55 protein-coding genes and 2 pseudogenes are annotated in these 52,855 nt (G+C 64.6%); 26 read left to right on the top strand and 31 right to left on the bottom strand.

What is annotated here, in order from left to right; translation table 11 throughout:
- Positions 1–656: pseudogene (locus tag F7P65_RS22115) on the top strand (calcium-binding protein); the annotation flags it as partial.
- 376 nt (positions 657–1,032) lie between these two features.
- On the opposite strand, the gene F7P65_RS19940 reads toward F7P65_RS22115, so the two are convergent.
- Positions 1,033–2,136 carry an NAD(P)/FAD-dependent oxidoreductase gene (locus F7P65_RS19940; protein WP_150294946.1) on the bottom strand — a complete coding sequence of 368 codons (1,104 nt, stop codon included), beginning with the start codon at positions 2,134–2,136 and terminating at the stop codon, positions 1,033–1,035.
- Positions 2,133–3,098, bottom strand: a complete 966-nt coding sequence (locus F7P65_RS19935; RefSeq protein WP_150294956.1) for an alpha/beta fold hydrolase — start codon at positions 3,096–3,098, stop codon at positions 2,133–2,135. Before F7P65_RS19935 ends, F7P65_RS19940 begins: the two co-directional genes overlap by 4 nt.
- 42 nt (positions 3,099–3,140) lie before the next feature.
- Between F7P65_RS19935 and F7P65_RS19930 the strand changes: the two genes are divergently transcribed.
- The 8 genes from F7P65_RS19930 to F7P65_RS19895 all read left to right on the top strand — a co-directional run bounded on the left by F7P65_RS19930 (position 3,141) and on the right by F7P65_RS19895 (position 10,812).
- Positions 3,141–3,614: an A24 family peptidase gene (locus F7P65_RS19930; protein WP_150294944.1), complete on the top strand. Its 474-nt coding sequence runs from the start codon at positions 3,141–3,143 to the stop codon at positions 3,612–3,614.
- 51 nt (positions 3,615–3,665) lie between these two features.
- A complete protein-coding gene (cpaB, locus tag F7P65_RS19925; RefSeq protein ID WP_150294941.1) occupies positions 3,666–4,682 on the top strand; it encodes a Flp pilus assembly protein CpaB in 1,017 nt (338 codons plus the stop codon).
- Position 4,683: 1 nt separating this feature from the next.
- Positions 4,684–6,231, top strand: a complete 1,548-nt coding sequence (locus F7P65_RS19920) for a type II and III secretion system protein family protein (protein ID WP_150294939.1) — start codon at positions 4,684–4,686, stop codon at positions 6,229–6,231.
- 17 nt (positions 6,232–6,248) lie between these two features.
- Positions 6,249–6,905, top strand: coding sequence for a CpaD family pilus assembly protein (locus F7P65_RS19915; RefSeq protein WP_150294937.1), 657 nt, complete (start codon positions 6,249–6,251; stop codon positions 6,903–6,905).
- 1 nt (position 6,906) lies between these two features.
- Positions 6,907–8,190 carry a pilus assembly protein CpaE gene (locus tag F7P65_RS19910; RefSeq protein ID WP_150294935.1) on the top strand — a complete coding sequence of 428 codons (1,284 nt, stop codon included), beginning with the start codon at positions 6,907–6,909 and terminating at the stop codon, positions 8,188–8,190.
- A 48-nt stretch (positions 8,191–8,238) separates the two neighbouring features.
- The gene (locus F7P65_RS19905; RefSeq protein ID WP_150294933.1) at positions 8,239–9,237 is read left to right on the top strand and encodes a type II secretion system F family protein; all 999 of its coding nucleotides are present in this window, start codon (positions 8,239–8,241) and stop codon (positions 9,235–9,237) included.
- 16 nt (positions 9,238–9,253) lie between these two features.
- Positions 9,254–10,246, top strand: a complete 993-nt coding sequence (locus tag F7P65_RS19900) for a type II secretion system F family protein (RefSeq protein WP_150294931.1) — start codon at positions 9,254–9,256, stop codon at positions 10,244–10,246.
- 134 nt (positions 10,247–10,380) lie between these two features.
- The gene (locus F7P65_RS19895; RefSeq protein ID WP_150294929.1) at positions 10,381–10,812 is read left to right on the top strand and encodes a DUF2147 domain-containing protein; all 432 of its coding nucleotides are present in this window, start codon (positions 10,381–10,383) and stop codon (positions 10,810–10,812) included.
- Positions 10,813–10,852: 40 nt separating this feature from the next.
- Here the strand turns inward: F7P65_RS19895 and F7P65_RS19890 are convergent, their stop codons facing one another.
- From F7P65_RS19890 to F7P65_RS19870, 5 genes are all read right to left on the bottom strand, one after another.
- Positions 10,853–11,545: an aspartate/glutamate racemase family protein gene (locus tag F7P65_RS19890; RefSeq protein WP_150294926.1), complete on the bottom strand. Its 693-nt coding sequence runs from the start codon at positions 11,543–11,545 to the stop codon at positions 10,853–10,855.
- 41 nt (positions 11,546–11,586) lie between these two features.
- The gene (locus F7P65_RS19885; protein ID WP_150294953.1) at positions 11,587–12,411 is read right to left on the bottom strand and encodes an NAD(P)(+) transhydrogenase (Re/Si-specific) subunit beta; all 825 of its coding nucleotides are present in this window, start codon (positions 12,409–12,411) and stop codon (positions 11,587–11,589) included.
- The gene (locus F7P65_RS19880) at positions 12,411–12,677 is read right to left on the bottom strand and encodes a proton-translocating transhydrogenase family protein (RefSeq protein ID WP_150294924.1); all 267 of its coding nucleotides are present in this window, start codon (positions 12,675–12,677) and stop codon (positions 12,411–12,413) included. The genes F7P65_RS19885 and F7P65_RS19880 overlap by 1 nt, the downstream gene beginning before the upstream one ends.
- A 153-nt stretch (positions 12,678–12,830) precedes the next feature.
- Positions 12,831–13,949, bottom strand: a complete 1,119-nt coding sequence (locus F7P65_RS19875; protein WP_150294923.1) for an NAD(P) transhydrogenase subunit alpha — start codon at positions 13,947–13,949, stop codon at positions 12,831–12,833.
- A 25-nt stretch (positions 13,950–13,974) separates the two neighbouring features.
- On the bottom strand, positions 13,975–14,100 hold the full coding sequence (locus tag F7P65_RS19870; RefSeq protein WP_150294921.1) for an aa3-type cytochrome c oxidase subunit IV: 126 nt from the start codon (positions 14,098–14,100) through the stop codon (positions 13,975–13,977).
- Positions 14,101–14,254: 154 nt separating this feature from the next.
- Between F7P65_RS19870 and F7P65_RS19865 the strand changes: the two genes are divergently transcribed.
- Together F7P65_RS19865 and F7P65_RS19860 are read left to right on the top strand one after the other, a co-directional pair.
- Positions 14,255–15,703 carry a sigma-54-dependent transcriptional regulator gene (locus F7P65_RS19865; RefSeq protein ID WP_150294919.1) on the top strand — a complete coding sequence of 483 codons (1,449 nt, stop codon included), beginning with the start codon at positions 14,255–14,257 and terminating at the stop codon, positions 15,701–15,703.
- Positions 15,704–15,772: 69 nt separating this feature from the next.
- Positions 15,773–16,402, top strand: coding sequence for a hypothetical protein (locus F7P65_RS19860; RefSeq protein WP_150294917.1), 630 nt, complete (start codon positions 15,773–15,775; stop codon positions 16,400–16,402).
- A gap of 34 nt (positions 16,403–16,436) precedes the next feature.
- On the opposite strand, the gene F7P65_RS19855 is transcribed toward F7P65_RS19860, so the two are convergent.
- The 3 genes from F7P65_RS19855 to F7P65_RS19845 all read right to left on the bottom strand — a co-directional run bounded on the left by F7P65_RS19855 (position 16,437) and on the right by F7P65_RS19845 (position 19,299).
- A complete protein-coding gene (locus F7P65_RS19855) occupies positions 16,437–16,682 on the bottom strand; it encodes a hypothetical protein (protein ID WP_150294915.1) in 246 nt (81 codons plus the stop codon).
- Positions 16,683–16,819: 137 nt separating this feature from the next.
- Positions 16,820–17,956, bottom strand: coding sequence for a dihydropteroate synthase (gene folP / locus F7P65_RS19850; RefSeq protein ID WP_150294913.1), 1,137 nt, complete (start codon positions 17,954–17,956; stop codon positions 16,820–16,822).
- 218 nt (positions 17,957–18,174) lie between these two features.
- Positions 18,175–19,299, bottom strand: coding sequence for a site-specific DNA-methyltransferase (locus F7P65_RS19845; protein ID WP_150294911.1), 1,125 nt, complete (start codon positions 19,297–19,299; stop codon positions 18,175–18,177).
- A gap of 289 nt (positions 19,300–19,588) precedes the next feature.
- On the opposite strand from F7P65_RS19845, the gene F7P65_RS19840 reads away from it, so the two are divergent.
- Positions 19,589–19,930: an ArsR/SmtB family transcription factor gene (locus F7P65_RS19840; RefSeq protein ID WP_150294909.1), complete on the top strand. Its 342-nt coding sequence runs from the start codon at positions 19,589–19,591 to the stop codon at positions 19,928–19,930.
- On the opposite strand, the gene F7P65_RS19835 is transcribed toward F7P65_RS19840, so the two are convergent.
- Both F7P65_RS19835 and F7P65_RS19830 read right to left on the bottom strand, forming a co-directional pair.
- Positions 19,924–20,712, bottom strand: a complete 789-nt coding sequence (locus F7P65_RS19835) for a nucleotidyltransferase family protein (protein ID WP_150294907.1) — start codon at positions 20,710–20,712, stop codon at positions 19,924–19,926. The two genes, F7P65_RS19840 and F7P65_RS19835, sit on opposite strands and share 7 nt — an antisense overlap.
- 56 nt (positions 20,713–20,768) lie before the next feature.
- A complete protein-coding gene (locus F7P65_RS19830; RefSeq protein WP_420853326.1) occupies positions 20,769–22,298 on the bottom strand; it encodes a peptidoglycan DD-metalloendopeptidase family protein in 1,530 nt (509 codons plus the stop codon).
- A gap of 222 nt (positions 22,299–22,520) precedes the next feature.
- Here F7P65_RS19830 and F7P65_RS19825 point away from each other — a divergent pair, with 222 nt between their 5' ends.
- From F7P65_RS19825 to F7P65_RS19810, 4 genes are all read left to right on the top strand, one after another.
- Entirely contained in the window at positions 22,521–25,190 is a 2,670-nt protein-coding gene (locus F7P65_RS19825; RefSeq protein ID WP_205452194.1) for a helicase-related protein, read from the top strand.
- On the top strand, positions 25,183–25,479 hold the full coding sequence (locus tag F7P65_RS19820; protein WP_150294903.1) for an RNA-binding S4 domain-containing protein: 297 nt from the start codon (positions 25,183–25,185) through the stop codon (positions 25,477–25,479). The genes F7P65_RS19825 and F7P65_RS19820 overlap by 8 nt, the downstream gene beginning before the upstream one ends.
- A 97-nt stretch (positions 25,480–25,576) precedes the next feature.
- Positions 25,577–25,915 carry a ferredoxin FdxA gene (gene fdxA / locus F7P65_RS19815; RefSeq protein ID WP_150294901.1) on the top strand — a complete coding sequence of 113 codons (339 nt, stop codon included), beginning with the start codon at positions 25,577–25,579 and terminating at the stop codon, positions 25,913–25,915.
- Between the two features lie 293 nt (positions 25,916–26,208).
- Positions 26,209–26,736 (top strand): CarD family transcriptional regulator, encoded by a 528-nt coding sequence (locus F7P65_RS19810; protein WP_150294899.1) that lies wholly within the window; start codon positions 26,209–26,211, stop codon positions 26,734–26,736.
- 126 nt (positions 26,737–26,862) lie between these two features.
- Here the strand turns inward: F7P65_RS19810 and F7P65_RS19805 are convergent, their stop codons facing one another.
- Positions 26,863–27,105: a hypothetical protein gene (locus tag F7P65_RS19805; protein ID WP_150294896.1), complete on the bottom strand. Its 243-nt coding sequence runs from the start codon at positions 27,103–27,105 to the stop codon at positions 26,863–26,865.
- 60 nt (positions 27,106–27,165) lie between these two features.
- Positions 27,166–27,636: a hypothetical protein gene (locus F7P65_RS19800; protein ID WP_150294894.1), complete on the bottom strand. Its 471-nt coding sequence runs from the start codon at positions 27,634–27,636 to the stop codon at positions 27,166–27,168.
- A 129-nt stretch (positions 27,637–27,765) separates the two neighbouring features.
- On the opposite strand from F7P65_RS19800, the gene betI reads away from it, so the two are divergent.
- The 3 genes from betI to ahpF all read left to right on the top strand — a co-directional run bounded on the left by betI (position 27,766) and on the right by ahpF (position 30,976).
- Positions 27,766–28,416 carry a transcriptional regulator BetI gene (betI, locus tag F7P65_RS19795; RefSeq protein ID WP_150294892.1) on the top strand — a complete coding sequence of 217 codons (651 nt, stop codon included), beginning with the start codon at positions 27,766–27,768 and terminating at the stop codon, positions 28,414–28,416.
- A 119-nt stretch (positions 28,417–28,535) separates the two neighbouring features.
- Positions 28,536–29,099, top strand: a complete 564-nt coding sequence (gene ahpC / locus F7P65_RS19790; RefSeq protein ID WP_150294889.1) for an alkyl hydroperoxide reductase subunit C — start codon at positions 28,536–28,538, stop codon at positions 29,097–29,099.
- Between the two features lie 296 nt (positions 29,100–29,395).
- Positions 29,396–30,976 (top strand): alkyl hydroperoxide reductase subunit F, encoded by a 1,581-nt coding sequence (gene ahpF, locus F7P65_RS19780; protein ID WP_150294885.1) that lies wholly within the window; start codon positions 29,396–29,398, stop codon positions 30,974–30,976.
- A gap of 201 nt (positions 30,977–31,177) precedes the next feature.
- Here the strand turns inward: ahpF and F7P65_RS19775 are convergent, their stop codons facing one another.
- The 11 genes from F7P65_RS19775 to F7P65_RS19725 form a co-directional block, all read right to left on the bottom strand.
- A complete protein-coding gene (locus tag F7P65_RS19775; RefSeq protein WP_150294883.1) occupies positions 31,178–31,822 on the bottom strand; it encodes a L,D-transpeptidase family protein in 645 nt (214 codons plus the stop codon).
- Positions 31,823–31,942: 120 nt separating this feature from the next.
- The gene (locus tag F7P65_RS19770) at positions 31,943–32,542 is read right to left on the bottom strand and encodes a ribonuclease HII (protein ID WP_150294881.1); all 600 of its coding nucleotides are present in this window, start codon (positions 32,540–32,542) and stop codon (positions 31,943–31,945) included.
- Positions 32,535–33,296, bottom strand: a complete 762-nt coding sequence (gene thiD / locus F7P65_RS19765; RefSeq protein ID WP_150294879.1) for a bifunctional hydroxymethylpyrimidine kinase/phosphomethylpyrimidine kinase — start codon at positions 33,294–33,296, stop codon at positions 32,535–32,537. Before thiD ends, F7P65_RS19770 begins: the two co-directional genes overlap by 8 nt.
- The gene (locus F7P65_RS19760; RefSeq protein ID WP_150294877.1) at positions 33,293–33,517 is read right to left on the bottom strand and encodes a DUF1272 domain-containing protein; all 225 of its coding nucleotides are present in this window, start codon (positions 33,515–33,517) and stop codon (positions 33,293–33,295) included. The genes thiD and F7P65_RS19760 overlap by 4 nt, the downstream gene beginning before the upstream one ends.
- A complete protein-coding gene (gene glmM, locus F7P65_RS19755; RefSeq protein ID WP_150294948.1) occupies positions 33,517–34,857 on the bottom strand; it encodes a phosphoglucosamine mutase in 1,341 nt (446 codons plus the stop codon). The genes F7P65_RS19760 and glmM overlap by 1 nt, the downstream gene beginning before the upstream one ends.
- Before the next feature lie 113 nt (positions 34,858–34,970).
- On the bottom strand, positions 34,971–36,293 hold the full coding sequence (locus tag F7P65_RS19750) for an aminopeptidase P family protein (protein WP_150294875.1): 1,323 nt from the start codon (positions 36,291–36,293) through the stop codon (positions 34,971–34,973).
- 129 nt (positions 36,294–36,422) lie between these two features.
- Positions 36,423–36,605, bottom strand: coding sequence for a CsbD family protein (locus F7P65_RS19745; RefSeq protein ID WP_150294873.1), 183 nt, complete (start codon positions 36,603–36,605; stop codon positions 36,423–36,425).
- A gap of 188 nt (positions 36,606–36,793) precedes the next feature.
- Positions 36,794–37,333, bottom strand: a complete 540-nt coding sequence (gene rpsI, locus F7P65_RS19740; protein WP_150294871.1) for a 30S ribosomal protein S9 — start codon at positions 37,331–37,333, stop codon at positions 36,794–36,796.
- A complete protein-coding gene (gene rplM, locus F7P65_RS19735; RefSeq protein ID WP_150294869.1) occupies positions 37,333–37,812 on the bottom strand; it encodes a 50S ribosomal protein L13 in 480 nt (159 codons plus the stop codon). The genes rpsI and rplM overlap by 1 nt, the downstream gene beginning before the upstream one ends.
- A gap of 131 nt (positions 37,813–37,943) precedes the next feature.
- Positions 37,944–38,264: a divalent-cation tolerance protein CutA gene (cutA, locus tag F7P65_RS19730; protein ID WP_150294867.1), complete on the bottom strand. Its 321-nt coding sequence runs from the start codon at positions 38,262–38,264 to the stop codon at positions 37,944–37,946.
- Positions 38,261–39,307, bottom strand: a complete 1,047-nt coding sequence (locus F7P65_RS19725; RefSeq protein WP_150294865.1) for a COX15/CtaA family protein — start codon at positions 39,305–39,307, stop codon at positions 38,261–38,263. The genes cutA and F7P65_RS19725 overlap by 4 nt, the downstream gene beginning before the upstream one ends.
- 145 nt (positions 39,308–39,452) lie before the next feature.
- Between F7P65_RS19725 and F7P65_RS19720 the strand changes: the two genes are divergently transcribed.
- Positions 39,453–41,504 (top strand): hybrid sensor histidine kinase/response regulator, encoded by a 2,052-nt coding sequence (locus F7P65_RS19720; protein ID WP_150294863.1) that lies wholly within the window; start codon positions 39,453–39,455, stop codon positions 41,502–41,504.
- A 110-nt stretch (positions 41,505–41,614) separates the two neighbouring features.
- Positions 41,615–42,370, top strand: a complete 756-nt coding sequence (locus F7P65_RS19715; RefSeq protein ID WP_150294861.1) for a FadR/GntR family transcriptional regulator — start codon at positions 41,615–41,617, stop codon at positions 42,368–42,370.
- Between the two features lie 17 nt (positions 42,371–42,387).
- Here the strand turns inward: F7P65_RS19715 and F7P65_RS19710 are convergent, their stop codons facing one another.
- Entirely contained in the window at positions 42,388–43,563 is a 1,176-nt protein-coding gene (locus F7P65_RS19710) for a TetR/AcrR family transcriptional regulator (protein ID WP_420853327.1), read from the bottom strand.
- Between F7P65_RS19710 and F7P65_RS22110 the strand changes: the two genes are divergently transcribed.
- A complete protein-coding gene (locus F7P65_RS22110; RefSeq protein WP_240334404.1) occupies positions 43,447–43,914 on the top strand; it encodes a hypothetical protein in 468 nt (155 codons plus the stop codon). The genes F7P65_RS19710 and F7P65_RS22110 overlap by 117 nt on opposite strands.
- Positions 43,915–43,933: 19 nt before the next feature.
- Positions 43,934–44,749 (top strand): hypothetical protein, encoded by an 816-nt coding sequence (locus tag F7P65_RS19705; protein ID WP_150294857.1) that lies wholly within the window; start codon positions 43,934–43,936, stop codon positions 44,747–44,749.
- A 365-nt stretch (positions 44,750–45,114) separates the two neighbouring features.
- Here the strand turns inward: F7P65_RS19705 and F7P65_RS19700 are convergent, their stop codons facing one another.
- Both F7P65_RS19700 and F7P65_RS19695 read right to left on the bottom strand, forming a co-directional pair.
- Positions 45,115–47,256, bottom strand: a complete 2,142-nt coding sequence (locus F7P65_RS19700; RefSeq protein WP_150294855.1) for an oxidoreductase — start codon at positions 47,254–47,256, stop codon at positions 45,115–45,117.
- Between the two features lie 110 nt (positions 47,257–47,366).
- The gene (locus F7P65_RS19695) at positions 47,367–48,302 is read right to left on the bottom strand and encodes an AraC family transcriptional regulator (RefSeq protein ID WP_150294853.1); all 936 of its coding nucleotides are present in this window, start codon (positions 48,300–48,302) and stop codon (positions 47,367–47,369) included.
- Positions 48,303–48,495: 193 nt separating this feature from the next.
- Here F7P65_RS19695 and F7P65_RS19690 point away from each other — a divergent pair.
- Positions 48,496–49,389, top strand: a pseudogene (locus F7P65_RS19690) (FAD-dependent oxidoreductase); the annotation flags it as partial.
- Between the two features lie 227 nt (positions 49,390–49,616).
- On the opposite strand, the gene F7P65_RS22660 reads toward F7P65_RS19690, so the two are convergent.
- Positions 49,617–49,754, bottom strand: a complete 138-nt coding sequence (locus F7P65_RS22660; RefSeq protein WP_420853325.1) for a DUF6538 domain-containing protein — start codon at positions 49,752–49,754, stop codon at positions 49,617–49,619.
- 95 nt (positions 49,755–49,849) lie between these two features.
- Between F7P65_RS22660 and F7P65_RS22655 the strand changes: the two genes are divergently transcribed.
- On the top strand, positions 49,850–50,107 hold the full coding sequence (locus tag F7P65_RS22655; RefSeq protein ID WP_150294848.1) for a helix-turn-helix domain-containing protein: 258 nt from the start codon (positions 49,850–49,852) through the stop codon (positions 50,105–50,107).
- Between the two features lie 342 nt (positions 50,108–50,449).
- On the opposite strand, the gene F7P65_RS19680 is transcribed toward F7P65_RS22655, so the two are convergent.
- A complete protein-coding gene (locus tag F7P65_RS19680; protein WP_061939439.1) occupies positions 50,450–50,749 on the bottom strand; it encodes a CcdB family protein in 300 nt (99 codons plus the stop codon).
- Positions 50,749–51,000, bottom strand: coding sequence for a type II toxin-antitoxin system CcdA family antitoxin (locus tag F7P65_RS19675; RefSeq protein WP_061939437.1), 252 nt, complete (start codon positions 50,998–51,000; stop codon positions 50,749–50,751). Before F7P65_RS19675 ends, F7P65_RS19680 begins: the two co-directional genes overlap by 1 nt.
- Before the next feature lie 277 nt (positions 51,001–51,277).
- Here F7P65_RS19675 and F7P65_RS19670 point away from each other — a divergent pair.
- Positions 51,278–52,855, top strand: a 1,578-nt coding sequence (locus tag F7P65_RS19670) for an N-6 DNA methylase (RefSeq protein WP_150294845.1), incomplete at its 3' end; no start/stop codon positions are given.

Below are 52,855 nucleotides of genomic sequence, written 5' to 3'. Positions count from 1 at the left end.
GTCCGAATTTCCGGCACCACCTCACCCTACAGTTGCATGGCTCCGGCACCTTCTCTGCTGGCACAGGTTACAACACCGTGTCTGGGAGCAACGGCGTCGATAACGTGACGGTCGGAGGGACTGGTGGATACGTCAGGACCTATGGCGGCGACGATATCATCCACAGCACTGGCTTGGAATCTGTCTACGGTGAGATGGGAAATGATCGCCTCTTCGCCGGCAACACAGTGGGCGCCAAGCTGAACGGTGGCGTCTATCCCGATCAGGCCGTCACATGGGTGAACGACGGCGATGACTATCTGCAGGGTGGTGCCATGGCTGACGTCCTGTCTGGCGGCACTGGCAACAATGAGCTCCATGGCGGCGGTGGATACGACCGTTTCTATTCCGGCGGCTATGGCGAAAATACAGTTTATGGCGAGGCCGATCTAGGTGCCATGTACTACTCTTTCGCGGCTCGCGGAGGATATCCTGTCGACCCTGACCTCGTTTCCATCGAGGATATGGGCGGCTGGTTCGATGTCAAAACGACGTCTGACCACGGGCAGACCTATCGTACCGACCACCTGTACGACATCGACAAGGTCTTCTTCGAGGATATGACCTTCAGCCTCTACTCGGGTCTGACGTATTACAATCCGGATTTTCTGATCTGAAAGATTGCGATCGAGCTGGAAAAATGGCGGCGCGTCGCTGCTATTTTTCAGCTCTGTCATCTGCGTCGGGCTAGGCCTACCACCAAAAAGTGATCTTCGGAGATCCGCTCTCTTGCCATTCGGCGCGAGGGACCAATGCTGATCAAGCGCCCTACCCAGATCCAAATCCGCGTCCTATAACCCCTTTGTCGTTTTTTGCCGCCAACTTATGGCGGTCCAGTTCAAAGGTATCGCCAACTTATGCCGGTCATGCAGCGACAGGATATGTGGAAGCAGATCGAGTGGAAAATGATGATTTTTGGGGATTTGTGTTCGCATCTTATCTAAGACGCGACAGACATAGGCGCGACGGTCCGCCGCCCGCCCTTCCCCAATCCTATCGAAACCGCGCCGGAGAATAGGTGGACGCATCGATACCGGCAACGGCGTGCGGCGGTGCCTCCCGCCGCAGCAGGCTCCCCGCCAGCAGCGCCGCCGCCGGTGAGGTCTGGATGCCGAATCCCCCCTGCCCCGCGAACCAGAAAAAGCCCGGCACCGCAGGGTCGAAGCCATAGACTGGCGCCCGGTCGCGGGAAAAGCTGCGCAGCCCGGCCCATTTGCGTTCCACCGCCGCGACCGGCCAGTCCACCACCGCCTCGAACCGGGCAATCGCCTCGGCCACCGCCAGCTCCTCCGGCGCGGCGTCGCAGGGCGGGGACGGCACCTCGTCATGCGGGGTCAGCCAGATGCGCCCTTCCCCCTCGGGCTTGAAATAAAATTGCGAGGCGAGGTCCATGACCAGCGGCAGCGCCGCCGAGGGCATGGCGGGCACGCGCAACTGCACCACCGTCCGCCGGAAGGGGGCGATGCCGAGGGGCGCCACTCCGCAAGCCTTGGCCACATCGTCCGCCCAGGCGCCCGCCGCATTGACGATCAGGCCGCAGTCGATGGCGCCGCCATCCGTTTCGATCCGCCAGCCGCCGTCCCGCGCTTCGGCACGCCGCAGCGGCGTCCCCAGCCGAATCTCTCCGCCCAGCCGCCGGAACCGCCGCAACCAGGCCTGATGCAACGCCGCCACGTCGATGTCGCACACCCCCGGCTCCAGCACGCCCAGCGTCCAGTCCGCTCGCAGGCCCGGCACCAGCCCGGCCGGATCGACCGGGTGCAAGGCCACCTTCCCGCCAAATTCCGCCAGCAACCGGTCCCGCGCCGCCGCATCGCCCGCCCGCCCGATATGGAGCGTCCGGCGCGGCGACAGGAAGGCCCTTTCGGAAAAGGCGGGATCGGGCGCGGCCAGCATCGGCCCGGAAGCCGTGGTCAAGGGCTGGACCGCCAGCCCGCCATAGGTCTCCTCCCAGAAGGAAACCGCCCGCCCGGTGGCATGATAGCCCGCGCTCGGCTCCATCTCCAGCAGCAGCACGCGGGCGCGCTCCGCCAGCACCGCGCCTAGACTCGCCCCGGCGATCCCGCCCCCGACAATGACGATATCGGGCCGCTTCATCGGGGCGCGACTTCATCCAGAAAAGCATCGATCCGCGCCAATGCGTCCAGCCGCACCGAATCCAGTTCGCGCAAAATTTCATGCGCCGCCTCGCGCCCATAGACGTGCAGCCGCGCGCCGGGAATCCGCGCCGCCGTCCTGCGAATGGCCGGAGTCGACACCAGCCGGTCATCCCGCGCCGCCAGCATCAGCAGCGGCACGGCGATCCGCTCCAGCCCCGGCCGGGTGGCGAGCCTGCGGGTCGAGGAGAGCGCCTGCTCCACCCATTTCCAGCTCGGCGATCCCAGCGCCACGTCCCGGCTATGGTCGCGCCACCACAGTTCGTCGGCATAGCGGTCCGGATCGTGCGTCAGCCGCTTCTGCCTTATGTGCCGCTGGCGTTCGGACTCCTCTTTCTGCGTCCAGGCCTGCTTGCGCCCAAAGCCCAGCGCGCACATGGTTTCGGCAATCGCCACCGCCAGCCAGCGCGGCAGGGGCGCGCTGTGCACGCCCATCATCGGCGCCACCGTCACCGCGGCATCGGGCGCCGCCATGCCCTCCACCAGCGCGCGGAGCAGCAAATGCCCGCCCATGCTGTGGGCGACCATCGCCGCCGGCCCCTCCCCTTGGCCGCGCCAATCGGCGGCGAAGGCCTTCAGGTCGGCGATCCACTGGCCGAAATCCTCGATATGCCCGCAAAGCGGATCGTCGGTCAGCCGTCCCGACCCGCCTTGTCCGCGCCAGTCGAAGCTGGTGACGGCCCAGTCGCGCGCGGCCCAATGCTGAATCACCTCGAGATACTTCTCGATCATGTCGCCCCGGCCGCCCAGCACCAGCATCCGCCCGCGCGCGCCCGTGCCCAGCCGATAGCGCCGCAATGGCCAGCCATCGGGCGCCGACCAATGGTCGAGCCGCCCATCCATCGGCCAGGCACGACGATCAAATGGCGGGGCAACGAAGCGGGGCGAATCCATCGGCGGCATGGTTACGCTTTGGTAAGCCATCCGGTCTACAGTTTCGAACTTATGACGGGGGATATTTTCAGATTGGCGCTGATCGGCGCCCTGGCCGCGCTGCTGATCGTGGCGTCCGTTACGGACCTGCGGTCGCGCATCATCTCCAACCGGCTGAACCTGTGCGTCGCCGGACTGGCGCCGCTCTGGTGGCTGGCCTGCGGGCTGCCGCTCTGGCCGGGCATGGCGGTGCAGCTGCTGGTGGCGCTGATCGTGTTCTTCCTCTTCGCGATGCTCTTTGCCTTTGGCTGCATGGGCGGGGGCGACGTGAAGCTGCTGGGCGCGCTGGCGCTCTGGTTCCCGTGGCAGGCGACCCTGTCGATGCTGATGCTGATGGCGGTGCTGGGGGGCATCGTCACCATCATAACCGTCGTGCACCATCGCATGACCCGGCGGCTGGGACAGCCGCAAATCCCCTATGGCATTGCGATCTCGTGCGCCGCGCTTTGGCTTCTTGGCGAACGATATATTAACCAATTTGCGTAAAACTGGGGGCCTCAGACGCAACTCGTCTGATTGAGGGAGGCGAATTTCATCATGGATGCCAAGAAGATCGTGCTGCTGGTGGGGGCGCTCATCATAGCGATCACTACAGCCTTGCTTGCACGCAACATGCTGAGTTCGTCGGGCGCGCCCCAGGCGGGCGCGTCGTCCATGCCGGTCGAGGCGGACCAGCCCCATGTGCTGGTCGCGACCAAGGCGCTGCCGGTGGGCACGATCCTGGACGCGGAAAGCTTCCGCTTCCAGCCCTGGCCCAAGGATCTCATCGAACAGGCCTATTATCTGAAGGGCCAGTCCGACCCGCAGAAGTTGGTGGGCAGCGTGATCCGCACCGCCATTTCCGCAGGTCAGCCGATGACGCTGGGTTCGGTCATCAAGCCGGGCGATCGCGGCTTCCTGGCCGCCGCGCTGGGGGCGGGAATGCGCGCCGTGACCGTGCCGGTGTCGGCGCAGAATTCGGTTGCGGGCTTCGTCTTTCCGGGCGACCGCGTCGACCTGGTCCTGACGCAGAGCGTCAATGGCGGCGGCGACGGCGACCCGCTGAAGGTCTCCGAAACCATCCTGCGCAACCTGCGCGTGCTCGCCACCGACCAGCGCATGGATGCGCTGGGCGCGGACGGCAAGCCCGTGGTGCAGACCTATTCCAACGTCACCATCGAAGTGACGCCGAAGATCGCGGAGAAGATCGCGGTGGCCCAGACCATCGGCTCGCTCTCGCTTTCGCTGCGTTCGCTGGCCGACAACAGCTCGGAACTGGACGCGGCCATCGCCGGCAGCGACGTCGACCTGCCCGACGGCAGCAATCCCAAGGCCGAAAAAACGCTGCTCGCCAGCATCGCCGCCCGCCCGGTCGACAAGGGCGGCACCTATTCCACCGGCGCCGACGTCTCGCGCTATCAGCGCAGCAGCGTCCCCGCCAAGCCCGTGCAGGTCCTGCCCGCAGGCGGCGCTCCCACGGCCGGCGCACCTGCCAATGTCATCGTCAGCCAGGGCCCTGTGATCCGCGTCGCCCGCGGCACCAATGTGACCGTCGTTCCGGTCGGGGGGAAGTAAGATGAAGGGGTTTCCTGTTCACGCGGCCAGCGCGGCCAAGCCGCTGCTTGGCCCGGCCATCGCGCTGGGCCTGGCGATCGCCGCCGCGGCCGCGCCGACCGCCGCGCTCAACGCCGCGCCCGTATCGATGCAGGACAATGCGATCCTGATGTCGGTCGGCGGCAGCAAGGTCATCAACCTGCCCGCGAAAATGTCCGACGTGGTGATCGGCGATCCGGATGTGGTCGACGTCCATGTCCGCTCCCAGAACCAGCTTTACCTGATTGCGAAGAAGGCGGGCGAAACCACCGTCTTCGCGACGGCGACCAACGGCAAGGTGCTGTTTTCCGGCACGGTGCGCGTCGGCAACAACCTGACCAGCATCGATGAGATGCTGAAGCTGGCGATGCCGAACGCGGACATTGCGGTCAACAAGATGAACGGCATGGTCCTGCTGACCGGCACCATCGCCGCCCCCGAGGACGCAGCGGAGGCCGAACGCCTGACCCAGGCCTTCGTGGGCAAGGAAGTCACCGTGGTGAGCCGGTTGCGCACCGCGACGCCGCTTCAGGTCATGTTGCAGGTCAAGGTGTCGGAAGTCGCCCGCGACATCGGGCACAAGATCGGGATGAACTGGGGAACGGCCGACCAGAGCGGCGGCAAGTTCCTGGGCCTGTCCGGCGGCGGCACGCGCAATTTCTTCACCTACACCAAACCGACCCGTGACGACGCCGGCCTTATCACCAAACCCGCCGAATGGGCGTTCAACTATCCGTCGGACGGCAGTTACAGCCTCGGCGGCGTGGCGCACCTGCTGGGCATGGACGTTGCCGCGGCTCTCGACCTCGCAGAATCGAGCGGCCTCGCGACCACTCTCGCCCAGCCCAACCTGACCTCGCTTTCGGGCGAAACCGCCAGCTTCCTGGCGGGCGGCGAGTTCCCCTATACGGTGAGCAACGGCACGCAGGGCAACAGCCTGGAATGGAAACAATATGGCGTGCAGTTGGCCTTCACGCCGACCGTGCTGGCCGATGGCCGCATCTCGCTGCGCGTCCGTCCGACCGTATCGACGCTCGACTTCTCCATCCTGCCGAGCCAGCCCGCGCTGAAGACTCGCACCGCCGAAACCACGGTCGAACTCGGCTCCGGCCAGGCCTTCATGATCGCCGGTCTGCTCAGCGCCGACACCGGCAACACGGTCAACAAGGTGCCGGGCCTCGGCAACCTGCCGATCCTGGGCAGCCTGTTCAAGTCGCGCCAGTTCCAGCGCAACGAAACGGAACTGGTCATCGTCGTCACCCCCTATCTGGTGAAGCCGGTGAATGCATCGGACGTGCGCCTGCCGACCGATGGCTTCCGCAACGCCAATGAGGGCCAGGGCCTCTTCCTGCAACAGGGCCAGGACGGGATCAGCGGCGCCCGCTCCCCGATGCCGCGCCGCGCGCCCGGCGATCCGGCCCCCATGCCGGGACCGCAAAGCTCCGCCGCGCTGCCGCCCGTCGCCGCCCGTGACGCAGCCCGAGATTCCGGCAAGCGTTCGAAGGACGCCGCGCCGGGCTTCAGCTTCTGATCCGAAGGACGAAAGACATGGCTTCTCTGTCCCGCAAGAATATCGTCCGCTTCGGCGCTCTCGCCCTGATGGCGCTGCCGCTCGCCGCCTGCCAGACCGACCAGGGCGCCAATCGCGGCGTCGAATCGGTTCATCAGCCGGTCGTCAGCCACACCGCCTTCACCTACGATGTCGCGGCTGGCCCGGATGGCGGCATGACCATCGAGGAAGCGCGCCGCCTGGACGACTGGTTCGTGTCCATCGGCCTTGGCTATGGCGATCAGGTCGCGGTCGCGACCGACGCGGGCAGCTACAGCCCCTCGCTGCGGGACGGCATTGCCGATGTCGTCGCCCGCCACGGCATGTTGGTGGGAGAGGATAGTTCCGCCGTCGCCGGCACCGCGCCGCAGGGCGCCGTCCGCCTGATCGTGCGCCGGGCCATCGCCCGCGTGCCGGGCTGCCCCGACTGGTCGGACAAGGCCGAAGCCGACCAGCAGCTGGCCGCATCCCGCAATTTCGGCTGCGGCGTGAACGGCAATCTCGCCGCCATGATCGCCAATCCGGAGGATCTCGTCCGCGGCCAGAGCACCGACAGCGACCTGCGCACGGCGACGTCGAACCGCGCGATTTCGACCTATCGCGAAAAGGCCCCGACCGGCGCGGGCGATCTCAAGTCGCAATATGGAGGCAAGTGACATGAATGCTCCCTGGAGACCCGGCGCGACCGGCCAGCGCGATCCCTTCCACGCCTTCGTGTGCGACGATCACAGCTTCGACCTGCTGCGCGTGGTCGCGGCCGAAATGGGCTGGGCGCCGGAAAAGGTGAGCAAGGGCGGCATGCGCAACGCCGTGCAGAGCCTGTCCGTCACTGCTTCGCCCCAGATTCTGTTCATCGACATGTCGGAAAGCGGCGATCCGCTGGGCGACATCAACAGCCTGGCCGAAGTGTGCGAACCGGGCACGGTCGTCATCGCGGCAGGGCAGGTCAATGATGTGCGCCTCTATCGCGACCTTCTGGCCAGCGGCATTCAGGATTATCTGCTCAAGCCCTTCGGCGCCGACCAGCTGCGCGACGCGCTGGCGCAGGCGCAGGCGGTGTTCTTCGCCCCCCGCGATGCGGCACCCGAACATCCGCACATGACCATGGCGGTCATCGGCACGCGCGGCGGCGTGGGGGCATCCAGCCTCGCCACCTCGCTGGCCTGGCTGATGAGCGAGAAGAAGAAGCGCTCGACCGCGCTGCTCGACCTCGACGTGCATTTCGGCACCAATGCGCTGGCGATGGATCTGGAGCCGGGGCGCGGCCTGACCGACGCCATCGAAAATCCCAGCCGCATCGACGGGCTGTTCATCGAACGCGCCATGGTCCGCGCCAGCGACCATCTGGCGATCCTGTCGGCCGAAGCGCCGATCAGCCAGCCGATGCTGACCGACGGCGGCGCCTTCTACCAGTTGCTGGAAGAATTCCGCACCGCCTTCGAATGCAGCATCATCGACCTGCCGCGCAACATGCTGATCCAGCATCCGCACCTGATGAGCGACGTCAACGTCGCCGTGGTGGCCACGGAACTGACGCTGGCGGCGGCGCGCGATTCGATCCGCATCCTCTCCTGGCTCAAGACCAATGCGCCGCAGACGCGCGTACTGGTGGTTGCCAACCGCGTCCATGCCGGGTCGCTGGAAATCACCCGCAAGGATTTCGAACAGTCGATCGAGCGCAAGGTCGACATCCTCGTCCCCTTCGACCTCAAGATCGCGGCGCAGGCGGCGAAACTGGGCAAGACGCTGGCGGAAACGGCCAAGGGCAGCAAGGTCGGTGCGTCCTGTGCCGCGATGCTCGACGCCGTGCTGGGCGCGGCGGAAGAGGGCGAGGCCAACGACAGCGGCGCGCCCGCGAAAAAGGGCGATTCCCTGCTCGGCAAGATCGGCGATCTCAAGAGCATGATCCCCTCGCGCCGCAAGGACAAGCATTCGGCATGACGCCGATAGACCTTCTTTGACGGTCGCGGATTGGGAGCGGACAGGCAGATGAACGGCAATTTGATCCTGATAACGGTGCTGCTTTCGGTCATGCTGGGCCTGCTTGTCATGGCCTTTGCCGGTCCGTCGCCGGAAAAGGCGCAGAAGCGCCGCATCGACACGATCCGCGGGCGGCACAGCGATTCGACCGACGCCATATTGGAAGCGCGCATGCGCCGGGCGATTTCCAACCGTCCGGTCGGCAATGAAGCGTCCATGCTGGTATCGCTGGTGCCCAATCCGGAAAATCTTGCCAAGCGCATCCGCATGACCGGCAAGAAATGGACCGTCAGCCAATATATGACGGCCTGCGCGGTGATCTTTCTCGCCCTGTGCGCGCTGCTGATGCTGCGCGGCTTTCCGCCGCTCTTCGCGGCGCTCGTGGGCCTCGCCGCTGGCCTGGGCCTGCCGCATATGTGGATCGGCCGGCTCATCAAGGGCCGCATCCAGAAATTCAACGCCAAATTCCCGGATGCGCTGGAACTGCTGACGCGCGGCCTGCGCTCGGGCCTGCCCATCGCCGAAACGCTGACGGTGGTGTCGAGCGAGGTACCGGGTCCGGTCGGCGAGGAATTCAAGCTCATCACCGAACGCATCAAGATCGGCAAGTCCATGGATCAGGCGCTTCAGGAAACCGCCGATCGCCTCGGCACGCCGGAATTCCAGTTCTTCGTCATCAGCCTGGCGATCCAGCGGGAAACCGGCGGCAATCTGGCCGAAACCCTGTCGAACCTTGCCACCGTGCTGCGCCAGCGCGCGCAGATGAAGCTCAAGATCCGCGCCATGTCGTCGGAATCGAAGGCGTCCGCCTATATCATCGGCGCGCTGCCCTTCCTGGTCTTCGCACTCATTTGCTACATCAACTATAGCTATATGTCGCCCTTCTTCACGCCCGATCCGGCGGGGGCGTTCGGCCTTTCGACCATGCAGGTCATCGGCATTGGCGGCATGTGCTGGATGGCGATCGGCGCCTTCATCATGGCGCAGATGATCAATTTCGAGATCTGACGAGGAAGCCCGCCCGATGGAAACCAACCCCGTCCCCGCCGGCACCCTGTTCGGTCTGACCGCCACCGATTTCGGCACGCTGCTGGCCGCGCTGGCGACGCTGGCGGTGCTGTTCGCGCTCTACACGGTGATGACCGTGCGCGATCCGATGGCCAAGCGCGTCAAGGCGCTCAACGAACGGCGCGAGCAGTTGAAGGCGGGCATCACCGCCTCCACCGGCCGCCGCCGCGCCAAGCTGGTGCAGAAGAACCAGGCGACCGACCGGATGCGGTCCTTCCTGTCCAGCCTGAAGGTGTTGCAGGACGACCAGCTCAAGGATGCGCAGATTCGTCTGGCGCAGGCCGGCATCCGGTCCAAGGACTGGGCCGTGGCGGTGATTTTCGGCCGCCTGATCCTGCCGGTGGTGATCGGCGGCACGGCGGCGCTGCTGCTCTATGCGGTGGGCATCTATCCCGAATGGGGCGGCGCGAAGCGCTTCATGGCGTTCGCGGGCGCGCTGCTGCTCGCCTACAAGGCGCCCGACCTGTTCATCGACAACAAGATCGCCAAGCGCTCGGCCGCGATCCGCAAGGGGTTGCCCGACGCGCTCGACCTGCTGGTGATCTGCGCCGAGGCGGGCCTGACCGTCGACTCCGCCTTCAGCCGCGTCGCCCGCGAACTGGGCAAGGCCTATCCGGAACTGGGCGACGAATTCCACCTGACGGCGATTGAACTGAGCTTCCTCACCGAACGGCGCATGGCGTTCGAGAATCTCGCCAGCCGCGTCAAGCTGGACGCGGTGAAGGGCGTGGTGACGACCATGATCCAGACGGAGAAATACGGCACCCCGCTCGCCTCGGCGCTGCGCGTCCTGTCCGCCGAGTTTCGCCATGAACGCATGATGCGCGCCGAGGAAAAGGCCGCGCGCCTGCCCGCGATCATGACCGTGCCGCTGATTCTCTTCATCCTGCCGACGCTGTTCGTCGTCATTCTGGGCCCGGCGGCCTGCTCGATCAGCAAGGCCTTCTAAAATTCGAAGGGGCGCCACCGGCATTGCCGTAGCGTTCCTTCGAAATCCGTCGAAAGCTGTTGATTTTCCGCCTTGGCGGCGATCCCGATCCTGCCTTATCTGTCCTGCAAACATACATAATTGGAGAGAGATTCATGGTCGCTGTCCCCCGCATCGCCGCCCGCGCCGCGCTGCTCATTCTGCCGCTGATCGCCGCTATGCCGGCGGAAGCGGCCCAGCCCATCACCGGCCGCTGGGCCACCGTCGATGGCAAGGCCATCGTCCAGATCGCCAATTGCGGCAAGACGCTGTGCGGTCGGATCGAGAAGATCGTGAAGCCCACCCCCGGCCGCCCCCAGACCGACATCAAGAATCCCGATCCGGCGCTCCGGTCCAAGCCGCTGGCCGGTCTGGCGCTGCTCACCGGCTTCACCGATGGCGGCGATCTCTGGAAGGGGTCGATCTACGACCCCGAAAGCGGCAAGACCTATAACAGCAAGGTCAGCCGCAATGGCGACGGCACGCTGAAGGTGCAGGGCTGCATCATGTTCTTCTGCAAGACGCAGATCTGGACGCCCGTGCGATAACCGGATTTGGAGTGGGGCGGAGCGGAACGTCCGCTCGCCCCTATTCTCCCAGGATCACGTCCACGCCGGCGCGGGCATGGATGGTGGTGCCGTCATAGATGGGCAGCACATTCGCCCGCACATCGACGATCATCTCCAACTCGGTGCAGGCCAGGATCGCGGCCTGCACATGTTCCTTGGCGATGTCGGTCAGTTCCGACTTCATATAGCGTTCGGATTCGCGGCTGATCTTGCCGATGGTCAGTTCGTCATAGACGATCCGGTCGATCCGCTCGGCCAGGTCCATGTCGGGCGGCAGCAGCGAAATGCCGTGCGCCACCAGCCGCTGGCGATAGAATTTCTCCGTCATCACATTGCGCGTGCCGATCAGCGCCGCCTTTTCGATGCCATCCGCCTGCATCTTGCGCCCGACCGCCTCGGCAATGTTGATGATCGGAATATCGACGCCCGCCTGCACCTCGTCATAGACGCGATGCATGGAGTTGGCGCAGATCAGCAGCGCGGCGGCGCCCGCCTGCTCCAGCCGCCGGGCCGACGCGGTCAGCACCTTTGCGGCATGCGCCCATTCCTCATCGGTGGTGGACCGGCCGATGTCCGCGAAATCCAGGCTCTCGATCAGCAGCGGCGCGCTGTGCTGCCCGCCCCGGGCGCGATACACCGCCTGGTTGATGATCTGATAATAGCGCGCCGTCGACGTCCAGCTAAGACCGCCTATCAGACCGAGCTTCTTCATGAATCCGCTTACCCCAATGCAAAACTGCCTGCCGCAAATCGTTAAGGACGGCGCCGCGCATCGGCAAGCCCCTTCCTGCCCGCGCGCCCGCAAAGACGCAGGCCCAGCAGGCTCCCGGCCGCGCCCGCCAGCCCGCCGGCCACCGCCATCCCCGTATTTTCCAGCAGGAAAGCCGAGGCCGCGACGGCCCAGCCCGCCAGCCCGCCGACCAATGCCATGGCAGGCCCGGCGCCCGCGCCTATCGCCCATCTCGCCAACCCCCATCCGGCCAGCAACGCGACTCCGGTAGAGACCAGCAGCCCGGCGCTGCCGGGAGACGCGACGAAGCCCGCCATCGTCCCGCCCGTCGCCACCAGCATCGCCGCTGCGAACAGCGGCAGCCCCGGCCGCCGTTCGCCTTGCCACGCCGTTCCGCGCCACAGGATCGCCGCCGCCCCCGCGCAGGCCATCGCCCCCAAAGCGACAGTCGCCGCCATGGCGATGGCGGCGTCGCCCAGCAGCCGGTCGGTCGCCTCGTCCAGCAAGCCGAATGCATGGGGATTGCGCCACGCCGCCCCCCCGACAAACACCGCCGCCAGCCCCGCCTGTCCGACCAGCCCGGTCAACAGCGCCGGAATCGCCGAACGCGGCACGCCCTGCCCCAGCGCCAGCCCAATCGCTCCACCTGTTATCAACGCCGCGCAAATCTGCGGCATGGCCATGACATCATGGCTGTAGAGCGTCACCGCCCCAATCACCATCATCCCCGCCATCATCAGATTCGCACCCCGCCGCAGCCCGCCGTCCAGCGACGCCAACAGCGCCAACCCGAACAGCAACGCCGCCACGGACCAGCCCGCTGCAATCGTCGGATCGATAGGCTCCATCACGGGCGCGGCGTTTCCATCCGTCGGGCCGCGATAAAGCCGCCGCTCAGGCCCGCGCTGCCCGCCACTATCGCCAGCCACCCCAGGCTCCGCGCCGACGCGCTCCCCGCCTCCGCCGCGACGATGATCGCGCCGATCAGGATGGCGGACGACAGGAGTTGAAGGATCGCCACCAGCGCCCAGCCCTCCTCCGCCCGCGCCCGCCAGCCAATGACAAGTCCGAACGCGCAGGCGGCCAAAAAGGAAATGAGGAGGAACAGGGTCATCTGTTCCTCCTCATTGCAGGAAGTCGCCGATGGTCAAGCCCCGCCGAACCGGACAGAGCCGTCCGGTGCTGAGGTTCCGTTTGGAAAATGCGCGAAAACGCATTTCCGGGCCGGTGCCGCAAATCCGGCTTCAGCCGGATTTCCAACAAATGCTCAGAGCAGCCGTTCGCTCACGACCTTGCCGCCCTGCGTGATGCGGATGGCATTGCCGATTTCCTCGTCCAGCACCGGCGCGTTCTGGTCCTTGTTCCAGAAGGCCGAGAGGAAATTATAGAGGTTGCGCGCAAACAGGGCCGAGGCATCGGCCGCCAGACGCGACGGCACATTCTTGTGGCCGACGATCTTGACGCCATGGCGCTCGACCACTTCGCCCAGCACCGCGCCCTCGACATTGCCGCCCTGTTCGACAGCCAGGTCGACGATCACGCTGCCCGGCTTCATCGACGCGATCTGGGCGTCGGAAATCAGGCGCGGCGCGGGCTTACCGGGGATCAGCGCGGTGGTGATGACGATATCCTGCTTGGCGATATGGCCCGACACCAGTTCGGCCTGCGCCTTCTGATAGTCCTCGGACATTTCGGTGGCATAGCCGCCCTTGCCCTCGCCCTCGATGCCCGCGACGCTCTCGACGAAGATCGCCTTGGCGCCAAGGCTCTCAATCTGCTCCTTGGTGGCAGAGCGCACGTCGGTCGCGGACACCTGCGCGCCCAGCCGCTTGGCGGTGGCGATCGCCTGCAAACCTGCGACGCCCACACCCATGATGAAGGCCTTGGCCGGCGACAGCGTACCCGCCGCCGTCATCATCATCGGGAAGGACCGGCCATATTCCGCCGCGGCGTCCAGCACCGCCTTGTAGCCGGAGAGATTCGACTGCGACGAAAGAATATCCATCGACTGCGCGCGGGTGATGCGCGGCATGAACTCCATGGCCAGCGCTTCATAGCCCGCCGCCGCATAGGCGTCGACGCGCGCCCGCTCGACAAAGGGGTTGAGGCCCGCGACGATCCATGCGCCGGGCTTCGCACCCGCGATGCTGGCGACATCCGGCCCCTGCACGCCCAGGATGATGTCCGCGCCCGCCACCGTGGCGGCACGGTCGGCCACGGTCGCGCCCATGGCGGCATAATCCGCGTCGGCGATGGCGGCGGTCATGCCCGCGCCCGCTTCCACGGCAATATCGGCGCCCAGCGCCTTGAACTTCTTCACCGTCTCCGGCGTGCCGGAAACGCGGCGCTCGCCCTCGGCAAGCTCCTTCACAATCGCAATCTTCATGGATATCCCCCTGCTGCCGCCCGCTTCAATGAGCGATCAGCACCACGACCAGAGCACCGACCACGGCACAGGCAATCGTACCCCACTTCATCAGGGCCACGAACCCTTCATATGTGTGGGTCGCGTTTTCGATATTTCCTTCCGTGGCCATGCCCGGTCCCTCCTCAAACCTGTTTGCTGGCATCCTCTTATCGTCAAGCCTTCCCCCCCTCAAGCCGGGAACGAACAAGAAAATCTTTCCGGTTAAGCCGCTTTTTACCCCTTTTCCCTACCATCGGCGGCAAGTTCGCAGATGAGGGGGTAGAATGGCGCGCGACGGCGTTCCGATGCTGATGTTGATCGATGACGAGCCGGCGCAGCGCAGGCTGGTGTCGGCCCTGGCCGCCCGCGCGGGCTGGCGCACGATCTTCGCCAATGACGGCGACACGGCGATTGCCATGCTGGGCACGCAGGACGGGATGCGGCTCGACGCCGTGCTGCTCGACCAGTGGAGTCCCAGCCATCAGCCGACCGGCCTGATCCGGGAACTGCACGCGCGCCGTCCGGCGCTGCCGATCCTGGTGCTGACCGCGCACAATGATGTCGCCGTCGCGGTGGAAGCGATGCGCGCCGGGGCCACCGACTATCTCGCCAAGCCGATTGCGCCCGAACGCCTGCTCGCGGCGCTCAATGCGACGCTCGGCAGCGACGGCGGCCGGGGCGAATTGCGCCCTTTGACCGAGAAGATTTCCGCGTCCCTCTCCTTTGAGGATGTGGTCGGCGCCGCACCGCAATTCCGTGCCGCGCTCGCCATCGCGGCAAAGGCCGCCCGCGCCCGCGTCCCCGTGTTGATCGAAGGCGAAAGCGGCGTCGGCAAGGATGTGATCGCCCGCGCCATCCACGCCGCCTCCCCCCGGCACAAGCAGAATATGGTGACGGTCAATTGCGGTGCCATTCCCGCCAATCTCGTCGAATCGGACCTGTTCGGTCATGAGCGCGGCGCCTTCACCGGCGCCTTCGACCGACAGGTGGGCAAATTCGTCGCCGCCGACATGGGCACGATCTTCCTCGACGAAGTCAGCGAAATGCCGCTCGACGCGCAGGTGAAGCTGCTGCGTGTGTTGCAGGATGGAGAGGTCCAGCCCATCGGCGCGCGCCGCCCGATCCATGTCGACGTGCGTGTCATCGCCGCCACCAACAAGCGGTTGCATGAAGAGATCGAGGCCGGGCGTTTCCGCGAGGATCTCTATTACCGCCTGAACGTGGTGCAACTCACCATCCCGCCGCTGCGCGAGCGGCTGGGCGACGTGCCCGCGCTCTGCCGCCACCTGCTCGCCCGCATCGCGACCCAGCCGGGGCTGCGTGGGCTGGGCCTGACCGACGATGCGTTGGCGCTGCTGATGCAGCATGACTGGCCGGGCAATGTCCGGCAGCTTCAGAACGCCCTGTTCCGCGCCGCCGTGCTGTGCGAGGGCGATGCGCTGACGCCTCAGGATTTCCCGCAGATCGCCGCGCAGATCCACGGCCGCGCCCATGGCGATACAGGCTTGAACCGGCTGCGCGCCGTGCCACAGCCGCATCGCGAGGCCGCCGGCATCACCCTGTTCGAAAGCGACGGCCATGTCCGCCAGCTGGCCGAGATCGAGGCGGACGTCATCCGCCTTGCCATCGGCCATTATCGCGGGCGCATGACCGAAGTGGCCCGCCGCCTGGGGATCGGCCGCTCGACCCTCTATCGCAAGCTGGCGGAACTGGGCATCGACAGCGCGGCATAGCGTCGCCCCGTCGCTTGCGCTGCGGCTGCGGCGTTGAAATGTCGCGGCGGCTATGCTTTGGGAGGGAATATGAACAAAGCCTCCCTTGCCGCCGTCACGCCTCTCCTGCTGCTGGTCGCCTGCGGCCGCGCCGAGCCGGTGGAGGATCTGCCGAGCCAGGACGAACTGGCCAATGCCGCCAATAGCGCCGCCGCCAAGGCGATGGCCAGGGCCAGGAACGACACCCCGGCCTCCCGCAACTATGTGAATGTCGAGCGGGGCTTTTCCGTGACCTTCCCGGAGGGCTGGGAAAAGGATGCGTCGGCCAGCAACGCCGATGGCGTCGTCTATCAGGACCCCGGCGCGGGGGCGGACGTCCGCATCTTCTGGCAGAAGAAGGATGGCGAGCAGACGCTGCAACAGATTGTCGAAACCGTGAGCCAGGGATCCGAAGGGGTCAGCGGCGATTATGTCGGCGACAATGAATATCGCGGCACGGCGAATGACGGCGAAGGCAATAATGTCGCGCTGCGCCTGATCAAGCAGCCGGACGGGTCCATCGTCACCGCCAGCTTCGTCTATCCCGAAATGCTGAGCGAACAATATTCCGCCATGGCCGAAAAGACGCTGGACAGCCTGCATGTCTTCGCGCCCAAGGCGCAGACGCCCGAAGGCGCCGCACCGGCACCCGAGGCCGCCGCCAACGCCGCGACCCCCTGATGCGACGGCCGTCCCGCCGGGATGGAGGCTGAATTCAGGCCGCCGCCACGCCGTGATGGCAACCGAAGGCCATTCGCGCGGCATTGATCATCTGCGCATGAGCGTCGCTGCCGCGCGCCACGTCCAGCCAATCCTGTCCGGTCGCCGCGCCATGGCTATCCCGCCAGATTTTCGAGGCCACGGACTCGATTTCGGCATCGGTCGGACTGCGCTCTTCCGCGATGCACTGGATCAACAGGGCATGAAAAAGCTTTGTCGAAAGTGGCTGGATAATTGCCATGGTGGCATCCTCTCCATTCGGATGCGCTGTTTTCGCGCATTCCGTAGCGGAAAGTGACGATCCTGCCGAGTCGAGTCAACGTCTCCAAATTGAATTTTGGATGTCCGCGATAAAATTCCTGTGAACTTTTCTCTCGATCAGACCGCGCTCAATCCGGCATCCGCCAGACCGCGCCAGAGATGCAGCGCCTGCACGCTTTCCTTGACGTCATGCACGCGCACCATCTGCGCGCCCAGTTCCGCCGCGCGGAAGGCCAGAGCCACCGATCCCCCCAGCCGTTCCGGCGCAGGCGCCTCATGGGACAGCGCACCGATCAGCCGCTTGCGACTGCCCGCGAAAAGCAGCGGCACGCCCAATCCCTGGAAGGTCGCGACGCCATTCACCAGGGCCAGATTGTCGGCCAGCGACTTGCCGAAGCCCAGACCGGGATCGACCATGATCTTCTCACGCGGGATGCCTGCAGCGAGGCAGGCGTCCACCCGCGCCTCCAGATGGTCGAACACATCGGCCACGACATCGCCATAGCCGTTGGGCCCAAGCGCGGAGAGATCATGCGGATCGTCACCGGCGGACGGGGCATGCATCAGGATGACGGGGCAGCCCGCCGCCACGACGACGTCCATCGCCCGTGGATCGTGCAGCAGCGCGCTCACATCGTTAATGACATGCGCGCCCGCCGCCAGCGCCGCCTCCATCACCGCCGCCTTGCGCGTATCGACGGACAGGGCGACGCCCGCCGCCGCCAGTTTCTCGATCACCGGCACGATGCGGGCGATCTCATCCCCTTCCCACAGGCGCGGCGCCTTGGGCCGGGTCGATTCCCCGCCGACATCGATCAACGCGGCCCCCGCCGCCGCCATGGCGAAACCCGCATCGGCCGCCGCCTGCGGATCGTCCATATGCTTGCCGCCATCGGAAAAACTGTCCGGCGTGATGTTGAGGATCGCCATCACCTGCGGCGCATCGAAACGGATGGTACGCGCGCCCAGCGCCAAGGGCGGGCGCTGAGCCGAAATATTGGCGGCGAGCCGCTGCGCCCGCTCCGCCAGAGGATCGGGCAGGCTTGCCACGGCATCGGCAAACTGCGCCACCGGAATCGTCACCCGCGCCACCCGCTGACCATTGCGGCGCGCAGTCAGTTCATAGCCCTGGAACCAGATCAGCCCATTGCCCATCCGCGCCGCCGCCCCGTCGGGCAGGCCGATGGGCGTCGGCACGAACCATGTGGGGCGCAGATAAAGCCGCGCATCGGCGGGAATGGAGGAAAATGTCATGCCCGCCCTCTAATCCGCCCGAACCCTGCCTGTCGACCCGCCAGCCGATCAGGGCCTTAGTGTGGTGGATTTGAAATACGCCTCATTATAGCGCTAAATGCGGCGCGTATTTCAAATCCAAAAACCACACTAGAATCATATATTTGCTAGTGACCCTGATGAATCTGAAGTTCGTCCAGCGCCGTCCCAGGCGTGTGACGAACTTCAGATGCAGGTCACTAGGGCTCGTTGGCCAGCAAATAGGTCTGACGCAGCGTATCGATGGGCTTCAGCCCGCCCTCGACCTCATGATGCCAGAAGGTCCAGCCATTGCAGCTCGGCGCGCCCTGCAACGTCGCCCCCATTTTGTGGATCGATCCCGTATCGGTCCCGACGCTGAGCGAACCATCGGCCCGCACCACCGCCTGCCAGCGCCGCTTGCTGTCGGTCAGCACCGCGCCAGGCTGCAAATAGCCGGTTTCGACCAGCGTGCCGAACGCCACCTTGGGCTGCTGCCGCGCGGTCTGCATGATGGTGAGCGCGCTTTCGTCCAGGGGCAGCGCCGCCTCGATCCGCTCCAGCGCCACCTCGATATAATCGTCCTCGCGTTCGATGCCGATCCACTTGCGGCCCAGACGCTTCGCGACCGCGCCGGTCGTCCCGGTGCCGAAAAAGGGATCGAGCACGACATCGCCCGGCTTGGTGCAGGCCAGCAGCACGCGATAGAGCAGCGCCTCGGGCTTCTGCGTCGGATGCGCCTTGGTGCCGTTGCGCTTCAGCCGCTCCTGTCCGCCGCAGATCGGCAGCACCCAGTCGGAGCGCATCTGCAACTCGTCATTGAGCGTCTTCATCGCCTTGTAATTGAACGTATATTTTGCGTCCTCGCCCTGGCTCGCCCAGATCAGCGTCTCATGCGCATTGGTGAAGCGGGTGCCCTTGAAATTGGGCATGGGGTTGGACTTGCGCCAGATGATGTCGTTGAGAATCCAGAAGCCCTCATCCTGCAACGCCGTGCCGACGCGGAAGATATTATGATAGCTGCCGATCACCCAGATCGAGCCATTGGGCTTCAGGATGCGGCGCGCCTCGCGCAGCCACGCCTTGGTGAAACGGTCGTAACTGCTGAGCGTGTCGAACTTGTCCCAGTCATTGTCGACCGCGTCGACGCGGCTGCCCTCGGGGCGGAACAGGTCGCCGCCCAGCTGAAGATTATAGGGCGGATCGGCGAAGATCATGTCGATGCAGGCGTCGGGCAGCTTCGCCATTTCGGAAATGCAGTCGCCACGCAGCAGACGGTTCGCCTCGATCTCGACCGGCGCAATCGCCTTCTTCCGCCGCGGCGCGACGCGTTCCATGACACCCATTATATGACCCCCGTTTGCTTCTGAGGCCCAGCGATGAGTCCTCGAGAGTCCGCCGTCAAGATCAGCAACTTAGCATATGAGCCTCAGAAAATGGTTAACGCGGGCCGGAACGAACCGGGTAGCCACGAGATATTGAGTCTGTCGCGACTCCCCGGACTCAAGATGAAGTAGTGTGACTCAAAAGACTCAACGGCAAAGGCCGAAAAAGTTTTTTTGGTTAACGCCGCCCGGCCCGGCAAAAATGGCGCTCCGCTTGACCAATTCATAACCCATTGATTATGAACGAGCGATGACAGAACATATTTTGAGGGGAGATCGCTCCGCCTCCTGCGACGAACTTTTCAAGGCCCTGTCCGACGGCACCCGGCGGGCGCTGCTGGAATATCTGGTGCGCGAAGGCGAACAGAGCGTCCACGCCCTGACCGCCATTTCCGGCGTATCGCAACCCATGGTGTCGCGCCACCTCGGCAAGCTGAAACGGGCCAGCCTCGTGACGGCCCGCCGGGCAGGCCGCGAAACCTTCTACACCGCCCGCGCCAAGGGGCTGGCACCGGTGGTCCAGTGGATGGCCGTCTATGGCGCGCTCTGGTCGCAGCGCTTCACCGCGCTGGAGGATCTGGAAGGCTATTGAGCCAGGATCGTCTCGATCAGCACCACATCGTCCGGCTTGTCGGCGTCGATGCAGGCTTCCGCCTTGTCCATCGCCACCAGCCGGGCGACCAGCCCAAAGCGCCGCCCCACCCGCGCGATACCGCCCCGCAAGGTGGAAATCCGCAATACCGCCCCCAGCAAAGCCAAAGGCCCGAAGGCGGACAGGATCTTCCATCCCTTCTTCCGGTCCTGCTCGACCTCCTGCCATAGCGCGATCACGGAGCGGGCCTTCGCGCTGCCGAACCAGAAGATATTCGCCCCCGACCACCAGCCGTCGCGAAATTTAAGCCAGGTCCGGCGCGACTTCGGATAGCGCGCCAGCAGCGTCTGGCGCTCCACCATCGCCACGGCAATGTCCGTCCCCGACCCCTCCCGCACCATCTGGTCGAGCATCGCGCCATCCAGCAGCACATGGTCCGCCGTGGTCATCAGCATTGGAAAGGGCACATCCCCCCGGTCCAGCAGCGCGATCAGCGAGGAGGCGATGCCGCCCCCGCTCCTCTCGAACCGCACCCTGGGATGCTCGGCGATCCAGGCTGTGGCCGGATCGCTGGCGAACAGCTCCGGCGCCTGCGTCAGCACGATCAGCCGCCCGATCGCCGGATGCGCCAGCAAGGCCCGCGCCGGACGGTTGATCATCGGCTCGCCGCCGACCGGCGCCAGCGGCTTGGCCTCAACGCCCGCCGCCACCGCAAGAGGATCGGGCACGGGTCGCCATCCTGCCAATAAAATTGCGGTGATATCGGAAGCCGGTGCGGTCATGCCCGCCCGTTAGAACATTATGCAGGCGGCTGGAACAGCCGACAGCCCACAGCCTGCTATTTCCCGCTCGCGGCCGGCGTCGCGCTCTTCTGCGCCATCTGCACCGGCAAGCCGACGCGCAGGCTCTTGAGTTGCCCCAGCCGCGCCCGGAACGCCGCCAGTTCCCGCCCGGCAAGCTGCGACGTGGTGGTGAACCGCACCGACAGCGGATTGACCACCCGCCCGCTGCGATACAGTTCGTAATGCAGATGCGGCCCGGTCGAGAGGCCCGTCGAGCCGACATAGCCGATCACCTGCCCCTGCCGCACCCGCTGGCCCGGCGACGCCGCGATCCGGCTCATATGCGCATAGCCGGTGGCCAGCCCATGACCATGGTCCAGCCGCACATAATTGCCATGTCCGCCATGCCGCCCGGCATAGGACACCACGCCGTCCGTCACGGCGTAGATCGGCGACCCGTAAGGCGCGGCGAAATCGACGCCCGCATGCATCCGCGTATAGCCCAATATCGGGTGCCGCCGCATGCCGAAGCCGGACGACATGCGCCCCGCCACCGGCGATGACAGCACGCCGCGCCGTTCGCCGACGCCCGATGCCTCAAACCATTGGCTGTGGCCGTCGCTGGTCCATTTGAGCATATCGACGCTGCGCCCATTGGCCCGGCGCAGCCCCGCGAACAACAGGTCGCCCACCTCCACGTCGCCCGTATCGGCGCGATGATATTCGGTAATGATGTCATAACGGTCGCCCGCCGAGATCGACCCCAGATCGACCTGCTGCGCCACGACGCGCAGGAAGCTCTGGATCGCCTTGGGCGGCGCGCCCGCCGCCCGGGCCGAGCGATAGAGGCTTTCGCCCACCACCCCCTGAATGCGCAGCGGCGTATCGTCGACATGGATGGCGGTCCGCTGCACCTGCAACACGCCGCCGACCCGCTTGATCTCGATCCCCAGGTCCAGCCGCGCCCGGAAGGCCAGCTTGTCCAGCGGCCGCGGCATATCGCGGCTCGCCCGCCGCCCCAGCACGATGTCGAGCGGCGTGCCCGGCTTCAGCCCGGCGCTGGTGTCGCCCGCGACAAGGCTCGTCACCGTCGCCGCGTCGCCGCCACTGACCCCGGCCCGCGCCAGCGCCCGGCCCAGCGAATCGCTGCCGCCGATCTGCGCGCGCAGTTCGATCTGCGGCCGCTCCGGCGTCTCGCGCAGCGGCTGCACCGCATCGGTCGGCCCCATGCGCCGCCCGCTGTCCGCGCCCATGGCAAGCGGCGTGATCATCTGGCTGCGCACTTCGTCGAACTGCTTGGGCGTCATCACCGGCTGCGGCTCGCCCGGCAGGGCATGAAAGCCCGGTGACAGATAGAGCGCCGCCGCGCACAGCCCGAAACAGGTCGCAAGCCCGCGAAACCACGTAAAACTGCCGACCCTCTGACCCAGATCCGGGACCAGTTCCACATCTTCGGCCCAGTCGCGCAGCTTCTCCCGCCAGCCGCGCCGGTCCGCCATCGGTCCCGCATGGCGCAGGGAGTCAGTCAGCCATAGGGACGCAGAGGCGCCGCCCTGATGGGCATGGATCTGACTGGCTTGAAACACGGTAAAAAGGCCCCCGGGGCAAGTTCGCCACGACCCCCGCCGCGCGTTCATCGGGGTGTTTGTAAAGGCATAGGGTTAAAGTCAAATAAAGACGCCTTTTCCAGCCGTCTTTCCGCGACCGGACGTGCCCGATAGCCGACCGGCGCCCCGATTCGCGGCATGATGCGGATTTGCCGCCCCTTTCCCCTTGCCCTCGCCCCTTCCATCCCCGACATGAAGACCATGGCTCAGTTCGCCCGCTCGCCCATGACCGCCGTTCTGGGTCCCACCAATACCGGCAAGACCCACCTCGCCGTCGAACGCATGTGCGGCCATTCCTCGGGGATGATGGGCTTTCCGCTCCGCCTGTTGGCGCGCGAAGTCTATGACCGGGTTGTCGGCATGAAGGGGCCGCAACAGGTCGCCCTCATCACCGGCGAGGAGAAGATCGTCCCGCCCGGCGCGCGCTATTTCCTCTGCACGGCGGAGTCGATGCCGATCGGTGGAGGCCGCGAGCCTGCACAAGAGGGGCTCAAGGATTATGCCTTCGTCGCCCTCGACGAAGCCCAACTCGGCGCCGACCCGGAACGCGGCCATGTCTTCACTGACCGCCTGCTGCGCGCCAGAGGCCGCGAGGAAACCATGATCCTCGGTTCGGCCAGCATCAGCCGCGTGGTCAAATCCCTCGTCCCCGACGCCGAGATCATTGGCCGCCCGCGCTTCTCCACCCTATCCTATGCAGGCGCGAAAAAACTCTCCCGCCTGCCCAGGCGCTCCGCCATCGTCGCCTTTTCCGCCGAGGAGGTCTATGCCGTGGCCGAAATGCTCCGCCGCTTCCGGGGCGGCGCGGCGGTCGTCATGGGCGCCCTTTCCCCGCGCACCCGCAATGCGCAGGTGCAGATGTTCCTGAATGGCGAAGTCGACTATCTGGTCGCCACCGACGCCATCGGCATGGGTCTGAACCTCGACGTCGCCCATGTCGCCTTCGCGTCCCTGCGCAAGTTCGACGGCCGCCGCACCCGCCGCCTCACGGTCAGCGAAATGGCGCAGATCGCGGGCCGCGCCGGTCGTCACCACAAGGACGGCACCTTCGGCAGCCTGGGCCATGAAGATGGCGACGCCGCCTTCACCCCCGAAGAGATCGAGGCGATCGAATCCCACCGCTTTCCCCCGGTCGAACAGCTTTTCTGGCGCGACGGCACGCCGCGCACGGACCGGCTGGATCATCTGATTGTCGACCTCGAACAGAAGCCCGAGCGTGCTGAACTGCGCGCTGCGCCCGAAGCGGTCGACCTCGCGGTCCTGAAGCGCCTTGCCGACGACCCTGTCGTGATCGAGCGCGCCAGGGGCCAGAAACAGGTCGAGCGCCTCTGGGCCGCCTGCGGCCTGCCCGATTTCCAGAAACTGGGCGCGGACCATCATGCCCGCACGGTCAGCCGCATCTGGCGCTTCCTCTCCGAAGGACAGGGCCACATTCCCCGCGACTGGTTCGCTCAGCAAATCGCGCGACTCGATTCGGTTCAGGGCGACATCGACACACTGTCGGGCCGGATCGCCGCCGCGCGCACATGGTCCTATATCGCCCATCGCGCCGACTGGCTGGCCCATCCCGCCGAAATGGCCGAGCGTACACGGGTGTTGGAAGAAAAGCTCTCCGATGCCCTTCACGCCGCGCTGACGCAGCGCTTCGTGGACCGGCGCACCACGGTTCTGCTAAGGGATATGGGCCAGAGCGCAGCCAACCTGCCGGTCGATATCGAGCCGGATGGGACAGTCTGCGTCGATGGCGAGACGATCGGGCGACTTGACGGATTTCGTTTCTCGGTCGATCCCGCTACCCGGCATCAGGACAGAAAGATGCTGTTGGCGGCCGCGGAACGGCGCCTTGGAAGGATATTGCGAGTGAAGGCTGAAGAATTACTGGGCGCACCCGATACTGATTTCGCGCTCATGGACGAGGTAGGACAGGCCCCCGGCATCGGCTGGCAGGGCAATGCCGTGGCCACGCTGCATGGCGGCGCCACGCTGCTGACCCCGGAAATCCGGCTGGATCGCGCGGTTCTGGCCCTTGGGCAGGATGTGCAAAAGCAGATTTCGGCGCGCCTCGCGACCTGGTTCGAGGCGCAGAAGGAAAAGCATCTCCTCCCGCTGACCAAGATGGTCGCCAGTTCGCAGGACGCCGAAGTCCCCGCCGTCGTCCGCGCCGTCTTCGCGCAGCTTGCCGACGCGGGCGGCGTGATCGCGCGCACCGATCTCGATTCGGCGCTCGGCCATCTCGACAAGGACCAGCGGCATCTGCTGCGCCGCGCGGGCATCGATATCGGCGTGCTCGACATTTATCATCCGGGCCTTTTGAAGCCCGGTTCGGCCCGCTGGCGCGCCGCCTTGCTTGCCGCGCGGATCGCCAAGCCCTGCCTTCCCCTCCCCGGCCCCGGCCTCACCCTGATCCCCGCAGGCGAAAAGCCCGAGCAGATGGGCGCCCGCATTGCCGGTTTCCGGGGCTTCGGCGAACAGATGCTGCGCATCGACATGGCCGAACGCATGGCCCGCACCGCGCATGAGACCATTGCCAAGAACGAAGCCTTCACCGCGCAAAGCCCGCAGATCGTCTCGCTGGGCCTGTCGGAAGAGGCTTTCCTGCAACTGATGCGCCTTGCCGGCTTCCGTGCCGTGGAAGCCCCTGAAGAAGGCGGCCCCAACTGGGTCTTCCGCGGCCGTCAGAAGCCCCGCCCGCACCACCATCAAAACAATCGCGACCCACGCGGGTCCGGCCAGGGCAGGCCGCAACGCCAGTCCGAGGGCAAGCCTCGCGGCGACCGGGGTCCCCGCCCCGCCGCCTCGTCCGGCTCCACTGCTGCCACCGGCAACCACGCATTTGCGGGCCTCGCCGAACTGCTGGGCCGCAATGGCTGACGCGGGCACGGCTCCGGTCCACGGGCCAAGCCTGCGCATCGACAAATTCCTGTGGTTCGCGCGGCTCGCGAAGAGCCGGTCGGTTGCCCAGAAAATGGCGGAGGAGGGGCATATCCGCCTCAACGGCCGCCGGATCGAGCGCGCGCATTCTCCGGTACGGGCGGGCGACCTCATCACCTTCCCCCACCCCAGCGGCGTGCGCGTGGTCCGCATCGTCCAGTTGCCGGGCAGGCGCGGTCCTGCCCCCGAAGCGCAGTCCTGTTACGAGGAACTGACGGTCGGGGCCTGAAGCTCGTTAATCAGCCGCCCAACAATATCCTCATTGACCTTCTCGCCGACCGCGCATAGCAGGGCGCCCGTTGTCCCAATTCCAAGAGTGCTGACCCATGACCTACGTCGTGACCGATAACTGCATCCGCTGCAAATATATGGATTGCGTCGAGGTTTGCCCCGTGGACTGTTTCTACGAGGGCGAGAACATGCTGGTCATCAACCCGAACGAATGCATCGACTGCGGCGTGTGCGAACCGGAATGCCCCGCCGAGGCGATCCTGCCCGACACCGAAAACGGCCTGGAAAAATGGCTGGAACTGAACACCAAATATTCTGCCGAATGGCCGAATATCACGGTCAAGGGCGAAGCGCCCGCCGACGCCGATGACATGAAGGGCGTGGAAAACAAGCTGGAGCAGTTCTTCTCGCCCGAACCCGGCTCGGGCAACTGATCGCAGGACACATCGCAATTGCCGCATCGCTGTTGCGAAATGCTTCCGGCGATGCTTCCGAAACTACCGATTGCGCCTTATTTGATGCCCCATCCCCGGATTTTGTGTCCGGGGGTGGCAATTTTGTTACGAATCTGGTAAACAGGCACCAACAAGTGGACATGGTCGCGTCCGCTACGGAGACAAATGCCTGATGTTTTGATGGTGACGCCGCGTTCCCCCGACTCGTGCGCTTTTCGCACCTGCAACGCGAATGTCACCGCTCCCCCCTCGGTAGAATAGAAAGGTTTCAAATGGCTGCCAAGGCGCTGTCCTTTGACGTTGGTGATTATGTCGTTTACCCCAAGCATGGCGTTGGCCGCGTCATTGAGCTTCAGAAGGAGCAAATTGCGGGCATGGAGCTGGAGCTCTATGTTCTCCGCTTCGAAAAGGAGCGGATGACGCTCCGCGTGCCCACGAACAAGGCCGAAGGCGTCGGCATGCGCAAGCTGTCCTCCAACAAGACGCTGGAGGAAGCCGTCGAAACCCTGAAGGGCAAGCCCAAGGTGAAGCGCACCATGTGGTCGCGCCGCGCCCAGGAATATGAAGCGAAGATCAATTCGGGCGACCTGGTGTCGATCGCCGAAGTGACCCGCGACCTGTTCCGCGCCGACGATCAGCCGGAACAGAGCTATTCCGAACGGCAGATTTTCGAGGCCGCCTCCAGCCGCCTCGCCCGCGAACTCGCGGCGATGGAAGAGACCGACGAGCCGAGCGCACTCAAGAAGATCCTTCGGATCCTCAACGAAGCCGCGCCCAAGCACGCGAAGGCCGAAGCCTGACAATATCAGGGCCGAGCCGACCACGGCAGGCCAAAGAAAAGGGCGCCCCTTAAACGGGGCGCCCTTTTCCTTTTCTCATCCTGCCGCGTCCGGGGCGGGCAGAGAGGGAACCATCATCGATCAGCGTTATTGCTGATCCTTTACCGAGCCGGCCGCATCCTTGGCCGCGTCGCCGACATCGCTCGCCGCCTGGCCGATCTGGGACGCGGCGCCTTCCACGGCGCTATCCTTGCGGGTTTGACTGCTGATCAGGAAGAAGGCGGCAATCGCCACGACCACGACCAGCAGGAGAACGGCCACCATGGTGCCGCCGCCACCACGCTTTTCAATCACCGTGGTCGTCGTCGGGCGCTCCTGATAATCCGCCATGTTCATCCTCCTCTTACCTTGCCACCCACGCCATCAATGCACGGACGGCCAAGCTGTTCCTTATCGGCAATAGCCCTCTTTCCCCGGCACAACGATCAGACAGTCCGTCTTGCCCGCCAGATATTTGAAGCCCGTGTCATTCCCGATCCCCGGCCGGATCGCCAGATCCTTGCCGTCGCGCACGAAGCGGATCGTCGTCCCCTCGGCCACGCCGGCATAATCACCCTGCCGGTCGAGATTATCCTTGTTTGCAATGGCATAATGGCCGCTCTTGCCGTCTGGCGAGGGCTGGATGTCCAGAAACAGCCCTTCCGGGCCATTCCACCGTCCCACCCAATCGTCAGTGGGCAGGCCCACCGCTTCATTCGCCCCGGCGTTCACCGCATCGGGTTCCTCGATATTCTCCACGCTGGGCGCCGCCGTGACGTCATTGCCCGAAGCACCATTGTCGACGCTCTTGGCACAGCCGCCAAGTCCCGGGATCAGCAGCACCGCCGGGAGGAGGACAGACGCAACTTTCCTGCGCTTCATCCATATTTCTCCTTGCATTTATGACGTCAAACGGCTGAACGCGGCTCTTCGATCCATCTTCTCGACGCAGGGGGCGGACGGCTTGCCAGCCGATCCGATGAGGAGCAGGATAGTCCGCGGGGAAGAGATATGGAACTGAAGCCAGAGGGGCGCCCGGAAAGGGCGCGGTTCGTTCGGGAATCCGCCGATGTGCGGCGGCAGGCATTGATCGAGGCAACGGCGCGCTGCCTGGCCGAAAAGGGCGCGGGCGGTACTTCGGTCCGGGCGATCTGCGCCTATGCGGGCGTGTCGGCGGGCCTGCTCACCCATTATTTCGACGGCGTCGATGCGCTGATCCTCGCCACCTATCGCGACGTCGGGGAAAAGGTCGCCGCCGCGATGGAAAAGGCGGTGGCGGAGGCCGGACCCAACCCACGCGACCGCATCTGGGCCTATATCCGCTCGAATTTCCAGCCGCCGGTGCTGGACCCCAATCTGCTCGCGACCTGGATTTCCTTCTGGAGCCTCAACAAGACCAATCCCGCCATCGCCGCCACCCATGCCGAAACCTATGGCGGCGGGCGCGAGCGCATGGAGGTGCTGCTGCGTGAGGCGGCGCCCCAGATACCCCGCCCTGCCGCGCGCATTGCCGCCATCGCCATCACCGCGATGATCGACGGCCTGTGGCTGGAACTTTGTCTCGATTCCTCCACCTTCACCATCGAGGAAGCGCTGGGCATGGTCGAGGAAACGATGAACTATGTGCTGCACAAGCCAAGAGATGGTTCAATCGATCAATAAAATGGCCTGTGATCGTTTTTATCGATCAACACGGCCAATAAAACCAATTTCCACAGGACTGTCATCCTCCCTAGATAGGCCGGGCAACAGCAACCCCCTCAAAAGGAACTGGAAAGCCCATGGCTCTCATCAATACGACCATCAAGCCGTTCAAAGCCACCGCCTATAAGCAGGGCAAGTTCGTCGACGTCACCGACGCCGACGTGAAGGGCAAGTGGGCCGTCTTCTTCTTCTACCCCGCCGATTTCACCTTCGTCTGCCCGACGGAGCTGGAGGATCTGGCCGACATCTACCCGACGCTCCAGAAGCTGAACGTCGAAGTGTACTCGGTCTCGACCGACACGCATTTCAGCCATAAGGCCTGGCACGACACCTCGCCGGCCATCGGCAAGATCAACTATTTCATGCTGGGCGACCAGTCGGGCACCATCACCAACAATTTCGACGTGATGCGCCCGGGCGTCGGCCTGGCTGACCGCGCGACCTTCCTGGTCGATCCCGAAGGCGTGATCCAGTTCATGGAAATCACGTCGGAAGGCGTCGGCCGCAACGCGACCGAACTGCTCCGCAAGGTCAAGGCTGCGCAATATGTCGCCGCCAACCCCGGCGAAGTTTGCCCGGCCAAGTGGGAAGAAGGCGAAGCCACGCTGGCGCCCTCGCTCGACCTCGTCGGCAAGATCTAAAGACCAAGGGTCTTGTCGATATTTCGGCCAAGCGGAGCCGAGAAGCGGGGTTTTCGAGTAACGGAGCGCGGCGTACTCTCAGTACGTGAGCACCGGAACGCAGAAAATGGCGCTTCGCAGGCCTGCATGGACGGAATAGCGGCAAGACCCTGGCACTCCGGCGGGCTGGGTCGAGGCACCCTCCCCGGCCCGGCGGGGTTTTATCCAAGACATTCATCGCTATCTTCGAGCGCCGGACCCCGGCGGACGGATAGCCGCGTGCCCCGGATCGGCGCGCCCAACCCATGGAGAACAAGATGTTGGACGCAAATCTCAAGGGCCAGCTCAAGGCTTATATGGCGAACATCACCCAGCCGATCGAGCTGGTGGCGTCGCTGGACGATGGCGCGAAGAGCCGTGAACTCAAGACGCTGCTGGACGAAATCGCTGAACTGTCGGACAAGGTGTCGGTGGTGAGCGGCTCGGATAAGCGCGTCCCCAGCTTCATGATCCGCCGCACCGGCACGGACATCGGCGTCACCTTCGCCGGCTTGCCGATGGGCCATGAATTCACCTCGCTCGTCCTCGCCCTGCTGCAAGTCGGCGGCCACCCGTCCAAGGCGGCGCAGGACCTGATCCAGCAGATCAAGGACATTGATGGCGATTTCGCCTTCGAAACCTATTTCTCGCTGTCGTGCCAGAACTGCCCCGACGTGGTGCAGGCGCTGAACCTGATGGCCGTCCTCAACCCGCGCATCAGCCACACCGCCATCGACGGCGGGCTGTTCAAGGAGGAGGTCGACGCCCGCAAGGTCATGGCCGTTCCCACCGTCTTCCTGAACGGCGAGCCCTTCGCCTCGGGCCGGATGGAACTGGAACAGATCGTCGCAAAGATCGACAGCGGCGCGGAAGCGCGCGCGGCCGAGAAGATCCAGCGCCAGGACCCGTTCGAGGTGCTGGTGGTCGGCGGCGGCCCCGCTGGCGCGGCTTCGGCCATCTATGCGGCGCGCAAGGGCATCCGCACCGGCGTCGCGGCGGAACGCTTCGGCGGGCAGGTGCTCGACACCATGGACATCGAGAATTTCATCTCGGTCAGCCGCACCGAAGGCCCCAAGCTGGCGTCTGCCCTCGAAGCCCATGTGAAGGATTATGATGTGGAGATCATGAACCTTCAGAAAGCGGCGAAGCTGATCCCGGCGAAGGTCGAGGGCGGCTATCATGAAGTCGTCCTCGAAAATGGCGCCTCGCTGAAGGGCCGCACCGTCATCCTCTCCACCGGCGCGCGCTGGCGGCAGATGGGCGTGCCGGGCGAGGACGACTATCGCAACAAGGGCGTCGCCTACTGCCCGCATTGCGACGGTCCGCTGTTCAAGGGCAAGCGCGTGGCAGTGATCGGCGGCGGCAATAGCGGCGTTGAAGCGGCCATCGACCTTGCCGGTCTTGTCGCCCATGTGACGCTGATCGAGTTCGACAGCCAGTTGCGGGCCGACGCGGTGTTGCAGCGCAAGCTTGCCAGCCTGCCCAATGTCCGCATCATCACCTCGGCCCTCACGACGCAGGTGAACGGCAATGGCGAAAAGGTGACGGGCCTCCGCTACAAGGACCGCAACAGCAGCGCGGAGCATGAAGTCGAGTTGGAGGGCATTTTCGTCCAGATCGGCCTTGTCCCCAACACCGAATGGCTGAAGGACAGCATCGCCCTTTCCCCGCGCGGCGAGATTGAGATCGATGCGCGCGGGGAAACGAGCGTCCCGGGTATCTTCGCGGCAGGCGACTGCACGACGGTCCCCTACAAGCAGATCGTCATCGCGATGGGCGCGGGATCGACGGCGGCGCTGTCCGCCTTCGACTATCTGATCCGCCTGCCCGCCAGCGAGGAAACGGCCGAAGCGGCCTGATCGTCCGGCACGCGCAAGACCATGACCGAAAAGCAGCCGATTCCTTGGGGGATCGGTTGCTTTTTGCACAGGATGATGTCTGTGCTCAGGATGGCGCGCTGCCACCCGGGACCCTCACCCGCCCGATCGACACCGCGATCCGCGCCGAACTCCGTCTGATGTGCAACGACTGGATACAGTCGGCGCGCTTCTGCTGAGACCCTACCGCCGCATCAGTCGCGGCCGGAAAATGCCCGGATCGACCGCCAACGTCGGGGCGACGGGCGGCCTATCGTCCCGCTGCGCCAGCAATGTCGCGGGCTGCGGCGGCGTGAAAGTGACGATGGCGCTGCCCGGATCGCCCACCACCAGCGCATCCACCATCAGCGCCGGACTCAGCCGATCCGATGTCACGCTGACCAGCGTACCGATCTGCGTCAGCCCGAACAGCGTGCGCGCGAAGGCATAGGGCAGGCGGATGCAGCCATGGCTTGCCGGATGGCCGGGATTATGCCCGGCATGCAGCGCAATCCCGTCCCAGGTCAGCCGCTGCATGAAGGGCATGGGTGCATTGGAATAGATGTTGGACCGATGCCATTCGCGCTTTTGCAGGATCGGAAATTCGCCGGTCGGGGTGCGATGACCCTGCATTCCCGTCGATATGCTGGCCAGGCCGACCAGCCGGTCGCCATCATAGACATGCACCCTCTGCCGCTCGATGCTGATGACCATGTAGAGCGGCCCGGTAAACGGCCCCTCCGCCAGCCAGCGATAGCCGCCCGGCACCAAATCCTGGGCCACAGCGGGCTGAACCGGCGCAAGCAGGGCGAAGGCGGCAAAAGCGAGAAAGGTTCGAACGCGGCGCATAAAGGCTTTTTTAACCACAAGTCGCCGCAGCGCCAGCCCCGCCGACCGTCCCGGTCATCCCGCCATGAGACAGGCCGGCTTTTCCGGCTCTACAACCCGCCCTTCAGAATCGCACCGGAGTTACAACAGGCTGAGTTGCGCGACCGGCGCGAAGCTGCGGCGATGCAGCGGCGTCGGCCCATGTTCGCGCAAGGCGGCGAGATGCCGGGCGCTGCCATAGCCCTTATTCGTTTCCCAGCCATAATGGGGATGGACCGCCGCCGCCTCGATCATCATCCGGTCGCGCGCTTCCTTCGCCAATATGGAGGCCGCCGCGATCGACAGGCATTTGGCATCGCCTTCGACAATCGCCGTCGACGCCCAGCGCCATTGCGGGCAGCGATTGCCGTCCACGAGGATATGGGCGCAATCCTGCGCCAAGGCCTCGACCGCCCGCGTCATCGCCAACATCGTCGCCCAGAGGATGTTGAGGCTGTCAATCTCCTCGACCGAGGCGACGCCCAGCCCCCAACAGAGCGCCCGCGCCTTGATCTGCCCCTCCAGCACCGCGCGCTTGGCCGCGCTCAACTGCTTGCTGTCGTTGAGGCCCTCGGGGCAATCCTCCTGCCGCAGGATGACGGCGGCCGCGACCACTGGCCCGGCCAGCGGCCCGCGCCCGGCTTCGTCCACCCCGGCGACAAGCCCCGGATGATGGCGCAGTTCATGGGTGAAATCAGGCATGGTCGTGCAACCCGAACGGCGCGCCCATGGGTCCATGCCCCTGCCCCAGCCCCGGCGCCAGTTCCAGCGCCGCGCGCACATATTTGCGCGCCCGCTCTATGGCGTCGATCAGGTCCAGCCCCTGTCCCACCCCGGTTGCAATCGCACTGGCCAGCGTGCAGCCGGTGCCGTGCGTATGCGGCGTGTCGATCCGCGCATTGCTCCACGCCTTGCGCACGCCCTGCGGCCCGATCAGCCGGTCGGTCAGCATCGGCCCCTCGCCATGGCCGCCCTTGGCCAGGACATGGGTGGCGAAACGGATCGCGATCGCCTCCCCGCCCAGCGCTGCCAGTTCAGGAATGTTCGGCGTCACCAGCGTCGCCAGCGCCATCAGCCTTTCGAACGCCGCGATGGTCGCCCCGTCCGCCAGCGCCGCCCCGCTGGTCGCCACCATGACGGGATCGAAGACGATCGGCACGCCCTCCAGCATCGCCAGCCGGTCCGCCACCGCCGCCGCTGTCTCCGCCGATCCGATCATGCCGATCTTCACCGCGTCGACGCCGATGTCGCCGATGACGCTTTCCATCTGCTGGAGCACCATCGCGGTCGGCACGGGATGGACGCCCTGCACGCCCAGCGTGTTCTGGGCGGTGATCGCGGTGACGGCGGTCATGGCATGGCCGCCCAGCAGCGTCACCGTGCGGATATCGGCCTGAATCCCGGCTCCGCCGCCGCTGTCGGACCCGGCAATGATGAGGATGCGCGCGACGCTCATGCCTTATATTTGCGCTCGGTCGAGGCGGGGTGGCGCTTCAACGCATCGCCGGTCCGCGTCGGCCGGTCCATCAATTCCCCGCCGCAATTGGGGCAACGATCATCCAGTGACTCGGCGCAAGGCGCGCAATATGTGCATTCGAACGAACAGATGAACGCCCCCGGCTCATCGGCGGGCAGGTCTGTGCCGCACCGCTCGCAATCGGGCCGCATCTCCAGCATCAGGCCGCCGCCTTCGCCACGGCGTCGCAGATACGCTCGACCACGTCCTTGACCTGATCCTCCCGGTCGCCTTCGGCCATGACGCGGATCACAGGTTCCGTGCCCGAAGGCCGGATCACCAGCCGCCCGCTGCCGTTCAGTTCGGCCTCGGCCTGCGCGATGACGCGCTTTACATCCTCATGCTCCAGCGGCTTGCCACCGGAAAAGCGGACATTTTTCAGAAGCTGCGGCACCGGATCGAACTGGTGCAGCACCTCGCTTGCGGGCTTGCCCGACCGGACCAGCGCGGCCAGCACCTGCAACGCCGCCACCGTGCCGTCGCCGGTCGTCGCATAGTCAGACAGGATCATATGTCCCGACTGCTCGCCACCGACGTTGAAACCGCCCTCGCGCATCCGTTCCAGCACATAGCGGTCGCCGACCTTGGTCCGCTCCAGCGCCATGCCCTGCCCGGACAGATGACGCTCCAGCCCCAGGTTCGACATCACCGTCGCCACCAGCCCGCCGCCGCGCAGCGTCCCGGCCTTGGCGAAATTCCCGGCGATCAGCGCCATGATCTGATCGCCGTCAACGATCGTGCCATGTTCGTCCACGACGATCAGCCGGTCGGCATCGCCATCCAGCGCGATGCCGATGTCCGCGCCGGACGACACCACCGTCTCCTGCAAAAGCTGCGGCGAGGTCGAGCCGCAATGGTCGTTGATATTGGTGCCATCGGGCGTGACGCCAATCGCGACGACCTCCGCTCCCAATTCCCACAAGGCGGACGGCGCCACCTGATAGGCGGCGCCATTGGCGCAATCGACCACGATCTTCAAGCCATCCAGCCGCAGATCGGCGGGGAAGCTGGACTTGACGGCGTGGATATAGCGTCCGCGGGCGTCCTCGACCCGGCGGGCGCGGCCAATGTCCTGCGACGCGGCAAGCGCGATGTCCTGCTCCAGCATCGCCTCGATCTTCAGCTCATCCTCGTCGGACAGCTTGTAGCCATCCGGCCCGAACAGCTTGATCCCATTGTCATAATAGGGATTGTGGCTGGCCGAGATCATGACGCCCAGATCGGCGCGCATCGAATGGGCCAGCAGCGCCACCGCGGGAGTCGGAATCGGCCCGAACTGCACCACGTCCATGCCGACGGCGGTGAAGCCGGCGACCAGCGCATTTTCCACCATATAGCCCGACAGGCGCGTGTCCTTGCCGATCACTACGCGATGGCGGTGGGCGCCGCGCTGAAAATGCTTGCCCGCCGCCATGCCGACCTTCATCGCCAGCTCGGCGGTCATCGGCCATTGGTTGGTGCGTCCGCGAATGCCGTCGGTGCCGAAATATTTTCTGCTCATCATTCACCCCCGCCTTTGCGGTAAAAGCCTGACGCCCCCATAGCAATCTTTGTCCAGCTTTCCACCGGGCAGCCGCCTGATAAATGCACGGATTCGGCGCGGCTTGAGGCAGCCTATCGCGCCATCGCCGCCTCGATTTCCTCCACCGTCCGGGGAATGCCTTCGCTCAGCCGCTCCGACCCGTTCTGCTTGATGAGGTAGAGATCCTCGATGCGGATGCCGACATTGGCGGACTGGACATAAAGGCCGGGTTCGACCGTAATGACCGCGCCCGCCGGCAGCGGCTTCGACATATCTCCCACATCATGAACGTCGAGTCCGACCAGATGGCCCAGTCCATGGGTGAAGTCATCGACCCGACCGGCGTTGCGGAAGACGTCCTTCGCCGCCTCGACCAGATCTTCATAATAGACCCCGGCCTTGAGTTTCGCGACGGCAGCGGCCTGCGCGGCGAGCACCAGTTCATAGGCGGCGCGCTGTTCGGCGGTGAACCTGCCGCTCGCCGGGAAGGTCCGCGTGACATCGCAGGCATAACCGCCGACCGATGCCGCCGCGTCGATCAGGATCAGATCGTTCGCCCCGATCACCCCGCTCCCGCCGGTATAGTGCAGCGAAGCCGCGTTGCGCCCAGTGGCGACGATGCTGTCATAGGCCAGCCCTTCCCCGCCCCCGGCGCGGAAGGCGTCCTCAAGGATCGCCTTCACCTGCTTTTCGGTCATGCCGGGCCGCGCCTGCTTCATCGCGGCGATATGGCCGCGCGCGGTTGCCGCTTCGGCCTTGCGCATCAGGTCGAGCTCACGCGGTTCCTTGACGATGCGGAGCGCGGGCAGAAGGCCGCTCTCATCCTTGAGCGAGACGCCCGGCACCCGCTGCATGACCTTGCCATACAGTTCCAGCGCCGGAGGCACGGGCGCGGAGGCGCTGACGACAGGACCGAGGAAATGCAGCGTCTTGGATCGCTCGGCCAGGGTCGTCACAAGGCTGCCCAAACTGCCGGTGCGGGACACGCGGGCAAAACCCGTGCGCCGCTCCAGGGCGGTGCCGAGGGGTAAACGTTCAACCTCCCAGCGCTCCGCCTCCGGGTCGCGGGAGGGGAGCAGCAGCCATTCCCGGATGGTACGCTCCGCCGGGGCCATCACCAGGATCGCGCCGGGTTCATCGACGATGCCGGTCAGCCAAGCGAAATCTCCATCCTGCACGAAGGGCGGCGCGACGGCCGCGTTGCTCTCCACCGGCCCGGCGCCATAGACGACCGCGACACCATCCTTCAGCATCTCCATAACGCGGCGGCGGCGCTCTTGAAACACGTCCGGGGGGAAGGGCGACGTGCCGGCCGGGGTGGCAAAGCCCTGCGGCGGCATTGTCTGCGCGCCGAGTCGCGTGGAAAGAAGCAACGATGCCGTAGCGCCTGCCAGCATGGTCCGCCGATCATACATGAAAAATCCTCCCTTGCTGCGCCGAACAGGAGCATGAAAGGGCGACAGCAGCAAGAGGCGTATGAGGGCAGTGATACAGCAAAGGCCCCGCCAATTGGCGAGGCCTTCCGTGACAAATGCAGCGCTGGATCAGATCTTGTCGCCCAAGGCGCCCTTCACCGATCCCTTGACGTCCTGAATGGTGCCCTTGGCCTTTTGCGCCTGGCCTTCCGCCACCAGATCGGGGTCACGCCGGTTCTTGCCGACGGCTTCCTTCACAGCGCCCGCCGCCTTGTTTCCTGCGGCCTTTGCCTTGTCGGTCAGTTCACCCATGGAGCTTCTCCTTTCGCTTGCTGTTGCGGGTTTAACCAGCGGGCGGAAGGAAAAGTTGCTTTTGGTGCGCAGACGAAACGGTGATGAGAGACGGGAAGGCGGATGTCATGACCGCTTCCTTTCCTGCAGGACAAAAGAAAAGGGGCCGGAAAACCGGCCCCTTCCCATATTCGTTCCGATCGAACCGATCAGCGCTTCGAGAACTGGAAGCTGCGGCGGGCCTTGGCCTTGCCGTACTTCTTACGCTCGACGGTGCGGCTGTCGCGGGTCAGGAAGCCTTCGGCCTTGACCGCGCTGCGCAGCGCCGGTTCGTACTTCGACAGAGCCTGGGCGATGCCATGCTTCACCGCACCGGCCTGACCCGACAGACCGCCGCCCTTGACGGTGGCGATCACGTCATACTGACCTTCGCGCTCAGTGACGCCGAAGGGCTGGTTGATGACCAGACGCAGGGTCGGGCGGGCGAAGTAGATTTCCTGATCGCGGCCGTTGACCGTGATCTTGCCGGTGCCGGGCTTCACCCAGACGCGAGCGACGGCGTCCTTACGACGGCCGGTCGCATAAGCGCGGCCGAGGCTGTCGATTTCCTGATCGCGCAGCGGAGCAGAGGGCTGAACCGGAGCGATGGGCGCATCGGCGGCGACAGTCTCGGCAGCGGCGGGCGCGGCAGCCGGAGCGTTGGCGGTCAGCGACGCGAGGTCGGACAGGGACTGGCGGTTATCGGACATTATGCACCCACCTTGTTCTTGCGGTTGCGCGACGCGAAATCGAGCACTTCGGGGTTCTGCGCTTCGTGGGGATGCTCGGCGCCGGCGAAGATGCGCAGGTTGCGCATCTGCTGGCGGCCCAGCGGGCCACGGGGGATCATGCGCTCAACGGCCTTTTCCAGGACGCGCTCGGGGAAACGGCCTTCCAGAACCTTCTGGGGGGTGGTTTCCTTGATGCCGCCGGCATAGCCGGTGTGCTTGTAATACACCTTGTCGGTCAGCTTGCGGCCGGTGAACTTCACCTTTTCCGCGTTGATGATGATGACATTGTCACCGCAATCGACGTGGGGGGTGAAGCTCGGCTTGTGCTTGCCGCGCAGGATGTTCGCGACGGTCGAGGCGAGGCGGCCGACGACGAGGCCTTCCGCGTCGATCAGGATCCACTTCTTTTCGACCGTGGCCGGGGTCGCCGGCTTCGTGGTCTTCATCAGCGCCTTCATGGTGCCAATCTCCAGTTGAAAAACATACACCGATTGCCGTCACCGGCTTTCGGAAGATGCGCGCTAATGACGGGTGACGTGCCCCAAGTCAAGAGATTCGGCGGCTTTGCTGACGGGTAAAATAATACCTGTCACTTGGCGAGCTGATCGCCCACCCACTTCGCGAAGGCATTATCGGCGGCCTCCACCGGCAGAGCGAGGATCGCGGGAACCTCATAATCATGCAGCTGCGCGATCCGCTCCATCAGCGCGTCGCGGCGCGACGGCGTGGTCTTGAAGAGCACGGGCACTTCCGCCGTCTCCTCCAGCACGCCGTTCCATTCGTAAAGGGATGTCGCCTCCCCCAGCAGATTGGCGCAGCCGATCAGCCGTTCCTCGATCAACTGGCGCGCCATCCCCAGCGCGGCCTCGCGAGAGCCGAACAGCGTGTAGACCAGCGCGACGGCACTCATCCCCGCCGCTCGCCCAGGCTGTGCGCGGCCCATGTCGCGGATGCGACCACCAGCGCGCCGACCGCCTGGTGCAGCACGGCAAGCGGCAGCGCGATGCCGCTGACCACCGTGGCGATGCCCAGCGCGATCTGCGTGCCGACGGCGGCATTGAGCGCGATGGACGGGCCGCGTTCCCCGGCCTGCCGGGCCATGCGCGCGAGCAGGATCAGCATGGCGGCGGCCACCCAGGCCCACCAGCGATGGATGAAATGCACCAGATAGGGGTCGCTCGACACCGTTGCCCAGAGCGAGCCGAGCCACTGAATCCCCTGCGGCACGAAATGGTCGTTCATCAACGGCCAGGTGCTGGAGACATAGCCTGCATCCAGCCCCGCGGTGAAGGCCCCGAACATAAGCTGCACCAGCAATGCGGCAAGAGCCGCAATGGCAAAGGGGTGCAGCATCGCCGGCTTGGCGAAGGGCGTCCTCGACCGGGTCAGCAGGTCGAGCGCGGTCCAGATGAGACCGCCCATGATGAACAGCGCCGTCAGCAGATGCACGGCCAGCCGGTAATGGCTGACATCGGTGCGCACCGACAGGCCCGACTTCACCATCCACCAGCCGATCCCGCCCTGCAATCCGCCCAGCGCCAGCAGCGCCACCAGACGCAGGCCATAGCCCTGCGGGATCGCCCGTTTCCACGCGAACCACAGCAGCGGCAGCGCGAAGGCCACGCCGATCAGCCGCCCGAGCAGCCGGTGCACCCATTCCCAGAAGAAGATGAACTGGAAATCGCCGAGCGTCATGCCCTGCCGCAACTGCTGATATTCGGGAATCTGCTGATAATCGTGGAACGCGTCCATCCACTGGTCATGGGTGAGCGGCGGAATGGCGCCGGTGATCGGTTTCCATTGGGTGATCGATAGGCCGGATTCGGTCAGGCGTGTGATGCCGCCGACGACCACCATGCAGAAGACCAGCGCGGCGACGGCCAGCAGCCAGCGCGCGATAGAGGCGGGACGTGGAACGGCGATGGCCGGACGGCCAAGGGTCAGCGCAGTCATAGGGCCGATCCATGCCCCCTTGTCCGCCCGGTTGCAAGGGCGAGGCCCAACATGGACAAAAGGTCATGGTGGCGAGCACGCCAAAGGATACAAATGGTTGGACAGGCGTATCTTGCTTCATGATGACATTAACCGAGGATAAGGGATGAGCCGTGTCGCGCCCACCGTCGACATGATCGCCGGGCACGGGCCGCTGGGCGTCCTGACCGCGCGCATCGGCGCCGCGTCGCCGCTGGGTCCGGTGGCGGGCTGGTCCCCCGCCCTCGTGTCGACCGTCCGGCTCATGCTGTCGTCCCAGGCGGAGATCGTCCTGTTCTGGGGGCCGGATTTGTGCGCGCTCTATAACGAAGCCTATGCGCCGACCATCGGCGACAAGCATCCCGATGCCCTGGGCCGCCCGGCGCGGGAAGGATGGGCGGAACTGTGGGACGATCTGGAACCGCTGCTCCGATCGGTGGTGGAGCGGGGGGAAACGATCCATGCCAGGGACCGCCCCTTCTATATCGAGCGGAACAGCGGGCCGGAGGGGAGCAGACGGGGCGAGCATGTCTGGTTCGACATCAGCTATTCCCCGGTGTTCGAGGCGGACGGATCGATCGGCGGCGCGCTGTGTATCGTCAGCGAGACGACCCGGCGCGTCCTGGCCGAGCAGGAGATGCGGGCGGACCGGGCGCGGCTGTGGACGCTGGCGCGCGATCCGTTCCTGGTTGCGGACCGCGATGGCGTATGGCTGGCCGCCAGCCCCGCCTGGACCGACATATTGGGCTGGAGCGAGCAGGAACTGATCGGCCGCACCTCCGAATGGATGGAACATCCCGACGATCCGGCTCCGACGCGGGACGCAATCGCGACGATGGACGAAGCGGTTCCGACGCTGCGGTTCGAGAACCGCTTTCGGGCGAAGGACGGCAGCTATCGGACTTTCAGCTGGACGGCGGTACCGGAAAACGACCTTCTTTACTGCGTCGCCCGCGACGTGACCGAGCAACGCGCCCATGCCCGCGCCCTGGCGGAGGCGGAGGCAGCGTTGCGGCAGTCGCAGAAGATGGAGACATTGGGCCAGTTGACCGGCGGCGTGGCGCATGACTTCAACAATCTGTTGCAGATCGTCAGCGGCAATCTGGAACTGGTGCGGCGCGGCCTGGGCGAGGATCAGGCGCGGCTGCGCCGGGCGACGGACAACGCCATGGCGGGGGCCGAGCGCGCGGCGCTGCTGACCCAGCGGCTGCTCGCTTTTTCCCGTCGCCAGCCGCTCGCGCCCGAGCGGGTCGATCCCAACCGGCTGGTCAGCGGCATGTCCGACCTGCTGAGCCGGACCCTGGGCGAGGCCATTGAGGTCGAGACAATCCAGAGCGCCCGCATCTGGCCGGTCGAGATCGACGTCAACCAGATGGAAAATGCGCTGCTGAACCTGGCCGTCAACGCGCGCGACGCCATGCCGCAGGGCGGCAAGCTGACCATAGAAATCGCCAACACCCATATCGACGCCGCCTATGCCGCGCAGGATGCGGAGGTGACGCCCGGCCAATATGTGCTGATCTGCATGTCCGATACCGGGGAAGGCATGGACGAGAATGTGCTGAGCCATGCCATCGAGCCCTTCTTCACCACCAAGGAGGTGGGGCGCGGCACGGGCCTGGGCCTGTCGATGGTCTATGGCTTCATCAAGCAGTCGGGCGGCCATATCCGCGTCTATTCGGAGACCGGGCACGGGACCACGGTGAAAATCTATCTGCCGCGCTTCTACGGCCCCTTGCCGGACAACGACACCGGCGGGGCCACTCGCTGCCCGCCCGAATGCCGGGGCACGGAACGGGTCCTTGTGTGCGAGGACGATGAAAAGGTGCGCGCCTACACCGTCGATGTCCTGCTGGAGCTTGGCTATGACGTGATCGAGGCAGGCGATGGCGCCGCCGCGCTGGAGGCGCTGGACCGCGCCTCGCCGCCCGTCGACCTGCTGTTCACCGACGTCATCCTGCCCGGCGGCATGACCGGCGCCGACATTGCGCGCGAGGCGCAGGACCGGCATCCAGAGCTGACGGTGCTGTTCGCGACGGGCTATGCGCGCAACGCGATCATCCACCATGGGCGGCTCGAGCCGGGGGTTGAACTGTTGACCAAGCCGTTCACCTATGCCGACCTCGCCGCCAAGGTGCGCGAAATGCTGGATCGCGCCCATAAGCGGCAGGCTGGATGATGTTGGCGCCCGGCAGAAGCCGATGACGCCGCCCACCGGTGGCGGGCGCCTTTCCTTGCGAACGGCATTCCCCTAGGACGCGGTTCGAAGACTGAACGAGGAGCCGGGATTTGGGGAGCGCGCGCAGGGAAGGGACCGAACGCAAACCGGCGGCGCAGGAAGGCGCGCTCCGCATTCATCAGGCCATTGCCCGGCAACTGGGCACCGCGATCCTCACGGGCATCCACAAGCCGGGCGACCTGTTCGAAGGCGAGATCGAGGCGTCGGAACGGCTCCGCGTCTCCCGCACCGCCTATCGCGAGGCGGTGCGCATCCTCATCGCCAAGGGCATGCTGGACAGCCGGCCCAAGGCGGGAACCCGCGTGCTGCCGCGCAGCCGCTGGAATGTGCTGGACGCGGAAATGCTGGGCTGGATGTTCGCGGGCGAGCCGGATCGCGACTTCATCCGCGACCTGTTCGAACTGCGCAGCGTGATCGAACCGGCGGCGGCGGAGTTTGCCGCGCGGCGGCGCACGGACGAACAACTGGCCGTCATGACGCAGGCGCTGGCCGATATGGAAAGCCACGGCCTGTCCACCCCGGACGGCCGGGCGGCAGACCAGCGTTTCCACCATGCCCTATTGGCTGCGACGCAGAATGACGCGCTGGCCGCACTGGCCAGTTCCGTCGGCGCGGCGGTGGGCTGGACCACCATGTTCAAGCATCGCCGCAAATTGCTGCCGCGCGATCCGCTCCCCGATCACCAGGCGGTCTGTCACGCCATCGCCGCCCGCGACACTGCCGCCGCGCGCGCCAGCATGGTGGAACTGCTGCGGCTGGCGCAGGCCGACATGGAGATCGCCCTGTCGGAACCCGCCTGCGGTTAAATCCGTCGTCGGCATCGTCATCGTTCGGGCCGCTCCGCCCCCAGATAGCCATGCAGGAAGATCGACACGGCCAGGTTGGCATGGTCCGCGCGCTCCGCTTCGGTCGGGACCGTGTCGAGCAGAAGATATCGGTTGCCGCCGGTCGCCAATATCATGAACTGATCGGCCGCCCATTCCGGCTCGTCCAGCGTCAGCAAGCCGTCCGCCGCACAGCAGCGCAGATAATCCACCAGGGGTCCGACCAGCCTGTTCCGCGTCATGTCATAGATCGCATGCGCGACATCTGGCATCGCCTTCGCCTCGGCGCTGACGGTGCGAAAGAGGCGGACGCCCGCCTCTCCCTGCATCGCGGCGGAGATCGCGACCGCCGCCGATTGCAGAGTGTCGGCCACCGGCCGGGCGGTGGACAGGCGGAGCGGCACCTCCGCCACGATCTCTCCGGCGGCCTGTACCATCACCGCCTGGAACAGCCCCTTCTTGCTGCCGAAATGCCGGTACAGCGTGCCCCGCCCGACCCGGGCTGCGACGCCGATTTCATCCAGGCTCGCCCCTCTATAGCCCCGTTCATGGAAATGGGCGCGCGCCACGGCCATGAGATGCGCGACATGGCTTGCCATCGGAGGGACCGGAGGCGCCGGATCGAGCGTGAATTCCCGGAAAGGACCGCGCCCCCCCGCCACGCCGCGAACGTCCGCGGCACAGCCATGGAGGAACAGGCCCGCCACCCGCCGAGCCGCCCGCTCGCGTTCCGCCTCATCCCATGCGGCAGCGCCCATCAAATGCCGCAGCCCCGCCGCCGCGAGGGCACCGAATTGCGCGACGGTATCGAGCGGGACCGGATCCGCCATTCCCCGCTCCCGCGCCAGACGCTCCAGAAACGCCTGAAGGGGAAGCAGACTGTCGACGGCATCGGATGAGACGGCACGGGCCAGTTCGGGAAAGCTGGCGGCGGTCCCGACCGCCAGCCAGTTGGGCGAAGGATGCTGCGCATCGGCGGCCCGATCGTAGATGGCGCGCGCGCATCGGGCCATGACGATCTCGGTCGCGGCGTCCTCCCGGAAGATGTCGGCAAAATCATGCGCGAATTCGTCCGCCACGCCTTTCATGGCTGCCCGGAAAAGCGCCTGCTTGTCATCGAAATGCCGGTAGATGGTTTCCTTGCTGACGCCCGAAGCGCGTGCGAGGGCGTCGATGCTGACATGCTGATAACCATGCTGCATGAAGGCATGGCGCGCCGCAAAAAGAAGATGATCGAGCCGTTGCGAACCCTTGAGAGCGGCGTTCGACCCGATGGGATTGGATCGCCGCTCCACCCCTTTTGCTGGCCGCGATTTTTCGGTCAGCGATCGTTCCCGATCGCCTGGAAATCGCTCTTGTCGTTCGTCGGCATCGATCTTCATGCAGACCGACATGGCAGAGGGCCACCCGCTTTCAAGGACATGTTTCCCATTTGGAGCGTTCTTTCCGGCATGACAAGCCTGCTTGCAAAAAGGCGAACGGTCGCATACCGTTTGGACAGAACCGCAGAAGCGGACGGTGCCTGAATTGCGGAAGAGGACGACCATGGACGACATTCCCTATCTGCTGCGGGGCGTAACCCCGGTGACCACCGAAAGCAGCGTGCTCATCAGTTCATCGAAATATCTGAACCATCCGCGCATGCGTGACTGGATGTCGACGATCACGCTCAAGCGCAACGGATCCGACCGCCCGGCTCAGGCCGAAATGTATGAAGTCGTGGGCATATTGAATGAAATACAGGATCTCGATCATATCGAAGACCTGTTTACTGAAGAGCGCAAGCATAATCCCACGCTCGACGACTGGTTCAATCAGGGTTTCCAGTCGTCATACGGCGCCGACGACTTCAGCGACTTCAATGAAGGCACTTTGGGGCACATCTTCTACCGCGACGTGATCGCGAAGAATTTCGACCTCATCATCTACGAACAGCCGCAACCCAAGACGCAATATGACTATTTCCGTTTCCGCAGCGGCCAGACCCATGATCTGGAACACATCATGACCGGCGGCGATTTCAACTATATGGGGGAACTGGTGCCGGCCTGGGCGCGGATCACGTCCCACTTCAAGCATTTCAGCCCCGAACTCGCCGGCGAACTCTCGGTCCTCTCTATGTTCGTCACCCTGCGCTACACTGTTCGGACGATGCTGCACTATCCGCAGGTCTGGCCGGTATGCCAGAACGCCGTGGAGCGCGGCATGCGCGTCGGGCGCGAATCCGGCCCCTTCTTCATGGCGCGCTATGAGGATGTCTTCGACCTGCCGCTGGAGGATGCCCGCGCGAAGCTGGGTTATGTCGGCGCCGAATATGTCGACACCACGGAGCCATCGGCCCTGTGGGCAGAGCGGACCTGACCCATGGCGGAAAGTCTTTCGACAGTAATCGCCATGCCATCCAGCCATGCTCAAGCGCCGCGCGGGCTGAACCAAAGCGCGATGAGTTAAGCTCATCGCGCTTTGGCAGAAGATAGCATTCGCGCGCGCCAGAATTGATACCGGTCCCTTTGCGACCTTCCAAATCACGCGCGGAAATGTGCACATTTATGGAAATTTCATCAGCCATCCCGCTGATGAAACATATCGCAGCCCTTGAATTTTGGCCAGGATTGGCCGACCCGGCAGATCAAGGCCCCTCACGCTTGCCGACTGTTATACCCGTCATTTTCCCTGCATATCGAGCGCAGTTATCGAACTTTTTGCCCACCATTGAGGCAGGCTTCCTACCCCTCGGCCTGCCCCGCGATCGCCCGCGCCGCCTTGAGCGCCCCGCGCATCGCGCCCTCGATATAGCCGACGCCGCCGGCATCGCCCACCACCTGCACGGCCAGGCCCTCGCGCTTCAGCTGGTCGGCGAGCGTCAGATTGTCGCGCGCGCCCTGGGCGACGATGACATGGTCGCAGTCGATGGCCCCCGCCACGCCCTTGTCGTCGGTGAAGCGCACCTGCTTCCCCTCAATGCGGATATCCGACAGGCTGGGATGGAGGTGGATGCCATGTTCGCGCAACTCCTCCAGCAGGCGCATGCGCCGCACGATCGTCAGCCCCCGGCCGAGGCGGGGCTGCTCATCGAGCACGCTCACCTCCCGCCCGCGTTCGCCCAGGAATTCGGCCAGTTCCAGGCCGACCAGCTCGCCGCCGATAATCACGATGCGCTTCCCCAGCGGCATCCACCCATGGGTCGCCTTGCGGACGAACTCCAGATTGCCGCTCAGCCCCGTGGCGCTGCCGACCTTGGTCGCCGCGCGGGTCAGCCAGCTCGTCTTGCGCTTGAGCTCATCCGAACTCTGCCCCAGCATCATCTGGCGCAGGTCATCGCCGGACAGGACGTGCGCTTGATCGGCGCCGGGGATCGGCGGCATGGCGCGGATGGCGCCGCTCGCGACGACGACGTCATCGGGCGCGATCTGGCGAATGAGGTCCAGGGTCGCCTCGGTGGCCAGCCGGACATCGACACGGGAGGCGTCGATCTGGCGCTTCAGCCAGTCCAGCAGCCGTTCGTTCGCGGCATAGGCCAGCGACGCGAACCGCAGCGTCCCGCCCAGCTGGCCGCCCTTTTCCAGCAGGATCACCTCATGCCCCATCGCGTCGAGCCGGCGCGCTGTCTCCATCCCGCCCGGCCCGCCGCCGACCACGACGACCCGCTTGCGCGCAACCGATCCGCCCGCCGCCACAGGGCGCGCATATTCCAGCCCGGTTTCGGGATTGACCGCACAGCGGGCGGAATCGTTGACGTAGATCGCGCTGATGCAGGTGTAGCAGTAGATGCAGGGCAGGACCTCCTGCGGCCGACCCTCGGTCAGTTTCCGGGCGAGGTGCGGGTCCGCCAGCGTCTTGCGGCCCATCGCCACGAAATCCGCGCTACCCTGGGCGATCGCCGTGTCGCCGACTTCCGGCTCGATCCGCCCGGACACGATCACCGGGATGGCGATCTGCGCCTTGATCCGGGCGGCGTAGGGAATGTTGATGCCCGGCTCGTGGGGGGTATGCGATGCCGAATGCAGTTTGGGCTGATCGGTGTCATGATAGGCCGTCACGCTGATGGCGTTGGCGCCCGCCGCTTCGACCTGGCGGGCATTCCAGATCGCGTCCTCGATCGTCAGCCCGCCTTCCTTGCCGACTTCGCGGGAATCGAGCTTGACCCACATCGGAAAGTCCGGCCCCACCGCCTCGCGCACCGCGGCCAGCACTTCGAGCAGAAAGCGGATCCGGTTCTCGCGCGACCCGCCATAATCGTCGGTCCGCTGGTTGGTGAGCGGCGAAATGAAGGACGACAGCAGATAGCCGTGCCCGCCATGGATTTCGACCGCGTCGAAACCGGCGCGCTTGGCACGGATGGCCGCCGCGGCGAATTGCGAGACGACCAGCCGGATGTCGTCCGGCGTCATCACTTTAAGCTCCATCGCCGCCGTGCCCTTCGCCATGACGTCCATCTCTTCGGCGAGGAAGGCGGCGGTAAAGTCGGCCTTCGACGGCTTGGGTACCGACGGCGCCCAGATCGGCCGTCCGGCCAGCATGTCGAGCACGGCGACAAGGCCGCCATGGTGCAACTGCGCCGCGATCTTCGCGCCATGGGCGTGCACTGCCTCGGTCAGGGCGGACAGCCCCGGCAGGAACCGATCGTCGGAAATGGCGATCTGGTTGAGCTGATTGCCGCCGATCGGCCAGGCGACCCCCGCCACCCCGGTGATAATCAGCCCGACGCCGCCCTTGGCCTGTTCCTCATGATAGCGGATGATGCGCTCACCGCAGACGCCGTCGGCCTGCGCCATGCTGACGCCCATCGCCGGAACCGCGATCCGGTTGCGCAGCGTCAGCGATCCGATGCGGCCTTGCGAAAGCAGATGCTGATAAGAATTGGTCACTGGTCACACCTTTCGACACCGAACGCCGTGGGCCATCGGCATAGCCGGTCGGGCGGACGACCAACCACCAGCATTGTTTGCGCCCAAGCGCTCAAACTTGCTTCAAGCGATCACGGCCGCGACGCGGACCCTGTTCCCGCCGACACGGCCATCTGCCGGAACGTCCGGGGCGTGACGCCCGTGCCGCGCCGGAACGCCGTGGAAAAGGCGCTGGGATTGGAAAAACCCAGCAGATGGGCGATCTGCTTCAACGGCTGCCGGTCATCCCGCAACAAAGTCTTGGCCCGCTCCAGCCGGATATGGTCGACAAAGGCGCCGACCGACATGCCGGTCGTTGCCTTGAACACCCGCCGTAGGTGCGATCCGCTGATATCGCAAATATCCGCAAGCTCGCCGATGACGACGGGCCGCCCCTCGACCGCTTCGACATATTGCCGGATGCGGTCCACCTGCCAGCGCGCGAGCGGGGACGATCCGCCGCCCGTTTCGTCGCGGCGGGCATGGCGCAAATGCCGACCCAGTTCGACCAGCATCACCCGGCACAACGCGTCCACCGCAATGTCGTGCGAAAAGCCGGGATTGCGCACCTCGCCCAGCAGCAGCGAGAGCGCCTGGGTGATGACCGGCCCCGAGACCGACAGGCACGCGCGCAAATGCTGCGGATTGTCATCGGTCTCCACGCCCACCAGGTCGCGGAAATAGGCTTTGTCGAAATCGCAATAGAGCGCCGGCCTGACCGGCTTGTGGTCGCTGATCTCGGCGCGCCATTCGATGTCGGCGGGGACATAGCTGATCCGCTGGATCGGCGCGAAACCGCCGGAATTGCCATAGCGAAAGAGTCCGCGCGGACGATGGGTCTCCGATGTCCAGAAGCCGATCTGATGCGTCGCCTCCCGGCCCCGCAACCGCTCCGCGAACCTGCCGCCGACCGGCTCGCACAGCCGGATGACCGCGCCTTCGATCACGGTCGTCGCCAGCCGTTCCTCGCTCCATGCGGACGGCATGCTGACGGGAGCCGCGCCTTCCTCAGACCCATGCACTGTCATCAGACGTTTCTCTCCTCCTGATGCCTGTCGAACGCCAACCTATAGGGCCGGGCGGCGGGAGGCAATCAACCCTGTCCATGCCGAACAATCGAACGCCCCGCAGGCCGGGAATAGCCGTGCTGATGGCGGCAGCGGAATCATCGCGTAAGGATACCGATCAAGCCCATCGCCAGCGAAGCACTGGACCCAAGGATATGTCTGGGAAGAATTCTCCCGCTACGGCCTGACGCTGGAGGAGAGCCCCGACTCCATGTCGGGCAAGGCGTCCTGGATTACCAATAATCGACTGAAAGAGACGACGGCTGCAGAATTCGTCGAGAAATTGTCGCAGGGCATCCAGGCCTTTTGCGACGTCGATGGGATGGGCGGACGGAGCATCTTTCCCCGCCCCTATGCCCCCTTTTTCAAGGACGAACTCGTCCGTCAGTTCGACAAGCTTTCGATTCAGGACCGCCTCGACCAGCTTACCGTGTCACAGGAGATCAAGGACCTTACCGCCTCGTTGATGGCGATGGGCGCCGCCAATACGGTCGACCAGGGAGCCTTCCTGGACTGGGTCAAATGGTGGTCCCTCAACGATTATAGCCTTCAGAATTTCGGCGACCGGCAGGCGCGCTACAAAATCCACGAAGGAACGGGCGCGCTGGCTCGCGCGATTGCCGCGGATGCGCCGGTTGACCTCAAGCTGTCGACCCCGGTCGACGCGGTCGAGCAGTCGGAAGCTGGGGCGATCGTGAGGGCTGGCGGGGCTATTTATCGCGCCAAGGAAGTCATTTGCGCGGTTCCGCTCGCGGTTCTGCATTCGATCCGATTCACGCCGGCACTGCCTCCGGCGAAGCTGGAGGCAGCGAAAACGGCGAATGTGACGCGCGGCCGCAAGGTCTATTTCAACATCCGCGAGCGGATTGACAACTGGAGCGGTGTCGCGCCTCCGCCCTACCCGGTTACCTACGCGTTCAAGGAAGATGACTTTTTGCGCGAATTGCTCGGCAGATGCTGCAAGACGCCGAGGATGTCGCGCCAACTCTTACGGTTGATTGCCGCCATCGGCGTGTCCGCGCCGACGCTCGCCATGATCGTCGCGTAGGTCGTCCTGTAAATCGTCGTGCTTTTCTCGGTCCGCGAGGATGTTGGATCACCCAGATACAGGTCAACGACCTGCTGCATCGTCATCACCCGCCCCCGAGGTGACGGGTCGAACGCAACTTCCTTCGTCTGTGCAGGCTTCGGAATTCCGTCCCCTACCCTCTTTGCCCTGAGATCGTCGAAATGGTTCTGCATCTCGAACGCGATCTTTCGAACCAGGCGAATTGCCTAGCCGTAGGAAGCCGTTCCCAGGGATCGACTGATCCGCGATCTTCCGGTCAACCCCACCACATCGCATGCGACACGGACCCGATATTGATAAACCGCACCTCCGCGCCACAACCCCGTATGCCTTCTGGGCGACACCCTTGGGCGACACTTTAAATTGCGATTTTTCTTTGATTCTGATAGGGTTAAACCGTTCTGGGATATCCCGAAAGGGGTTCTAGCGATGCGGGTCGATGCCTCGCTCCGTCTTCTCCGAACCCTATGGGGTGCTGCTGCGCGTATTGATTGACGCGCGGCAGAAGGCTGGGCTGCGTCAGACCGATCTCGCTGACAGACTGGGCAAGCCGCAGTCATTCGTTTCAAAGATTGAACGGGGCGAGAGGCGGCTAGATCTCGTGGAGTTTCTGATTGTCGTCCGCGCTATCGGTGCGGATGAGACCGCCTTGATTCATGCGATAGCTACGAGCTTGCCGGAGAATGCGGCTCTCTAGCCGTGGCCAAGAATTTCTAGGATCGGTTTGCGAGTTCGCGAGGTCATGGATGGTGCGCGGGCTCAGACATATCAGGCAAGCAATAAACTGATATTTCTGATGGTTAGTGGTGCCGCCTACGTGACTCGAACACGTGACCCCCGCATTACGAAGGCCTCTGACGCATTTCTGGAATAGTCAGGTTTTCCGCCAATTTTTGGACGAAATGGGGAAGCACTTCCGCCTCATCCCACGGCAGACCCAAGCGCAGCGGAAATCCGGTTCGGGTGGCTTCCTAGTGAAAGCATTTTGGTAGGAAGCGATCCCGAAATTCGACCTGCGCTATACCTGCAAATGCTCTTCTCAGAAGCCGATGATCAGCATGTCCAGCGCGGCGCTTATTGCATCCTGCTCCGAACTAAGGGATTGTACGACCTCGCCCAATTCACGAATTGGAACGCTGGCAGCAAACTGCGTCACCATCACCAGCCGTTCGCCCTCCACATCGAAAATAGGGTTCAATCGGATGGCAGGTTTCGGTGCTTCGTCAACCGACATTAGCGGGACGACCAAGCGGGTATTAAGATCGCTCAACAGGTCCGCTTGGCAATCAAGCACATGGCAGCCGCCCTGCTTCTGCCGACACACATCGAACTTGGCCATTAAAACCGACGATACTGACCCAAGGGCAAGCCCCGACGATCCACATAGCTGTTCGAGCTTTCCAGCGCGGACGCATTTTCCTCTTTCCAAAGGCGGCCACGTTCTTTGGCGATCTGCTCGGTCAGCCCGACCTCGCAAGCGCGGGAAATGTTGATACCCAATCGCTTAGCTTCCGCTACCAACACTATGTCGAGCGATACGTTGGTAGGCTTGCGGGCCTGCGTCGCCAAATCATACTCGTGCCTGCCCATCAGAGCCTCCTCGAATTCATGCGCACATATATGCGCATTTGCAGCAGATCCGTCAACCTTAACCGACCGCGAAACATAACCGCAGTTATCGAACAATTTGCGTTCGATCGCTGGGTGATAGACGGTCTCGGCACTGGCTAAATTTGCGTGTGTTAGCGCAGCTTTGGAAATGGCCCTGTTTCAGCGAGGCGGCTACATCACCCCGATTTTTCCTTGCCATCGCCACCGATAAGTTGTTGTTCCAAATCGGGCTGTGTGATGGGGGCGATGAAGTTCGGTGTTTGAGATTATTGAGCGGCTGCTCCAGGGCAGCAATCAGCGCACCGAAGCTGATATCCAATCAGATGTCCGCCAACTCATTCTGACGGCACCGTTCGCCCTCGATGAGGCGCAGGTTGTCAGCCTCGAAGCACAGATTGGTGACCGACGGCGGATCGACATTGAAGTCGGGTCGACCGTGATAGAGGTGAAGCGGGATATAAGGCCCGGTCGCGTCAGGCAGAATGCCCTAGAACAACTTTCAGGTTACGTGACTACCCGTCGCGATCAAACGAACCAACGCTATGTTGGCGTGCTGACCGACGGAATCCGGTGGGTTTGCTACGACCTTCAACAGGGCGAGCTGCGCCCCGTGACAGATTTCACTCTCAGCCACGTTGGCGAGGCCGATCGGCTGGTTGTATGGCTTGAAGGGGTTCTGGCCACAACCCATGAAATCCAACCCACTGTTCAAGCGATTCAGGCGAGGCTCGGCGCTGGAAGTAGCGCCTATGCTCTCGACCGCGCATCCCTTGCGGCAATTTATACCGCTTATGGCCATGAGCCAACCGTCCAAATGAAACGCCAGCTCTGGTCCCGACTCCTCACTTCTGCCCTCGGCACGCAGTTTGAAGATACTGATGAGCTGTTCATCGAACACACGCTCCTCGTGAACTCAGCCGAAATTATTGCGCACGCCGTGCTGGGCCTCAATGTCGAGGTTCTTTCACCTGCCTCGCTCCTATCTGGGCAGCGCTTTGATGAAAGCGGTATTTATGGCGTTGTGGAGCCAGATTTCTTTGATTGGATCGTTGAAGTCGAGGGAGGGGAAACCTTCATTCGCACTCTGGCTCGCCGCCTAGCCCGCTTCGATTGGAGTGAGGTTGAGCAGGACGTCCTGAAAGTGCTTTACGAAAGCATTATCGGTCCAGATACGCGCAAGCGGCTTGGCGAGTATTACACCCCGGATTGGTTGGCGGAAGCCGTCGTCGCAGAGAGCCTACCAAATCCCCTCTCAACGCGAGCACTCGACCCGGCTTGTGGCTCCGGAACTTTCCTCTTTCATGCCGTACGCGCCTATATCGCTGCCGCCGAAGCGGCTCGCCAGTCCCTTCCGGTTCTGCTGGAAGGCGTAACCAGCCACGTGCTGGGAATGGACCTGCATCCCGTGGCCGTCACGCTTGCGCGGGTCACCTACATTCTTGCCATCGGTCGCACGCGGTTACTCGATCCATCACGTCAGACGATCCAGATCCCGGTCTACTTGGGAGATTCACTCCAGTGGCAAGAGCAAAACCTCGACCTTTGGTCGGCGGGCAATCTGGTCATCCACGCCGATGACAATGGAGAATTGTTTACATCAGATCTCCGCTTTCCCTCGACGTTGCTTGAGAACGCAAGCCGCTTCGATCAGTTGGTAAACGAGATGGCCGGTCGTGCGTCAGCGCGGCAGCCGGGTGCAGCCATACCTTCGCTCAACGCCGTGTTTCAGCGGTTCGCTATTCCAGAAAATGATCGTGGGACGCTCAACGGCACCTTCGAAACGATGTGTAGGCTTCACGATGAAGGCCGCGACTGTCCGCCGTCAGCGCCCATG

This window comes from Sphingobium estronivorans, from assembly GCF_008692605.1.
Classification (GTDB): Bacteria; Pseudomonadota; Alphaproteobacteria; order Sphingomonadales; family Sphingomonadaceae; genus Sphingobium; species Sphingobium estronivorans.
The sequence above is the reverse complement of the archived record's forward strand: the minus strand, read 5'-3'. Positions and strand labels throughout refer to the sequence as shown.

Coding starts and splice junctions, on each gene's coding strand:
- glmM (WP_150294948.1), bottom strand. CDS start 34,857: ATGAGCAGAAAATATTTCGGCACCGACGGCATTCGCGGACGCACCAAC.
- F7P65_RS19875 (WP_150294923.1), bottom strand. CDS start 13,949: ATGAAGATTGCGATTGTGAAGGAGCTTGCCGAGGGCGAGCGCCGCGTT.
- F7P65_RS19745 (WP_150294873.1), bottom strand. CDS start 36,605: ATGGGTGAACTGACCGACAAGGCAAAGGCCGCAGGAAACAAGGCGGCG.
- F7P65_RS19890 (WP_150294926.1), bottom strand. CDS start 11,545: ATGAAGAAGCTCGGTCTGATAGGCGGTCTTAGCTGGACGTCGACGGCG.
- F7P65_RS22110 (WP_240334404.1), top strand. CDS start 43,447: ATGCGCGAATTCGTCCGCCACGCCTTTCATGGCTGCCCGGAAAAGCGC.
- F7P65_RS19750 (WP_150294875.1), bottom strand. CDS start 36,293: ATGTATGATCGGCGGACCATGCTGGCAGGCGCTACGGCATCGTTGCTT.
- F7P65_RS19825 (WP_205452194.1), top strand. CDS start 22,521: ATGGCTCAGTTCGCCCGCTCGCCCATGACCGCCGTTCTGGGTCCCACC.
- folP (WP_150294913.1), bottom strand. CDS start 17,956: ATGACATTTTCCTCCATTCCCGCCGATGCGCGGCTTTATCTGCGCCCC.
- F7P65_RS19805 (WP_150294896.1), bottom strand. CDS start 27,105: ATGGCGGATTATCAGGAGCGCCCGACGACGACCACGGTGATTGAAAAG.
- rpsI (WP_150294871.1), bottom strand. CDS start 37,333: ATGTCCGATAACCGCCAGTCCCTGTCCGACCTCGCGTCGCTGACCGCC.
- F7P65_RS19725 (WP_150294865.1), bottom strand. CDS start 39,307: ATGACTGCGCTGACCCTTGGCCGTCCGGCCATCGCCGTTCCACGTCCC.
- F7P65_RS19680 (WP_061939439.1), bottom strand. CDS start 50,749: ATGGCCAAGTTCGATGTGTGTCGGCAGAAGCAGGGCGGCTGCCATGTG.
- F7P65_RS19915 (WP_150294937.1), top strand. CDS start 6,249: ATGGCTTCTCTGTCCCGCAAGAATATCGTCCGCTTCGGCGCTCTCGCC.
- F7P65_RS19720 (WP_150294863.1), top strand. CDS start 39,453: ATGAGCCGTGTCGCGCCCACCGTCGACATGATCGCCGGGCACGGGCCG.
- F7P65_RS19800 (WP_150294894.1), bottom strand. CDS start 27,636: ATGAAGCGCAGGAAAGTTGCGTCTGTCCTCCTCCCGGCGGTGCTGCTG.
- F7P65_RS19695 (WP_150294853.1), bottom strand. CDS start 48,302: ATGACAGTGCATGGGTCTGAGGAAGGCGCGGCTCCCGTCAGCATGCCG.
- F7P65_RS19910 (WP_150294935.1), top strand. CDS start 6,907: ATGAATGCTCCCTGGAGACCCGGCGCGACCGGCCAGCGCGATCCCTTC.
- F7P65_RS19835 (WP_150294907.1), bottom strand. CDS start 20,712: ATGACCGCACCGGCTTCCGATATCACCGCAATTTTATTGGCAGGATGG.
- F7P65_RS19885 (WP_150294953.1), bottom strand. CDS start 12,411: ATGGAGCCTATCGATCCGACGATTGCAGCGGGCTGGTCCGTGGCGGCG.
- F7P65_RS19940 (WP_150294946.1), bottom strand. CDS start 2,136: ATGAAGCGGCCCGATATCGTCATTGTCGGGGGCGGGATCGCCGGGGCG.
- F7P65_RS19930 (WP_150294944.1), top strand. CDS start 3,141: ATGACGGGGGATATTTTCAGATTGGCGCTGATCGGCGCCCTGGCCGCG.
- F7P65_RS19870 (WP_150294921.1), bottom strand. CDS start 14,100: ATGGCCACGGAAGGAAATATCGAAAACGCGACCCACACATATGAAGGG.
- F7P65_RS19895 (WP_150294929.1), top strand. CDS start 10,381: ATGGTCGCTGTCCCCCGCATCGCCGCCCGCGCCGCGCTGCTCATTCTG.
- F7P65_RS19845 (WP_150294911.1), bottom strand. CDS start 19,299: ATGGGTGTCATGGAACGCGTCGCGCCGCGGCGGAAGAAGGCGATTGCG.
- thiD (WP_150294879.1), bottom strand. CDS start 33,296: ATGAGCGTCGCGCGCATCCTCATCATTGCCGGGTCCGACAGCGGCGGC.
- F7P65_RS19770 (WP_150294881.1), bottom strand. CDS start 32,542: ATGCCTGATTTCACCCATGAACTGCGCCATCATCCGGGGCTTGTCGCC.
- F7P65_RS19855 (WP_150294915.1), bottom strand. CDS start 16,682: ATGGCAATTATCCAGCCACTTTCGACAAAGCTTTTTCATGCCCTGTTG.
- F7P65_RS19865 (WP_150294919.1), top strand. CDS start 14,255: ATGGCGCGCGACGGCGTTCCGATGCTGATGTTGATCGATGACGAGCCG.
- F7P65_RS19810 (WP_150294899.1), top strand. CDS start 26,209: ATGGCTGCCAAGGCGCTGTCCTTTGACGTTGGTGATTATGTCGTTTAC.
- cutA (WP_150294867.1), bottom strand. CDS start 38,264: ATGAGTGCCGTCGCGCTGGTCTACACGCTGTTCGGCTCTCGCGAGGCC.
- F7P65_RS19820 (WP_150294903.1), top strand. CDS start 25,183: ATGGCTGACGCGGGCACGGCTCCGGTCCACGGGCCAAGCCTGCGCATC.
- cpaB (WP_150294941.1), top strand. CDS start 3,666: ATGGATGCCAAGAAGATCGTGCTGCTGGTGGGGGCGCTCATCATAGCG.
- F7P65_RS19775 (WP_150294883.1), bottom strand. CDS start 31,822: ATGCGCCGCGTTCGAACCTTTCTCGCTTTTGCCGCCTTCGCCCTGCTT.
- rplM (WP_150294869.1), bottom strand. CDS start 37,812: ATGAAGGCGCTGATGAAGACCACGAAGCCGGCGACCCCGGCCACGGTC.
- F7P65_RS19860 (WP_150294917.1), top strand. CDS start 15,773: ATGAACAAAGCCTCCCTTGCCGCCGTCACGCCTCTCCTGCTGCTGGTC.
- F7P65_RS19675 (WP_061939437.1), bottom strand. CDS start 51,000: ATGGGCAGGCACGAGTATGATTTGGCGACGCAGGCCCGCAAGCCTACC.
- F7P65_RS19935 (WP_150294956.1), bottom strand. CDS start 3,098: ATGCCGCCGATGGATTCGCCCCGCTTCGTTGCCCCGCCATTTGATCGT.
- betI (WP_150294892.1), top strand. CDS start 27,766: ATGGAACTGAAGCCAGAGGGGCGCCCGGAAAGGGCGCGGTTCGTTCGG.
- ahpF (WP_150294885.1), top strand. CDS start 29,396: ATGTTGGACGCAAATCTCAAGGGCCAGCTCAAGGCTTATATGGCGAAC.
- F7P65_RS19920 (WP_150294939.1), top strand. CDS start 4,684: ATGAAGGGGTTTCCTGTTCACGCGGCCAGCGCGGCCAAGCCGCTGCTT.
- F7P65_RS19900 (WP_150294931.1), top strand. CDS start 9,254: ATGGAAACCAACCCCGTCCCCGCCGGCACCCTGTTCGGTCTGACCGCC.
- ahpC (WP_150294889.1), top strand. CDS start 28,536: ATGGCTCTCATCAATACGACCATCAAGCCGTTCAAAGCCACCGCCTAT.
- F7P65_RS19840 (WP_150294909.1), top strand. CDS start 19,589: ATGACAGAACATATTTTGAGGGGAGATCGCTCCGCCTCCTGCGACGAA.
- F7P65_RS19880 (WP_150294924.1), bottom strand. CDS start 12,677: ATGACCCTGTTCCTCCTCATTTCCTTTTTGGCCGCCTGCGCGTTCGGA.
- F7P65_RS19760 (WP_150294877.1), bottom strand. CDS start 33,517: ATGCTGGAGATGCGGCCCGATTGCGAGCGGTGCGGCACAGACCTGCCC.
- fdxA (WP_150294901.1), top strand. CDS start 25,577: ATGACCTACGTCGTGACCGATAACTGCATCCGCTGCAAATATATGGAT.
- F7P65_RS19905 (WP_150294933.1), top strand. CDS start 8,239: ATGAACGGCAATTTGATCCTGATAACGGTGCTGCTTTCGGTCATGCTG.
- F7P65_RS19705 (WP_150294857.1), top strand. CDS start 43,934: ATGGACGACATTCCCTATCTGCTGCGGGGCGTAACCCCGGTGACCACC.
- F7P65_RS22655 (WP_150294848.1), top strand. CDS start 49,850: ATGCCTCGCTCCGTCTTCTCCGAACCCTATGGGGTGCTGCTGCGCGTA.